Annotated in this window: 44 protein-coding genes (2 of these 44 only partly in view); 25 read left to right on the top strand and 19 right to left on the bottom strand. The window is 69.7% G+C overall.

All coding sequences use genetic code 11. The annotated features are described in order from the left end of the window. The 4 genes from I004_RS0109380 to I004_RS0109365 form a co-directional block, all read right to left on the bottom strand. On the bottom strand, nt 1–143 hold the beginning of the coding sequence (locus I004_RS0109380; protein ID WP_037975692.1) for an ATP-binding protein. It extends 310 nt beyond the left edge of the window; the window shows 143 of its 453 coding nt (coding positions 1–143); it begins with the start codon at nt 141–143; the stop codon falls past the left edge of the window. A 370-nt stretch (nt 144–513) separates the two neighbouring features. After that, nucleotides 514–1,281, bottom strand: a complete 768-nt coding sequence (locus I004_RS0109375; RefSeq protein WP_028435266.1) for an enoyl-CoA hydratase-related protein — start codon at nt 1,279–1,281, stop codon at nt 514–516. Between the two features lie 98 nt (nt 1,282–1,379). Beyond that, complete coding sequence (locus I004_RS0109370; protein WP_028435265.1) at nt 1,380–2,669, bottom strand: Ig-like domain-containing protein; 1,290 nt, start codon at nt 2,667–2,669, stop codon at nt 1,380–1,382. Between the two features lie 191 nt (nt 2,670–2,860). Further along, the gene (locus tag I004_RS0109365) at nt 2,861–4,045 is read right to left on the bottom strand and encodes an Ig-like domain-containing protein (protein ID WP_051344911.1); all 1,185 of its coding nucleotides are present in this window, start codon (nt 4,043–4,045) and stop codon (nt 2,861–2,863) included. A gap of 410 nt (nt 4,046–4,455) precedes the next feature. Between I004_RS0109365 and I004_RS0109360 the strand changes: the two genes are divergently transcribed. The 3 genes from I004_RS0109360 (at nt 4,456) to I004_RS0109350 (ending at nt 10,097) form a co-directional block, all read left to right on the top strand. Next, complete coding sequence (locus I004_RS0109360) at nt 4,456–6,327, top strand: ABC transporter ATP-binding protein (protein ID WP_078510995.1); 1,872 nt, start codon at nt 4,456–4,458, stop codon at nt 6,325–6,327. After that, nucleotides 6,324–8,207 carry an ABC transporter ATP-binding protein gene (locus tag I004_RS0109355; protein WP_028435262.1) on the top strand — a complete coding sequence of 628 codons (1,884 nt, stop codon included), beginning with the start codon at nt 6,324–6,326 and terminating at the stop codon, nt 8,205–8,207. Before I004_RS0109360 ends, I004_RS0109355 begins: the two co-directional genes overlap by 4 nt. Before the next feature lie 273 nt (nt 8,208–8,480). Further along, nucleotides 8,481–10,097 (top strand): M4 family metallopeptidase, encoded by a 1,617-nt coding sequence (locus I004_RS0109350; RefSeq protein ID WP_028435261.1) that lies wholly within the window; start codon nt 8,481–8,483, stop codon nt 10,095–10,097. Between the two features lie 117 nt (nt 10,098–10,214). Here I004_RS0109350 and glgP read toward each other — a convergent pair whose 3' ends face one another. Further along, nucleotides 10,215–12,824 carry an alpha-glucan family phosphorylase gene (gene glgP, locus I004_RS0109345; RefSeq protein WP_028435260.1) on the bottom strand — a complete coding sequence of 870 codons (2,610 nt, stop codon included), beginning with the start codon at nt 12,822–12,824 and terminating at the stop codon, nt 10,215–10,217. Nucleotides 12,825–13,448: 624 nt separating this feature from the next. Between glgP and I004_RS0109340 the strand changes: the two genes are divergently transcribed. The 6 genes from I004_RS0109340 (at nt 13,449) to glgB (ending at nt 24,523) form a co-directional block, all read left to right on the top strand. After that, the gene (locus I004_RS0109340) at nt 13,449–14,714 is read left to right on the top strand and encodes a cytochrome P450 (protein WP_028435259.1); all 1,266 of its coding nucleotides are present in this window, start codon (nt 13,449–13,451) and stop codon (nt 14,712–14,714) included. Continuing rightward, on the top strand, nt 14,711–15,967 hold the full coding sequence (locus I004_RS0109335; RefSeq protein WP_028435258.1) for a cytochrome P450: 1,257 nt from the start codon (nt 14,711–14,713) through the stop codon (nt 15,965–15,967). The genes I004_RS0109340 and I004_RS0109335 overlap by 4 nt, the downstream gene beginning before the upstream one ends. 315 nt (nt 15,968–16,282) lie before the next feature. Further along, nucleotides 16,283–18,352, top strand: a complete 2,070-nt coding sequence (locus tag I004_RS0109330; RefSeq protein WP_028435257.1) for an alpha-1,4-glucan--maltose-1-phosphate maltosyltransferase — start codon at nt 16,283–16,285, stop codon at nt 18,350–18,352. Beyond that, entirely contained in the window at nt 18,349–20,064 is a 1,716-nt protein-coding gene (treS, locus tag I004_RS0109325) for a maltose alpha-D-glucosyltransferase (protein WP_028435256.1), read from the top strand. Before I004_RS0109330 ends, treS begins: the two co-directional genes overlap by 4 nt. 194 nt (nt 20,065–20,258) lie before the next feature. Next, nucleotides 20,259–21,797 (top strand): maltokinase N-terminal cap-like domain-containing protein, encoded by a 1,539-nt coding sequence (locus I004_RS0109320; protein WP_028435255.1) that lies wholly within the window; start codon nt 20,259–20,261, stop codon nt 21,795–21,797. Nucleotides 21,798–22,168: 371 nt separating this feature from the next. Next, entirely contained in the window at nt 22,169–24,523 is a 2,355-nt protein-coding gene (gene glgB / locus I004_RS0109315; protein WP_078510994.1) for a 1,4-alpha-glucan branching protein GlgB, read from the top strand. A gap of 95 nt (nt 24,524–24,618) precedes the next feature. On the opposite strand, the gene I004_RS33120 is transcribed toward glgB, so the two are convergent. Continuing rightward, the gene (locus I004_RS33120) at nt 24,619–26,049 is read right to left on the bottom strand and encodes a cation:dicarboxylate symporter family transporter (protein WP_051344910.1); all 1,431 of its coding nucleotides are present in this window, start codon (nt 26,047–26,049) and stop codon (nt 24,619–24,621) included. Nucleotides 26,050–26,207: 158 nt separating this feature from the next. Between I004_RS33120 and I004_RS33115 the strand changes: the two genes are divergently transcribed. The 6 genes from I004_RS33115 to I004_RS0109280 all read left to right on the top strand — a co-directional run bounded on the left by I004_RS33115 (nt 26,208) and on the right by I004_RS0109280 (nt 33,307). Beyond that, complete coding sequence (locus I004_RS33115) at nt 26,208–27,962, top strand: sensor histidine kinase (RefSeq protein WP_037975615.1); 1,755 nt, start codon at nt 26,208–26,210, stop codon at nt 27,960–27,962. Next, entirely contained in the window at nt 27,959–28,669 is a 711-nt protein-coding gene (locus tag I004_RS0109300; RefSeq protein ID WP_028435253.1) for a response regulator, read from the top strand. The genes I004_RS33115 and I004_RS0109300 overlap by 4 nt, the downstream gene beginning before the upstream one ends. A gap of 194 nt (nt 28,670–28,863) precedes the next feature. Beyond that, on the top strand, nt 28,864–29,886 hold the full coding sequence (locus I004_RS0109295) for a chitinase (protein ID WP_028435252.1): 1,023 nt from the start codon (nt 28,864–28,866) through the stop codon (nt 29,884–29,886). Between the two features lie 206 nt (nt 29,887–30,092). Then, nucleotides 30,093–31,457 (top strand): extracellular solute-binding protein, encoded by a 1,365-nt coding sequence (locus tag I004_RS0109290; protein WP_486579890.1) that lies wholly within the window; start codon nt 30,093–30,095, stop codon nt 31,455–31,457. A gap of 98 nt (nt 31,458–31,555) precedes the next feature. Continuing rightward, on the top strand, nt 31,556–32,389 hold the full coding sequence (locus I004_RS0109285) for a carbohydrate ABC transporter permease (RefSeq protein WP_486579889.1): 834 nt from the start codon (nt 31,556–31,558) through the stop codon (nt 32,387–32,389). Nucleotides 32,390–32,395: 6 nt separating this feature from the next. After that, nucleotides 32,396–33,307: a carbohydrate ABC transporter permease gene (locus I004_RS0109280; RefSeq protein ID WP_028435249.1), complete on the top strand. Its 912-nt coding sequence runs from the start codon at nt 32,396–32,398 to the stop codon at nt 33,305–33,307. Between the two features lie 266 nt (nt 33,308–33,573). Here I004_RS0109280 and I004_RS0109275 read toward each other — a convergent pair whose 3' ends face one another. Then, nucleotides 33,574–34,599 carry an ATP-dependent 6-phosphofructokinase gene (locus I004_RS0109275; protein ID WP_028435248.1) on the bottom strand — a complete coding sequence of 342 codons (1,026 nt, stop codon included), beginning with the start codon at nt 34,597–34,599 and terminating at the stop codon, nt 33,574–33,576. Nucleotides 34,600–34,911: 312 nt separating this feature from the next. Between I004_RS0109275 and pta the strand changes: the two genes are divergently transcribed. The 3 genes from pta (at nt 34,912) to pyk (ending at nt 39,888) form a co-directional block, all read left to right on the top strand. Further along, entirely contained in the window at nt 34,912–37,035 is a 2,124-nt protein-coding gene (gene pta / locus I004_RS0109270; RefSeq protein WP_028435247.1) for a phosphate acetyltransferase, read from the top strand. A gap of 73 nt (nt 37,036–37,108) precedes the next feature. Then, nucleotides 37,109–38,398: an acetate kinase gene (locus tag I004_RS0109265; protein WP_078510969.1), complete on the top strand. Its 1,290-nt coding sequence runs from the start codon at nt 37,109–37,111 to the stop codon at nt 38,396–38,398. 62 nt (nt 38,399–38,460) lie between these two features. Next, nucleotides 38,461–39,888: a pyruvate kinase gene (gene pyk / locus I004_RS0109260; RefSeq protein ID WP_028435245.1), complete on the top strand. Its 1,428-nt coding sequence runs from the start codon at nt 38,461–38,463 to the stop codon at nt 39,886–39,888. 137 nt (nt 39,889–40,025) lie between these two features. Here pyk and I004_RS0109255 read toward each other — a convergent pair whose 3' ends face one another. The 4 genes from I004_RS0109255 to I004_RS0109240 all read right to left on the bottom strand — a co-directional run bounded on the left by I004_RS0109255 (nt 40,026) and on the right by I004_RS0109240 (nt 44,238). Continuing rightward, nucleotides 40,026–41,135 (bottom strand): hypothetical protein, encoded by a 1,110-nt coding sequence (locus I004_RS0109255; RefSeq protein WP_486579878.1) that lies wholly within the window; start codon nt 41,133–41,135, stop codon nt 40,026–40,028. A 145-nt stretch (nt 41,136–41,280) separates the two neighbouring features. After that, entirely contained in the window at nt 41,281–41,904 is a 624-nt protein-coding gene (locus tag I004_RS0109250; protein ID WP_028435243.1) for a DUF6114 domain-containing protein, read from the bottom strand. Nucleotides 41,905–42,015: 111 nt separating this feature from the next. Beyond that, nucleotides 42,016–42,633, bottom strand: a complete 618-nt coding sequence (locus I004_RS0109245; protein WP_028435242.1) for a DUF6230 family protein — start codon at nt 42,631–42,633, stop codon at nt 42,016–42,018. A gap of 642 nt (nt 42,634–43,275) precedes the next feature. Continuing rightward, nucleotides 43,276–44,238 carry a tetratricopeptide repeat protein gene (locus I004_RS0109240; protein WP_028435241.1) on the bottom strand — a complete coding sequence of 321 codons (963 nt, stop codon included), beginning with the start codon at nt 44,236–44,238 and terminating at the stop codon, nt 43,276–43,278. Between the two features lie 337 nt (nt 44,239–44,575). Here I004_RS0109240 and I004_RS0109235 point away from each other — a divergent pair, with 337 nt between their 5' ends. Beyond that, entirely contained in the window at nt 44,576–45,205 is a 630-nt protein-coding gene (locus tag I004_RS0109235; protein WP_028435240.1) for a TetR/AcrR family transcriptional regulator, read from the top strand. A 30-nt stretch (nt 45,206–45,235) separates the two neighbouring features. On the opposite strand, the gene I004_RS0109230 is transcribed toward I004_RS0109235, so the two are convergent. The 5 genes from I004_RS0109230 to I004_RS33110 form a co-directional block, all read right to left on the bottom strand. Next, entirely contained in the window at nt 45,236–46,504 is a 1,269-nt protein-coding gene (locus I004_RS0109230) for an APC family permease (RefSeq protein WP_028435239.1), read from the bottom strand. Nucleotides 46,505–46,606: 102 nt separating this feature from the next. Further along, on the bottom strand, nt 46,607–48,307 hold the full coding sequence (icmA, locus tag I004_RS0109225; RefSeq protein WP_028435238.1) for a coenzyme B12-dependent isobutyryl-CoA mutase large subunit: 1,701 nt from the start codon (nt 48,305–48,307) through the stop codon (nt 46,607–46,609). A gap of 95 nt (nt 48,308–48,402) precedes the next feature. Then, entirely contained in the window at nt 48,403–48,735 is a 333-nt protein-coding gene (locus tag I004_RS0109220; protein WP_028435237.1) for a DUF3817 domain-containing protein, read from the bottom strand. 104 nt (nt 48,736–48,839) lie between these two features. After that, the gene (locus I004_RS0109215; protein WP_028435236.1) at nt 48,840–49,349 is read right to left on the bottom strand and encodes a MarR family transcriptional regulator; all 510 of its coding nucleotides are present in this window, start codon (nt 49,347–49,349) and stop codon (nt 48,840–48,842) included. 21 nt (nt 49,350–49,370) lie between these two features. Then, entirely contained in the window at nt 49,371–50,648 is a 1,278-nt protein-coding gene (locus I004_RS33110) for an MFS transporter (protein ID WP_051344878.1), read from the bottom strand. A 170-nt stretch (nt 50,649–50,818) separates the two neighbouring features. Here I004_RS33110 and I004_RS0109205 point away from each other — a divergent pair, with 170 nt between their 5' ends. Beyond that, nucleotides 50,819–51,823, top strand: coding sequence for a DUF5937 family protein (locus tag I004_RS0109205; RefSeq protein ID WP_028435235.1), 1,005 nt, complete (start codon nt 50,819–50,821; stop codon nt 51,821–51,823). Here the strand turns inward: I004_RS0109205 and I004_RS0109200 are convergent. Together I004_RS0109200 and I004_RS0109195 are read right to left on the bottom strand one after the other, a co-directional pair. Continuing rightward, nucleotides 51,814–52,131 carry an MTH1187 family thiamine-binding protein gene (locus I004_RS0109200; RefSeq protein WP_028435234.1) on the bottom strand — a complete coding sequence of 106 codons (318 nt, stop codon included), beginning with the start codon at nt 52,129–52,131 and terminating at the stop codon, nt 51,814–51,816. The two genes, I004_RS0109205 and I004_RS0109200, sit on opposite strands and share 10 nt — an antisense overlap. After that, a complete protein-coding gene (locus tag I004_RS0109195; protein WP_028435233.1) occupies nt 52,128–52,517 on the bottom strand; it encodes a DUF3817 domain-containing protein in 390 nt (129 codons plus the stop codon). The genes I004_RS0109200 and I004_RS0109195 overlap by 4 nt, the downstream gene beginning before the upstream one ends. Before the next feature lie 93 nt (nt 52,518–52,610). Between I004_RS0109195 and I004_RS0109190 the strand changes: the two genes are divergently transcribed. The 5 genes from I004_RS0109190 (at nt 52,611) to I004_RS37485 (ending at nt 55,716) form a co-directional block, all read left to right on the top strand. Further along, complete coding sequence (locus I004_RS0109190) at nt 52,611–53,249, top strand: AIM24 family protein (protein ID WP_037975610.1); 639 nt, start codon at nt 52,611–52,613, stop codon at nt 53,247–53,249. Beyond that, nucleotides 53,249–53,899, top strand: a complete 651-nt coding sequence (locus I004_RS0109185; protein ID WP_028435231.1) for an AIM24 family protein — start codon at nt 53,249–53,251, stop codon at nt 53,897–53,899. The genes I004_RS0109190 and I004_RS0109185 overlap by 1 nt, the downstream gene beginning before the upstream one ends. After that, a complete protein-coding gene (locus I004_RS0109180; RefSeq protein ID WP_028435230.1) occupies nt 53,896–54,660 on the top strand; it encodes an AIM24 family protein in 765 nt (254 codons plus the stop codon). The genes I004_RS0109185 and I004_RS0109180 overlap by 4 nt, the downstream gene beginning before the upstream one ends. 48 nt (nt 54,661–54,708) lie before the next feature. Continuing rightward, complete coding sequence (locus tag I004_RS0109175) at nt 54,709–55,194, top strand: MarR family transcriptional regulator (protein ID WP_028435229.1); 486 nt, start codon at nt 54,709–54,711, stop codon at nt 55,192–55,194. An 87-nt stretch (nt 55,195–55,281) separates the two neighbouring features. Then, nucleotides 55,282–55,716, top strand: coding sequence for a hypothetical protein (locus I004_RS37485; RefSeq protein ID WP_158677019.1), 435 nt, complete (start codon nt 55,282–55,284; stop codon nt 55,714–55,716). Nucleotides 55,717–55,804: 88 nt separating this feature from the next. On the opposite strand, the gene I004_RS39420 is transcribed toward I004_RS37485, so the two are convergent. Beyond that, nucleotides 55,805–57,671, bottom strand: partial view of an NACHT domain-containing protein gene (locus tag I004_RS39420; RefSeq protein ID WP_158677018.1) — the 3' portion only. The gene runs 827 nt beyond the window's last position; 1,867 of the gene's 2,694 nt are visible here — the last part of the coding sequence; its start codon lies beyond the right edge, outside the window; the stop codon is at nt 55,805–55,807.

The following is a 57,671-nucleotide window of genomic DNA, read 5'->3' as shown; positions in this document are numbered from 1 at the left end:
ACGGTACGGGCGAGATCGCGGGCGCATCTGGCGGACTCGGGACGGTTGGGCAGGCGTACCTCATCGATCGTCGGGTCACCGACGAGATCAAGAGCAGCACCGGAGAGGCTGTCGCTCGTCGGTTCACCCGGGACTTCTGGCATCCGCTCGCTCACGTTCGCCACTTCTCCCTGTCCCGCCATGGCAACCATGATGGCGGGAGCAGGGCGGTTGTGGGGCCGTTCAACCAGATCCCGATTTCCGGAACAACTTCCTCCGCACGCTGGGCTGTTGGGCGCGCGTGGTGGACGAGCGAACAAGAACGGCCCCGACCTGGCATGACCTGCGGTAACCCGTCGGTCTCCGCTGGTCACGGAGGGAACAGTGCGGCGCACCGGTGGATTCGGTCTCGTTCCCCCACAAGGTGGGGCGCACAGGAGCCGCGCTGCGCGCCACCCCCAGCCACCCCACCCCGGTACGAGAGCTTCCGCGTGATGCCGGGTCAAGAAGCGGCACCCTCGGCCGCTCGCCCTCTCAGCCGAACTCGGCCTTCCCCGGGCCCTCCTCGACGAAGCTGCGCATGCCGGTCGTCCGGTCCTCCGTGGCGAACAGGCCCGCGAACCAGTTGCGTTCGACGGCGAGCCCCGAGTCGATGTCCGTCTCCAGGCCGACGTCGACGGACTCCTTCGCGGCACGCAGCGCGATCGCCGGACCCTTGGCAAGCTGCGCCGCCCAGGCCCGCGCCTGCTCGTAGACCTCCTCGTCCGGCACGACGCGGTCCACGAGCCCCATCTCCAGCGCCTCGGGCGCCTTGACCTGCCGGCCGGTGAAGATGAGGTCCTTGGCCTTCGCCGGGCCGACGAGCCGCGCCAGCCGCTGCGTCCCGCCCGCTCCCGGGATGAGCCCGAGCAGGATCTCCGGCTGTCCGAGCTTGGCGCGCTCCCCCGCGATGCGGATGTCCGCGCAGAGCGCCAACTCGCACCCCCCGCCGAGCGCGTAGCCGGTGACGGCCGCGACGACGGGCTTGGGGATGCGGGCGACCGCTGTGAAGGAGTCCTGCAGCGCCTTGGAGCGCTTCACCATGGCCGCATGGTCCATGGCCTGCATCTCCTTGATGTCCGCTCCCGCGGCGAAGACCTTCTCGCCGCCGTAGATCACGACGGCGCGCACGTCGTCGCGTGCGGTGGCCTCCTCGGCGAGTTCACGCAGCCGGTCCTGGGTGGCGACGTCCAGCGCGTTCATCGGGGGACGGTCGAGGCGCAGCGTGCCCACGCCTTCGGCGACTTCGAGATTCACAGTCATGGGGGAAGGTTAACGGCCGTTACGCGCGAGGCCGATGGTGCGCCCGTGCCCGGCCGCACCATCGGAATGCCCGGACCTGCTTGCCCGGGAAGCCGGACCTACTTCTGCGGGGCCTTCCACTCGTCCCAGTCCATGTTCCAGCCGTTGAGGCCGTTGTCCGGCTGGATGGTCTTGTCCTTGGAGTTCTTGATCTCCACGACGTCGCCGATCATCGACTCCTTGAAGAACCAGGCGCCCGGCGTGGACTTGTCGTCGCCGCCCTTCTTGTCGAAGAGCCCGACGCAGCCGTGGCTCGCGTTCACCGAGCCGAACTGCCCTTGTGTGAGCCAGTAGTTGCCGTGGATGAAGGTGCCGGAGGTGGACAGGCGCATCGCGTGCGGCACGTCCTTGATGTCGTACCCGCCGGCCTCCTCCTTGCGCCCGAAGCCCACAGTGCGGCCATCCATCCGCGTCACCTTGTGGCGCTCGCTGATCACCATGCGGCCGTTGTACGTGGGGTTCTCGGGGCTGCCGGAGCTGATGTCGATGGTCCTGAGCTTCTCGCCGTCCCGGGTCACCTTCATCTTCTTCGACTTGGCGTCGACGACGCTGACCTGGCTCCGGCCGATGGTGAAGTTCACGGACTTGTCCTGCTCGCCGTAGACACCGTCGTAGCCCTCGACGCCGTCGAGATCCAGGTCGAGTTCGACCTTCGTGCCGGCTTTCCAATATTCCTCGGGGCGGAAGTCCAGGCGGTTGTTCCCGAACCAGTGGCCCTCGACGTCGGCCTCGGGGTCCGCGGTGACGGAGATCGCCCTCTCGACGGCCTCCCGGTCCTTGATCGCGTGATTGAAGTTGATCGAGACCGGCATTCCGACGCCCACCTTGTCGCCGTCCTCAGGAGTGAAGCGGCCTATGAAGGTGCTGTCGGGGGTCAGCGTGGTGAACTTGGCCCGCTCGGTGGCCTTGCGGCCCTCGGAGTCCTTGGCGTGGGCCTCGACCGTGTACTTCGTCTTCGTCGTCAGGTGCTTCGCCGGGGCCCAGCTCTTGCCCCCCTTGGCGATCTTCCCCTCGACGGCCTTGCCGTGATCGTCCTTGACGTCCACCTTGACGAGTTCGCCCTTGGCCGCGGTGACCTTGAGGGCGTCCTGCGTTCCGACGCCGTCCGCGCCGTTCTTGGGTGATATCTCGACGACGGCTCGGGATTTCTGCGACTTCTCGCCGCCCGCTCCCTCGTCGACGACTCCCCCGCCGGCGCCACCGCAGGTCGTCAGCGTCAGCAGCAGCACCACCGCGAGCACGACCAGGCCCACGGCGGACCCGCCTATGACCTGCGTCCTGGTGTCCCCCCGTATCGCCTCCGGGCTGAACTTCGCCTTCACATCCCTGGCGACGGTCTTCAGATCCACAGCGGGCTACTCCCCTCGCACGGCTGCTTACACCATCGTGAGGGCCCCGAACGGAAAACACGACAGTGCAGGCGCTAGATAATCACACCGAGATGGAGAAGGAATCCCCGAAACTGTCACCGTTCCGTCGCGATTTCCCCCGGGCGATCCGGGGCGCCGGGCGGGCCGTCCGGCGGGTCCGCCACGGGACCTCAGGTCAGGGCCGATCCGGCCGTCCACTCGGACCAGGGCATGTTCCATCCGCTGAGGCCGTTGTCCGGCGCGACCATGCGCTCTCCGGAGTTCCTCACGGTGATCACGTCCCCGATCAGTGAGTTGCGGAAGAACGTGCCGGCCGGGCTGAGCGGGTCGCCACCCTTCTTGTCCCACAGCCCGATGCATCCGTGGCTGACGTTCTCCCTGCCGAACGTCCGCTTGGGCGCCCAGTAGTTGCCGTGCAGGAAGGTGCCGCTCTCCGTCAGGCGCATCGCGTGCGGCACGTCGTCGATGTCGTACTCGCCGCCGAAGCCGACGGTCCGCGCGTTCATGCGAGTCACCTCGAACTTCTCGCTGACGACCATGTCCCCCGTGTACGTGGGGTTCTTCACCGACCCCGTCGTGACGGGCACATGCCTGACGATCTCGCCGTTCTGCCGGACCGTCATCATGTGACTGCGGGCGTCCACCACGCTGTGCTGGTCCCGGCCGACCGTGAAGTGGACGCGCTTGCTCTGCACCCCGTACACGTCCGGAGCGCCGCGCACACCGCGCAGCCGCAGATCCAGAGTGACGCGCGTGCCCGGCCTCCAGTGCTCCTCGGGCCGGAAGTCCAGACGGGTACCGCCGAACCAGTGCGGCGCCACCTTCACCTGCGGGCTCGCGGACACGCGGATGCCGCGCTCGACGGCCTCGCGGTCGGTGATCGGGCGGTTGAACCTGATCGAGAGGATCATCCCGGTGCCCACCGTCTGCCGGTGCTCGGGTGTGAAGAAGCCGATGAAGCGCCGCGGCTGGGCCTTCGTGGTGAAGGTGGTGTGCCGCGCTGCCCGCCGCCCCTCGTCGTCCAGTGAGGAGACATCGACCCGGTACTTGCTGCCGAGTTCAAGTTCACGTGCGGACCCGGCGGGCCGCCAGGTGCGCCCGTCGGGCGAGATGCTGCCGGGGACCTCCTGCCCCGCGCCCCGGCTCCTGCGGGTGACCCTCACCTTCTCCAGCCGGCCCTCCGTCGCCGTCACCCGCAGCGGGCTGCCGGCCGTCACATTCCTGGCGCCGTCCCGAGGCGTCACCTCGATCAACTGCGCGGGAGTCTGCGGTTCGACCAACGCACCGCAGCCCGCCAGCAGCGCGCCCATCACGCACAGCACCGCCAGTGAGCACTTCAGCACGTTGTTCCTCATCAGCAGACCCTTCCAGCCCGAGTGTTCCGTCCGCCCCGCCCGATCCAATTCCGCACTCCCCGTGAAGCTCATCCGTACGGAGACCAACGACCCGCTGCCGGAGGGGATACGAGTCGGTCACGCACGGTGTCCGAGTTGTCCCGTAGAGGAAGCATCGCGGGCGGACCACCGACGTGCGAGCACCGACTCGGCGGGAAAAAAGCAGATGAAGGGTGCAACCATCCGGCCGTAGTCTCAGGCCGGTGACGACCGGGACGGGGACGACCAGCGGGACGACCGGCACCACGAACGGCAACGGCGCCGGAACGACGGCCGGCAGGGCGGACGGAGAGGCGACGCCCGTACGCAGCCGTTCGGCGGTGCGGTCACTGCTCCGGCTGTGGCCGTACGTACGGCCGGTGCGGGCGCGGATGTTCGGCGCCGCCTTTGTCGCCGTCCTCGCCTCGTGCACCGGTCTGGTGATCCCACTCGTGCTGAAGTGGATCGTCGACGGGCCGGTGGCCGAACGTGACACCGCTGGCGTGTGGACGGGCGGCGCACTGCTGCTGGGGATCGGGGTCCTCGAGGCCGGACTGTTCGCGCTGCGGCGGTGGCTGAGTGCCCGTCCGCTGGCGGGGGTCGAGGCGGCCATGCGAGCCGACATCTACGGGCATCTGCAGCGTCTGCCGGTCTCGTTCCACGACCGCTGGCCCAGCGGGCAGTTGCTCTCGCGTGCGACGACCGACCTCGAACTGCTGCGCAGGTTCCTCTCTTTTGGCGTGACGTTCCTGCTCGTCAACGCGGTGACGGTGATGGTCGGTTGCGTCATCCTGCTCTCGCAGCGGTGGACGCTGGGCCTCGTGGTCCTCGGCCCCTTCCTGCCGCTCGTCTGGATGTGCGCGGTGTTCGAGTACCGCTACTCGCGCGCCGCGCGCACGGCGCAGGACCAGATCGGGGACCTGACGACGCTCGTCGAGGAGGCGGTCCTCGGGATCCGTGTCATCAAGGGCTTCGGGCGACACCGCAGCCAGGCCCGCGCGTTCCGCGCACTCTCGGAACGGCTGCTCGGCACGGAGTTGGAGAAGGCGCGGCTGCTGGCTCGCATCTGGGCGGTGATCATGCTGCTGCCGGAGCTCGCCATCGGGGCGGCACTGGTGCTCGGCACGCTCGAAGTGGCCCAGGGCGAGCTCTCGGCCGGCACGCTCGTGGCGTTCCTGTCCACGGCGCTGGCACTGCGGTGGCCCGTGGAGTCGACCGGGTTCCTGCTCGCGCTGAGCAACGAGTCGGCGACCGCGACCGACCGGTTCTTCGAAGTCCTCGACGAACCGCAGCCGGCGGACCTCCTCAGGAAGACCGCCCCCGAGCCGGGCCCACCGGACGGCCCGACGCGGGCGGGCGGACTGCGTTTCAGCGGCGTCGTCTTCCGCTACCCCGATGCGCCCGAAGGTGCACCGCCCGTACTGGACGGGGTCGATCTGCACGTACGACCCGGCGAGACGATGGCCCTCGTCGGCGCGACGGGAAGCGGCAAGACGACCCTGACGGCACTCGTGCCACGTCTGCACGAGGTGACGGCCGGTCACATCACCCTGGACGGCGAGGACATCGGCACGCTTCGCCGCGCCGAACTGCGCTCACGGGTCGCCGTGGCCTTCGAGGAGCCGACGCTCTTCTCCGCGACCGTCGCGGAGAACGTACTGATGGGCGCGGACGACCCGGCCCACGCCGCGATGCCCCTGCCGCGGTCGCCATCCGGCGCCGAAGCCACCCCGGACGGTGCTCCCCGCGTTCGCGCACCCGAACGCGGCCTTCTGAAGCAGGGCGCCTCGCCGTCGGAGCCGGAACACGCCGCGCGCGAGGACCGTGCGGACGAGCGGGCCGGGCTGGACCGTGCGCTGCGCGTCGCGCAGGCGGACGGCTTCGTCGGGGCCCTGCCGCACGGTTCCGGAACCCAGGTCGGCGAACAGGGCCTGAGCCTGTCCGGCGGGCAGCGGCAACGTCTCGCCCTGGCGCGAGCCGTGGTCGGCCGCCCTTCCTTCCTCGTACTGGACGATCCGCTCTCCGCCCTGGATGTGCACACGGAGGCGGCCGTCGAGGCCGCCCTGCGCGAGGTGCTGGTCTCGACCACCGCACTCGTCGTCGCACACCGGCCCTCGACGGTGCTGCTGGCGGACCGCGTGGCACTGCTGTCGGGCGGACGAATCGCCGCCGTCGGCACGCATCACGCACTGCTCCGGAGCAGTGCGGAGTACCGCCGTCTGATGTCGGGCCAGAGCAACGAGCGTGAGGGGGAGCGGAGTTGACCAGCACCGCCGAGACCGCAGGCGCCACTCCGCCCGGCGCCGCGGAGGAGCCCGGGCCCGAACAGCCGCCCGCTGCCGACCCGTTCGACCGGGACGTCCTGCCCGCGCCGCCGCACGCCGCACGCACGCTGCTCGGCTCGCTGCTGCGCCCGCACAAGCCGCGCGTCGCCGCCGCGGCCCTGCTGCTGCTCCTCCAGCAGGCCGCGGTGCAGGCGGGCCCGCTCCTCGTGGCCTTCGCGATCGACCACGCTGTCCCGGCGCTGCGAGGCGAGGGCGGTGAGAGCGGTGGACAGGGGCTGCTCGTCGCCGTCGGCCTCGCCTACCTGTTCTGTGCGCTCGCCTCCGGCGGGCTCCAGTACGCGTTTATCGTCGCCGCCGCCCGCATCAACCAGCGCGTGCTGCTGGAGCTACGCGGGCGGATCTACCGGCACGCACAGGCACTCGACGTCGACTTCCACGACCGCTATACCTCCGGCCGTCTCATCTCCCGCTCCACGACGGACGTCGGCTCGCTGCGCGAACTGCTCGACGAAGGGCTGCAGGAACTGCTGGCCGTGATCGTCTCCGTCGTCTACATCGTCCTGACGCTCCTCTGGCTGGATCCCGGTCTCGGAGCCGCGGCGCTGGGCAGCTTCGTCCCGCTGGCACTGCTGGTGCAGAACTTCCGGCAGCGCTCCGCACGCGTCTACCGCGGCCGCTCCACGGCGATGGCGGCGGTGATCGTGAAGTTCACCGAGACCGTCGGCGGAATCCGGGCAGTGCAGACCTTCCGCCGCGAGCGCGCGAACGACGAGGAGTTCGCGCGGCTCAACGGACGTCATCTGAAGATGAACGGCGACTCCCTGCTGGAGATGGCGCGTTACGTCGTCACCTCGCGGCTCACCGCGAACACCGCCGTCGCGGCGATCGTGCTGTGGGGCGCCTACCGCGTGGCGGCCGGGGATCTCGCGCTCGGCGTGCTGGCCGCCGCCGCGCTCTATCTGCGCAGGCTGTACGAGCCGATCGACCACCTCGGAATGTTCCTCAACTCCTACCAGTCCGCGGCGGCTTCGCTGGAGAAGATCGCCGGTCTCCTCGCCCAGCGCCCGTCGGTGCCGGAGCCGGGCTCGCCGCGCGCACTTCCGCCGCGCGATGAGGGCCGTGCCGGACGCGAAGTCGTCTTCGACTCCGTCTCGTTCGGCTACCGCACGGGCGGCGAGGTGCTGCCGCCCTTCGGACTGACGCTGCACTCCGGACGGACGGTGGCGCTGGTGGGTGCCACCGGGGCGGGCAAGTCGACGCTCGTGAAGCTGCTGGCCCGCTTCTACGACCCCACGCGCGGCCGGGTGCTGCTCGACGGCGTGGACCTGCGCGACGTGGAGGGCGCCGAACTGCGGCGCAGCGTCGTGATGGTCACGCAGGAGGCGTTTCTCTTCTCCGGCACGGTCGCTGAGAACATCGCCATCGGCCGGCCGGACGCGACGCGTGCGGAGATAGAGAACGCTGCGAAGGCCCTGGGTGCGCACGACTTCATCACCGAGCTCCCTGAGGGCTACGACACGGACGTACGCAAGCGGGGTGGCCGGATCTCGGCGGGGCAGCGGCAACTCGTGGCCTTCGCGCGCGCCCTGCTCGCGGATCCGGCCGTGCTGATCCTGGACGAGGCGACCTCATCTCTGGACATTCCGGGCGAACGGGCCGTGCAGCAGGCGATGATGACGGTGCTTCGGGGACGTACGGCGGTGGTCATCGCCCACCGGCTCTCGACGGTCGAGATCGCGGACCGGGTGCTCGTGATGGAGGACGGCCGACTGGTGGAGGACGGCACTCCGGCCCAACTGATCGCCGGCGAGGGAAGATTCGCGGGTCTTCACAGTGCGTGGCGCGACAGCCTGGTCTAGACACCCGCACCCCACCGTGACCAGCGGTGAAGCCCAACCACACCTGTATCAGCGTCCGTTATCCGGTGAATCGATGGTCAACAACGAACAAAGTCTGGTCAACCTGTGAACGCTGTCTGCTGGAAGCGGTGACATCTGCACGTACTCGACAGTAGTGTGACCGGCGGTCGTGTTTTCGCACAGTGCACGACTCTTCGCATTCCAGTTCCAAGGTTCTGCCCGGGCAGCCGCAGATCGCAGCCGCCCGGCCCCCACGGCAGAAGGAGCCACCGAGTGAGAACCCTCAGCAAGAAGCAGCGGATATCCGCTCTTGCAGCCAGCGCCGCGCTCATCGTGGCGGGCATCACGGCCGGCACGGCGACGGCCGGCCCCGCGGACGACGCTTCCACCATGAAGACGGGCGCCAAGGCCGCCAGCCTGACGGCGGTCCAGAAGACCCAGCTCATCAAGAAGGCGGACTCCACCGCGGCCAAGGCTGCGGACGCGAAGTCCCTGGGCCTCGGCTCCGGCGAGAAGCTCCAGGTCAAGGACGTCATCAAGAACCAGGACGGCGCGACCCACGTCCGTTACGAGCGGACGCTCGACGGTATGCCCGTCCTCGGCGGCGACCTGGTCGTGCACAAGTCCAAGTCGGGCAAGCAGACCGGCGTCACCAAGGGCACGAAGGCCGACATCTCCGCCGTCTCGACGAAGGGGATCAGCTCCGCCGACAAGCCCGCCACGCCGAAGGCTGAGGGCAGCAAGGCGCCGCGAAAGGTCGTCTACGCGATGCACGGCAAGCCCGTCGTGGCCTGGGAGACCGTCAAGGGCGGCACCCAGAAGTCCGGCGCGCCGAGCCAGCTGCACGTCATCACCGACGCCAAGAGCGGCAAGAAGCTCTCCGAGTACCAGGCCATCCAGGAAGCGGACGGCACCGGCGCCAGCATGTACAGCGGTGAGGTCAAGCTCACCACCGGCGGCTCCGACGGCAAGTTCACGCTGAGCGACGAGAGCCGTGGCGGCAGCAAGACCACGAACCTCGAGAACGGCGAGAGCGGTGACGGCAAGGACTTCACCGACGAGGACAACAAGTGGGGCACCGGCAAGCCTGAAGACGCCCAGACCGCTGCCGTCGACGCCCACTACGGCGCCCAGCAGACGTGGGACTTCTACAAGGACGTCTTCAAGCGCGAAGGCATCGCCGGTGACGGCAAGGGTGCGCCCAGCCGCGTCCACTACGGCGACAACTACGTCAACGCCTTCTGGGACGACAGCTGCTTCTGCATGACCTACGGCGACGGTGAGGGCAACAAGGCCCCGCTCACCTCGCTCGACGTCGCGGCGCACGAGATGTCGCACGGCGTGACCTCCACGACCGCGGGTCTGGAGTACGCGGGTGAGTCCGGCGGTCTGAACGAGGCCACCTCGGACATCTTCGCCGCGGCCACCGAGTTCCACGCGCCGGAGAACAAGGAAGACGTCGCCGACTTCCACGTCGGCGAGGAGATCGACATCAATGGCGACGGCACTCCGCTGCGTTACATGGACAAGCCGAGCAAGGACGGCAACTCCCTCGACGAGTGGAGCGACAAGGCCGGCGACGTCGACGTGCACTACTCGTCCGGCATCGCGAACCACTGGTTCTTCCTGATGTCCATGGGCAGCGGCAAGTCCGAGAAGAACGGTGTCGAGTACGACTCCCCGACCTCCGACGGCTCCAAGATCGAGGGCATCGGCATCACCAAGGCCCAGGAGATCTGGTTCAAGGCCCTCACGGAGAACATGACCGCCAACACGGACTACAAGGCGGCCCGTGAGGCCACGGTCAAGGCCTCCAACGACCTCTTCGGTGCCGACAGCGCCGAGACCAAGGCGGTCGAGGCAGCCTGGACGGCCGTCGCGGTCAAGTGACCATGACGGGCTAGCCCGTAGGGCCCGGCTGCAGAGCCGGGCCTGAGGGCCCCTGGCACACCTGCGGGGCGGGTGCAGTGCGCTGAACGGCACACTGCACCCGCCCCGTCGTCGTGTTCAGGCGTCGCCGTCCTGCGGTGCGGCCGCCAGGCCCAGTTCGGCTTCCGAGGCCAGCAGCGGATGCGCGGGCAGCACCCGAACCGTGTAGCCGAAGGGGCCCGCGCTGCCGGGCGTGACCGTCCCCTCGTACGTCCACCGCCCCTGCAAGTCGGGGCCGCCGCTCGCCGAAGTGACGGGTTTGAGCGGCGCGTTCACCGCGTCACCGCCCGTGATGCTGTCCGTACCGTCGAGACGTCCGGCCACGGCCTGCACCTCGACGTCCTCGGGGGACAGCGTGCCGAGGGCGACCCGGGCGCGCAGCGTCAGGCAGCTGCCCAGGGTCAGGCCGTCGTCCGGTCCGTGCTCGCGTGCCGCGGGCTCGTGCCCGTCGTGCCGCTCGTGCTCGACAGGGCCGACGGCGACGGACGGCCACTGCTCCCGCACCCGCGCCTTCCAGGCGGCCAGTTCGCGTGCGGGCTCCGGAGCCAGCTCCCGCTGGGCGCGGGCAGCCGGTGCGTAGAGCCGCTGGACGTACTCGCGCACCATCCGCTCCGCCTGCACCTTCGGGCCGAGCCGCGCGAGGGTCCTGCGCACCATCTCGATCCAGCGGGCCGGTACGGCCTCACCCGCGGGCCCTGAGCCGCCGCTGCCGCCCCGGTCGTAGAAGCAGGGCGCGACGTGCTCCTCGATGAGCCCGTAGAGCGCTGCGGCCTCGATGCCGTCCCGGCGGTTCTCGTCGGCGGCTGCCTCACCGTCCGCGCTCGGCACGGCCCAGCCGAAGTCCGTGTCGAACCACTCCTCCCACCAGCCGTCCCGCACCGAGAGGTTGAGACAGCCATTGAGTGCGGCCTTCATCCCGCTGGTGCCGCACGCCTCGAGGGGCTTCAGCGGGTTGTTGAGCCATACGTCGCAGCCGGGGTAGAGCGCCTGGGCCATCTCCATCCCGTAGTCGGGGAGGAAGACGATGCGGTGACGCACCCGCGGATCGTCGGCGAAGCGCACCAGCTCCTGGATCAGCTCCTTGCCCCCGTCGTCCGCCGGGTGCGCCTTGCCCGCCACCACGATCTGCACGGGGCGTTCGGGGTCCAGCAGCAGCCTGGTGAGCCGCTCGCGATCGTGCAGCATGAGGGTGAGCCGCTTGTACGACGGCACTCGCCGCGCGAAGCCGATCGTCAGCACGTCAGGGTCGAACACCCCGTCCGTCCAGCCGAGTTCGGCGTCGGCGGCACCGCGCTCACGCCATGACGCACGCAGCCGTGCCCGTACGTCGTGCACGAGCTGTTCGCGCAGCCGGCGGCGCAGCGCCCACAGCTCGCCGTCCGGCAACGATGCGGCGTCGGCGGGCACCTCGGGCGAACGCCAGGTGGGCGCGTGCACGCCGTTGGTGACCGAGGTGATGGGCACCTCGGCCGGGTCGAACCCCGGCCACAGCCCGGCGAACATGGTGCGGCTGACCTCGCCGTGCAGGGTGCTCACGCCGTTCGCGCGCTGGGCCAGACGCAGGCCCATCACCGCCATGTTGAACAGCCCGGGGTCACCGCCGGGATAGCTCTCCGCGCCCAGCCGCAGCACGTCGTCCGCGGCGATGCCGTCCAGTTCGCCGTCCTCGCCGAAGTGGGCCGCGACCAGGCCGGCCTCGAAGCGGTCGATCCCGGCGGGGACGGGTGTGTGCGTGGTGAAGAGGTTGCCCGCCCGTACGGACTCCAGGGCCGCGTCGAACTCCAGTCCCTGCTCCCCCAGTTCGCGCATGCGCTCCAGACCGAGGAAACCGGCGTGGCCCTCGTTGGTGTGGAAGACCTCGGGTGCCGGGTGACCCGTGCGCCGGCAGTAGGCGCGCACGGCACGCACGCCGCCGATGCCGAGCAGCATCTCCTGGAGCAGCCGGTGCTCGCCCCCGCCGCCGTAGAGCCGGTCGGTGACCTCGCGTTCGGACGGTGCGTTCGCCCCGACCATGGAGTCGAGCAGCAGCAGCGGCACGCGTCCCACCCGGGCCTGCCACACGTGTGCGCGCAGCGACCGGCCGCCGGGCAGCCGCAGCTCGATGCGTACCGGGAGGCCGTCCTCCTCGCGCAGCAACCGCAGCGGCAGCTCCGCCGGGTCGAGCGCCGGATAGTGCTCCAGCTGACGGCCGTCGTGGGAGAGGCTCTGCCGGAAGTAGCCCTGGCGGTACAGGAGTCCCACGCCGATCAGCGGCACCCCCAGATCGCCCGCGGCCTTGAGATGGTCGCCCGCGAGGATGCCGAGGCCGCCGGAGTACTGCGGAAGCCCGCCGGTGATTCCGAACTCCGGCGAGAAGTAGGCGACGGCCCGCGGAAGATCACCGGAGGTGGCCTCCTGCTGGTACCAGCGCGGCTCGTTCAGGGCGTCGTGCAGATCACCGGCGGCGACGGCGAGCCTCCGCAGGAAGGCTCCGTCGGAGGAGAGCCGCGCGAGCCTGGAGGGCGTCAGAGAACAGAGCATGCGCAGCGGGTCGCCCCCCGCGAGCCGCCAGGCTTCCGGGTCCAGTTCGCTGAAGAAACGGCGGGTCGGGGGATGCCAGGACCAACGCAGATTGTGCGCGAGTTCGCTGAGGGGGCGGAGGGGTTCGGGGAGAACGGGATGAACGGAGAAACGACGAATGGCCTTCACCCCTCGACCGTAACGGGGCATACACACCCATCACGGCAATGATCCATTTCACGCGGGATGTCCACCCTGACGCAGCGCGCCCACCAGGCGGGAGGCACGCCGCACAGCCTCGGAGCCGCGCCGGGTGAGATGCCGTCAACGCACGTCCGGAGGGGCCGATTCGGCTCGGTCTCCGTCACATCCGTCACATCGTCCGGGCAATTCCGCTCGTCACAGGCCCGGCCCGGAATGCGCTGCTCCACCCTCTCGACCCGGCTCCGCCTCTCCTCCTAAGCTTCGTGGCCTCAGTACAGGGGGCACAACTTCTGCACGTCCCACCTGGACCTCTCCACACAGGACGCGGACGTCACGGGCAGAGAGCACGGAGGTGAGCGGAGAGCAACGGTGCGGGCCGCGCGCAGCGGCCCAGGGCACGCTCGCTCCCCGTCGGGGTGAAGTGTGACGCGCAGCACAGCGGTGGGTTCCTGACCAGCTCCCGGTACCGCCTGCGCCACTGGATCCGTGTTCCTGTTCGGGTCGCGCAGTCCAGTCCTCGTCCACGCAATCGGTCGCGATCCATCACACGGAAGGTTTTGCATCGTGACGGCGTATCAACACGCCCACCAGGGGGATTACGGATACGGGATGCCGGCCCCGCCGCCCGAGTGCCCGGCGCACGCCTCGGACAAGGCGGTGCCGCTCAGCGGCCCCCGCTTCCACACCGACCCGTCCGGCCACTACCGCGAGATGCGGGCCGAGCACGGCCCCGTCGTGCCGGTGCTGCTGCCCGGCGACGTCCCGGCGTGGCTGGTCATCGGCTATCAGGAGATGTACCAGGTCACCACTGACGCCAAGCTCTTCCCGCGCGACTCCGGGCTGTGGAACCAGTGGGAGACGCTGCCGGAGGACTGGCCCCTGCGGCCCATGATCGGCCAGCGGCAGCCGTCCATCTACTACACGGTCGGCGCGGAGCACCAGCGCCACCTGGAGATGGTGCAGACGGCCATGCAGAACATCAGCGCTCTCGAACTGCGGACGCACTGCGAGGAGTTGGCGGATCAGCTGCTCGACGGGTTCTGCGCGCGCGGCGAGGCGGACATCATCGCCGAGTACGCCAAGCCGCTGCCCATCCTCGTGCTGGCCAGGCTGCTGGGCTTCCCCGACTCGGACGGCCCGGGCCTCATCAAGGCGATGAGCGCCCTGGCGGACGGCGGCGCGGACGCCCTCGAGGGATTCCAGTACTTCGGCGCCAAGATCCACGAGCTGGTGGCGGAAAAGCAAGCGGCCGCGGGCGCCGACCTGACGTCGTGGATGCTCGCTTACCCCGAGTACTTCACGGACGAGGAGTACGCGCTGGACCTGATGGCCATCACGGCTGCGGGCCATCTGCCCACCGCCGACTGGATCGGCAACTCCATACGCCTGATGCTCACCGACGACCGCTTCTCCGCCTCGCTCACCGGGAACCGGCGCAGCATCCCCGAGGCGATGAACGAGGTGCTGTGGGAGGACACCCCCACGCAGATCCTCGCCGGGCGGTGGGCGGCGTGGGACACCTGGCTCGGCGGTCAGCGAATACGCACCGGCGACATGCTGCTGCTCGGGCTCGCCGGGGCCAACGCGGACCCGAAGGTCCACGTCGACGCGGCGGGCGCCGACACGGCGCTGCGCGGAGGCAACAGCGCTCATTTCGCCTTCAGCCACGGCGAGTTCCAGTGCCCCTTCCAGGCGCAGGAGATCGCGGAGACGATCGCCCGCGTCGGGATCGAGGTGCTCCTCGACCGGCTGCCCGAGATCGACCTGGCCGTGCCGGCCGGCGCCCTGGCGCGGCGGCCCTCCGCGTTCCTGCGCGGGATGACGGCGCTGCCCGTCCGCTTCGCCCCCACACCCCCCATCGAAGGCAAGCCATGACTGCTCCCGCGTCCCCCTCATCGTCCGCCGGGCAGGTCGGGTGCCCCGTCGTCATCGACCCGATGGTGCGCGATCTGGACGGGGAGACCCGTCGTCTGCGCGACGCCGGCACCCTCACCCGCATCGAGCTGCTCGGGGTGCCGGCCTGGTCCATCACCACTCACGCCGAGGCCAGGCGGCTTCTGACGGACCAGCGGCTGGTGAAGGACATCAACCAGTGGACGCTGTGGCGCACGGGAGAGGTCACGCACGAGTGGCCGCTGATCGGCATGATCGACGCGGGACGCTCGATGTTCACCGTCGACGGCGCCGAGCACCGCCGGCTGCGTACGAAGACGGCGCAGGCCGTCACTCCGCGCCGTCTGGAGAACCTGCGCCCGGTGATCGAGGGCATCACCCACCGGCTGCTGGACGACCTGGAGGTGCAGGGCAAGGAGGGCGCGGTCGATCTGAAGTCGGTCTTCGCCCTTCCGCTGCCGATGTCGGTCATCAGCGAGCTCATGGGCGTGGACCCGGCGCTCCACCCCCGGCTGCACGTCCTCTACAAGGCGTTCTTCTCGATGCTGACGCCGCAGGACGAGCGGCTCGCGGTCATCGACGAACTCGACGTCATCTTCACCGACATGGTCAGGGCCCGTACCGCCGACCCCCGGGACGACCTCACCAGCGCGCTGATCCTCGCGGACGAGGGCGGAGAGCCACTCACCGAGGAAGAGGTCGTCGGCAACCTGAAGGCGATGGTCGCCGCGGGGCACGAGACGACCATCGGTCTCATCCTGAACGCCGTACGGGCGCTGCTCACCCACCCGGAGCAGCTGCGCATGGTGCTCGACGGCGATGTCGGCTGGGACGCCGTCGTCGAGGAGACACTGCGCTGGGACACGCCGACCACGCACCTGCTGATGCGCTTCGCGACGGAGGACATCAATGTCGGCGAAGGCGTCATCCAGGAGGGCGAGGGCGTCGTCATCTCCTACCGTGCGATCGGCTGGGACCCGGAGCAACACGGGCCCGACGCCGACCGGTTCGACATCGCCAGGCCGTCGCCCAACCGCCACATGACCTTCGGTCACGGACCGCACATCTGCCCGGGTGCGGCGCTGTCGCGACTGGAGGCGGGCATCGCCCTGCCGGCGCTCTTCGACCGCTTCCCCGGCATCCGGTTCGCCGTGCCGGTCGAGGAGATCGTCAACCAGCCGGTGCTGACCCAGAACGACCTGCGGTCCTTCCCCGTCCATCTGCACGGGGATTGAAGGGGGTCGCCCCGCCGCGTCGGGCGGACGGCCCGCCCGCCGTGGCCAACCCCCCACGTGGCGCGCATTCTTGGGAGCGGACGCAGGCCCGTCCGCGGGTCCGCTTACCTGCCGCGCCCCCGGAGGTCGCCCGGAGCGAGGGCCGGGAGGCGGCCCGCGCCGGGCCCGTACGGGGCACGGACCGGGTGCGGAGGGCCGGGCGGGTGAACGCGCGCTGCCGCCAAGCACGGGGCACCGGGCCACCAGGTGAAGCAGATAGAACAGGCAGAAGATCACAAACCGTCCGCCTGTTCCATCCCGCACCAAGGTGAAGCAATGATCGGTCGCATTCCCGTCCTCGACGTCCGGCCCCTCGTCGACTGCGGGCGCCACCCCGCCAAGGCCGTACCGGGCGAGACGTTCCAGGTCTCGGCCACCATCTTCCGCGAAGGGCACGACGCGCTCGGCGCCAACGTCGTGCTCCGTGACGCCACCGGCCGCCGCGGGCCCTGGACCCCGATGCGCGAACTCGCCCCCGGAACCGACCGCTGGGCCGCCGACATCACCCCCGACAGCGAGGGGAGATGGACCTACGCGATCGAGGCATGGGGCGACCCCCTCACCACCTGGAGACGCCAGGCGAAGCTGAAGATCCCCGCGGGCATCGACACCGAAGCCGTGCTGGAGGAAGGCGCGGTGCTGCACGAGCGGGCCGCCGCCGACGTGCCCAGAAGTGAGGGCAGGGACTGCGTCGCGGCCGTGGCCGACGCGTTGCGCAGCCGGAGCCGCGGCGTCGCCGCACGCCTGTCGGCAGCGCTGACGCCGCAGGTGACGGGCATCCTGGAGCGGTATCCGCTGCGCGAACTGGTCACCGCGACACGTCCGCTTCCCCTCCAAGTCGAGCGCGAGCGCGCCCAGTTCGGATCGTGGTACGAGTTCTTCCCACGCTCCGAGGGCGCGCGGCTCCCGCAGGAGGAAGGCGAACCTCCCGTCTCCGGCACGTTCCGCACCGCGGCGGAACGGCTCGATGCGGTGGCGGCCATGGGCTTCGACGTCATCTACCTGCCACCGGTGCATCCCATCGGCGACGACTTCCGCAAGGGCCCCAACAACGCGCTCTCCGCCGGACCTCACGACGTGGGCTCGCCCTGGGCCGTGGGTTCGGCGGCCGGCGGCCACGACGCGCTGCACCCCGACCTGGGCACCGTGGAGGACTTCGAGTACTTCGTGGAACGTGCCCGGTCCCTGGGCCTGGAGGTCGCGCTGGACTTCGCCCTGCAGTGCTCGCCGGACCATCCGTGGATCAAGGAGCATCCCGAGTGGTTCCGGCACCGCCCTGACGGCACCATCGCGCACGCGGAGAACCCGCCGAAGAAGTACCAGGACATCGTCCCGCTCGCCTTCGACACGGACCCGGATGCCTACGCGTCGCTCGTCCGCGAGACCTTGCGCCTGCTCCGGCTGTGGATGGGGCGGGGCGTGCGCATCTTCCGCGTCGACAACCCGCACACCAAGCCGGTGGGCTTCTGGGAGAAGGTCATCGGCGACATCAACCGCTGCGATCCCGATGTCGTCTTCCTCGCCGAGGCGTTCACGCGTCCCGCGATGATGCACGCCCTCGCCAGGGCGGGCTTCCAGCAGTCCTACACGTACTTCACCTGGCGCAACACCAAGCAGGAGCTGACGGAGTATCTGACGGAGCTGTCGGGCGAGTCCGCCGCGTACATGCGTCCGAACTTCTTCGTGAACACCCCCGACATCCTCCACGCGAGCCTCCAGGAGGGCGGCCGCCCCGTCTTCGAGACGAGGGCCGTGCTCGCGGCGACGCTCTCCCCTTCGTGGGGCATGTACGCGGGCTACGAACTGTGCGAGTCGGAGGCGGTGCGGCCCGGCAGCGAGGAGTACCTGGACTCGGAGAAGTACCAACTGCGTCCGCGCGACTGGGCCGCCGCCGAGGAGTCCGGGCAGACGATCACGCCGCTGATCGGGCAGCTCAACCGGCTGCGGCGCGACCGTCCCGCTCTGCGCGGAATGCGCTCGCTGACCTTCCACCACTGCGACAACGAGCAGGTCATCGCCTTCTCCAAGCACTGGACGGGGCAGGGGCAGGGCGGTCAACAGGACACCGACGCCGTCATCGTCGTGGTCAGTCTCGACCCGGCACGCACGCAGGAGGCGACGGTGACGCTGGAGGGAGACGACCTGCGCCGTTTCGGACTCACCGAGGCACAGGCCGACGGGAGGGAGACCTTCCCGGTGCGCGACGAGCTCACCGGGAGGACGTACGAGTGGAGCAGGAACAACTACGTGCGCCTGGCCCCGGGAGGCGACTCCCCCGCGGCAGCGCACATTTTCACGCTGCGGCCCGAGCCCGACCCCACCGATCCGAAGGGCACTCACCCATGACGACCGTGAACCTACCTGTGCATGACACCTTCGAGGACACGCCCGCCCAGGACCGCGACCCGGAGTGGTTCAAGCGGGCCGTCTTCTACGAAGTGCTGGTCCGCTCCTTCCACGACAGCAACGGCGACGGCATCGGAGACCTCAAGGGGCTCACCGCGAAGCTCGACTATCTCCAGTGGCTGGGCGTCGACTGCCTGTGGCTGCCGCCGTTCTTCAAATCGCCGCTGCGTGACGGGGGTTACGACGTCTCCGACTACACGTCCGTGCTGCCGGAGTTCGGGGACCTGGCGGACTTCGTGGAGTTCACCGACTCGGCGCACCAGCGCGGCATGCGCGTCATCATCGACATGGTCATGAACCACACCAGTGACCAGCACCCGTGGTTCCAGGAGTCCCGGCACGACCCCGACGGGCCCTACGGCGACTACTACGTCTGGGACGACGAGGACACCCGCTACGCCGACGCGCGGATCATCTTCGTCGACACCGAGGCGTCCAACTGGACGTTCGACCCCGTACGCAAGCAGTACTTCTTCCACCGCTTCTTCTCCCACCAGCCGGACCTGAACTACGAGAACCCGGCCGTGCAGGAGGAGATGATCTCCGCGCTGCGCTTCTGGCTGGACCTGGGCGTGGACGGCTTCCGGCTGGACGCCGTGCCCTACCTGTACGCCGAGGAGGGCACCAACTGCGAAAACCTGCCCCGCTCGCACGGCTTCCTGAAGCGCGTGCGCGCCGAGATCGACACCCACTACCCCGACACCGTGCTGCTCGCCGAGGCCAACCAGTGGCCCGAGGACGTCGTCGACTACTTCGGCGACTACGACAAGGGCGGCGACGAGTGCCACATGGCCTTCCACTTCCCGGTCATGCCGCGCATCTTCATGGCGGTGCGCCGCGAATCGCGCTACCCCGTCTCGGAGGTCCTCGCCAAGACCCCGCAGATCCCCTCCGGCTGCCAGTGGGGGATCTTCCTGCGCAACCACGACGAGCTGACGCTGGAGATGGTCACCGACGAGGAGCGCGACTACATGTACGCGGAGTACGCCAAGGACCCGCGCATGCGCGCCAACATCGGCATCCGCCGCCGCCTCGCCACGCTGCTGGACAACGACCGCGACCAGATCGAGCTGTTCACCGCCCTGCTCCTGTCGCTGCCCGGTTCGCCGATCCTCTACTACGGCGACGAGATCGGCATGGGCGACAACATCTGGCTCGGGGACAGGGACGCCGTACGCACGCCCATGCAGTGGACGCCGGACCGCAACGCGGGCTTCTCCTCCTGCGACCCGGGGCGGCTCTTCCTCCCCACGATCATGGACCCGGTCCACGGCTACCAGGTCACCAATGTCGAGGCGGCGATGACTTCGCCGAGCTCCCTCCTGCACTGGACGCGGCGGATGGTGGAGATCCGCAAGCAGAATCCGGCCTTCGGGCTGGGCACGTACACCGAACTGTCCTCGTCCAACCCGGCCGTGCTGGCGTTCCTGCGCGAGGTGCGGCTGCCGGACGGCGGCGACGACCTTGTGATGTGCGTGAACAACTTCTCCCGCTTCCCCCAGCCGACCGAACTGGACCTGCAGTTCTTCAACGGGCGCGTACCGGAGGAACTCATCGGCGGTGTGCGCTTCCCGCCGATCGGCGAACTGCCCTATCTGCTGACGCTGGGCGGCCACGGCTTCTACTGGTTCCGCCTGCGCAGGCAGAACTGACGGAGCATCCACCGGAGCGGAACGGGAAGGCCCGGGGCGGGCGGCCCGGGCCTTCCGCATATGCCGAGGGCGGGCGGCGCACCCGGCCGGCGGGTGAAGATCTCCGACACGGCCTGCACAACCAGACACGGATCATGACATTCAGCCACAATCTGCGTGCTTTTCGTGTACCCGGGGAAAGGACGCCAGACGTCATGTCGGAAAGTTCCTTGTCCCGCACGGCCCTTCGGACGGACACCGTCCCCTCCGCCGGCGAACTGCTCGGCTCCCTGGCCCGGCCGCTCACCGAATGGCTGCCCCGGCAGCGCTGGTTCGCCGGCAAGGACCGCGCCATCGGCGGTCTCGGTCTTCTCACCGCGACCTGGCTGCTGCCCTGCGACGGCCCGGGAGAGGCGCCCGGCCTGATCCATCTGCTGCTGCGGGCACGGCACCACGGCGGGGACGCGCAGTCGGCCGACTGCTACCAACTGCTGCTCGGAGTACGGGACGCCGCCTCTCCCCTGCCGCCGGAACTCTCCCCCGCCCTCATCGGCCGCCCCGACGGCGGGCCCCTGCACGGCCACGTCGTCTACGAGGCACTCCACGACCCCCTGCTCGCTGGGCATCTGCTGGAACGGCTCGGCGCCCCCGGGCGGGTCGGACCACTGCGCTTCCGGCGCGAGCCGGAGACCACCGTGCGGAGGGGACTCACGCCCCGGCCGCTGGCGGCGGACCAGTCCAACTCCTCGGTGGTGTACGGCGATCGGTACATCCTCAAGCTCTTCCGCCGCGTCGAACCCGGGATCAATCCCGATCTCGAACTGCCGCTCGCGCTTTCCCGGCACGGCTCTCGGCGGGTTCCCGCCCCCACGGCCTGGTTCGAGGCGGATGCCACCTCGGAGATCACCGGGACGGCGACGGCCCAGCCCCCCGGCGGAGTTTCCGGCGAAGAAAGCGGCCCCGCAGTTGCCCCGCTGACGCTCGGCGTGCTTCAACCGTTCCTGACCGGCTGCCGCGACGGCTGGCAGCTCGCCCTGGACGCACTCGCCGAGCGGCGCGACTTCACCTCCGAGGCCCATGGCCTGGGACGCGCCACAGCCGAGGTGCACACCGGACTCGCCGAGGCGCTCCCCGCATGCGTCCTCGGCCGTGACGCCCTGGAGCGCACGGCCGAGGACATGACGCGGCGTCTGGAGGCCGCCGGGCGCGCGGTTCCCGAGCTGCGCCCCTACCGGCCAGGGCTGCGTGACGCGTTCCGCGCGCTCGCGGAACTGGGACGCGACGGTCACACCTGCCCCGCTCAGCGCGTGCACGGTGATCTGCATCTGGGACAGGTGCTGTCGGGGCCCGGGGGCCGGTGGTCCCTCATCGACTTCGAGGGAGAGCCGGCCCGGCCGCTTCCGGAGCGGCGCGTGCCGCAGCCGGTCGTGCGCGACATCGCGGGGATGCTGCGCTCCTTCGACTACGCGGCATGCCGGCGGCAGCCCGCGGAGCCGCGTTCCGCGGCGGGCGCGGCCGGGCCCGGTGACGACGGGTTCGCCCAGCGGTGGGCCGCCGCCAACCGGGACGCGTTCTGCACCGGTTACGCCGAGGCCGCCGGGACGGACCCGCGCGAGGAGGCCACGCTGCTGCGCGCGTACGAGACCGACAAGACGGTCTACGAAGTGCTCTACGAAGCCCGGCACCGGCCGACCTGGCTGCACGTACCGATGTCCGCGATCCGCCGCCTCGCGGCTGCGCCCGTGCACCGGTAGGCGGAAGCCCGGGCTCCCGCGGCCCGGCATGCCGGCCCCGACCACGCAATCAGGAGGTTCCGACCGTGACCGTCCCTCAGCTGCCGCCCGATCCCACGGGGAAGGTCCGGCCGCCCGTGCCTGCCACCTTCCTGTCCGGCCGGGCCGACGGGCCTGCCGGGGACGCCCGTTCGGGCTGGTCGCTGGCCGCCCTGACGGGCCCGCTCGCCAACCCGCCCGCCGGGCTCCCTCCACGGGAGCGGGCCCGGCGTGGCAAGGAACGGAGGCGGCCGGCGCAATCGCCTCGGACAGCGGCGATCGAGGCCGCGGGCTTGCGGGCCGCAGGACTCCAGGCCACCCCGGCCGCAGCGGCGGACCCGGACCGTTCCGTGATGCCTCCGGCCGGGACGGCACGCCCCCCGCGGCGGGACGGTTCCGGCGCCGGCACCGCAGCGCACCGCGCCGCCGCGACCAAGGCCCTGACCGTCGAGGACCGGGCCCGTCTGCTGGCGGGCGCCCACCCCGACCCGCACACCCACCTTGGCCCTCGCACCGTCCCCGGCGGCGCGGTCCGCTTCCGTGCGCTCCGCCCGTACGCGCGCTCCGTGACGGTCGTCGTCATGGACGGCGAGGGCGAACTCCGGGCCGAACTGCTCGACGAGGGCGACGGGTTCTTCGCCGGTGAGGTGACGGTTCCCGGTGACTCCGACGGCCCCGGTGACTCCGCCGCCCCGGACGGCACCCGTATCCCCCAGTACGAACTGCTGGTGCGGTACGGGGAGCGGCCCGGCGAGGAGGAGACCCGCGTCGTCGACCCGTACGGATTCCCGCCCGCCGTGGGCGAGTTGGACCTCCGGCTGTTCTCCGAAGGCAGACATGAGGCGCTGTGGAGGATGCTCGGCGCCCGCACGATGACGCACGGCGGCGTGGCGGGCACACGGTTCACCGTGTGGGCACCGAACGCGCGCGGTGTGCGCGTCGCCGGGGACTTCAACCGCTGGGACCCCACGGCGTCGCCGATGCGTTCGCTCGGCCCATCAGGGGTGTGGGAGCTGTTCCTTCCCCACGTCGGCGAAGGTGCCCTGTACAAGTTCGACGTCGTACGGGACGACGGTTCCAGCGAGTTGCACTCCGATCCGATGGCCCGTGCCACCGAGGTGCCGCCGGCCACCGCATCGGTCGTCCACACCTCGTCATTCAGATGGAGCGACGGGGACTGGCTCGACCGCCGCGGCGCGGGTCGTCCGCACGCGGCGCCCCTGTCCGTCTACGAGGTCCATCTGCCGTCCTGGCACCCGGGCCTGACCTACCGCGAGCTCGCCGTGCTGCTCCCCGCGTACGTGAAGGATCTGGGCTTCACGCACGTCGAGTTGATGCCGTGCGCGGAGCATCCGTTCGGCGGCTCATGGGGCTACCAGGTCACGGGCTTCTACGCGCCGACCTCGCGTCTGGGGAGCCCGGACGACTTCAAGTACCTGGTCGACTCGCTGCACCGTGCGGGGATCGGGGTGCTCATGGACTGGGTGCCCGCGCACTTCCCCAAGGACGAGTGGGGGCTCGCGCGCTTCGACGGCTCCTCGCTGTACGAGCACCCGGACCCCTCGCGGGCCGAGCACCCCGACTGGGGGACGCTGGAGTTCGACTTCGGGCGGCGCGAGGTGCGCGCCTTCCTCGTCGGCAGCGCGGTCCACTGGTGCGAGGAGTTCCACATCGACGGCCTCCGCGTGGACGCCGTCGCCTCCATGCTCTACCTCGACTACTCGCGCGGGCCGGGCGAGTGGACGCCCAACTCCCGCGGCGGGCGGGAGAATCCGGACGCGGTCGCCCTGTTGCAGGAGATGAACGCCACCCTCCACCGACGCTGCCCGGGCGTGATCACGGCGGCCGAGGAGTCCACGACCTGGGACGGGGTGACGCGCCCGACGGACCAGGTGGGCGAGGCCGGCTTCGGCGGCCTCGGCTTCGACTTCAAGTGGAACATGGGCTGGATGCACGACTCGCTCGGGTACATGCGGCTGGAGCCCGGGGAACGCACGTACCGGGGCGGTCAGTTGGCACGCGCCATGAGCTACGCCTACTCCGAGAACTTCATCCTGCCCGTCTCGCACGACGAGGTCGTGCACGGCAAGGGTTCGCTGGTGAGGAAGATGCCCGGCGACGCCCGGCAGCAGCGGGCGGACCACCGGGCGTTCCTCGGCTTCATGTGGGCGCACCCCGGCAAGCAACTGCTCTTCATGGGGCAGGAGTTCGCACAGGACACGGAATGGTCCGAGGAACGCGGCCCCGACTGGCGGCTGCTCGACTTCCCTGCACCCGGGGACGACGGGCACCGCGGCGTCCGGGACCTGGTGCGCGACCTCAACTCCCGCTACACGAGCACACCCGCGTTGTGGCAGCTCGACACCGATCCGGCGGGCTTCTCCTGGGTCGCGGACGGAACCAGCGGCGCGGCCGGCCTGGGCGGTGAGAGCGTCTTCGCGTTCCTGCGATTCGACGCGGGACGGGATCCGCTGCTGGCGGTGAGCAACTTCTCGTCCGTGCCGGTGGATTCGTACCGGCTGGGTGTGCCGGACACGGACGGCGACGGCTGGCACGAGGTCCTCAACACCGACGACGCGCGCTACGGCGGCAGCGGCACCGGCAACCAGGGGACACTGAAGTCCGAGGCGCACCAGGCACACGGGTATCCCGCGTCGATCACGCCGGTGCTGCCCGCGCTCTCGACGCTCTGGTTCCGTCCCGCCTGACGAGGGACGGACGGCACCTGCGTCACGAGCGAGGCCCGCCCGGTACGGCGTACCGGGCGGGCCTCGCTCGTGTCAGATGAGCGGAGCGGACGGTGTCAGCTGTCGCTCTTCGTCGTGGAGACGGGCTCCGAGGACTCGCCGGAGCGGGCCCCTGGCACATCCGCGTCCCCGGCCGCGCCACCCCGGCCGTCCGTGGTGCCGGTGTCCAGGAGCGAGGACTCGTCGAACGGCAGCTCACCGGAGAGGACCTGCTGCACCCGCGTCCTGTCGATCTCCTTGGTCCAAGTGCCGACCAGGACCGTCGCCACCGAGTTGCCCGCGAAGTTCGTCAGGGCGCGGGCCTCGCTCATGAAGCGGTCGATGCCGACGATCAGCCCGACGCCGTCGAGCAGTTCGGGCCTGTGGGACTGGAGTCCGCCCGCGAGCGTGGCCAGTCCGGCGCCGGTGACTCCGGCGGCGCCCTTGGACGCGACGAACATGAAGATCAGCAGGGAGATCTGCTGGCCGATCGTGAGCGGGTCGCCCATGGCCTCGGCGACGAAGATCGAGGCCATCGTCAGGTAGATCATCGTGCCGTCGAGGTTGAAGGAGTAGCCGGTCGGCACGGTGATGCCGACGACCGGCCTGCTGACTCCCAGGTGCTCCATCTTCGCGATGAGCCGCGGCAGCGCGGACTCGGAGGAGGAGGTGGAGAGGATCAGCAGGAACTCACGGGCCAGGTACTTGAACAGCGCGAGGATGTTGATCCCCGTGACCGCCTTCAGCAGCAGCCCCAGCACCCCGAAAATGAAGACGACACACGTGGCGTAGAAGCCGAACATGATGATCGCCAGAGATTTCAGTGCGTCGAGGCCGGTCTCCCCGACCACCGCCGCCATGGCGCCGAAGGCACCCACCGGGGCCGCCCACATCACCATCGCCAGTACGCGGAAGACCAGGCGCTGGATGTGTCCGATCCCGCGGAGGATCGGCTCGCCCGACGAGCCCATCGCCTGCAGCGCGAAGCCCACGAACAGGGCGATCAGCAGCGTCTGCAGGACCTCGCCCTCGGTGAAGGCCGACACCATCGTGGTGGGGATGATGCCGATGAGGAATTCGGCCGTCCCCTCACTTGCGCCCTCCGCCTCGGCGGCGCCGGCGCTGCGTGCCTCCTCGGTCAGATGCAGACCGCTGCCCGGGTCGAGGAGGTTCCCGACGACCAGCCCGATCGTGAGGGCGACCAGGGACATCGCCAGGAAGTAGCCGAGCGCGAGACCGCCCACGGCTCCGACCTTCGCGGCCTTACGGACCGAGCCGACGCCCAGCACGATGGTCACGAAGATGACCGGCGAGATCATCATGGTGATGAGGGCGACGAAGCCCTCACCGAGCGGCTTCAGTTCCTTGGCCGTGTCGGGCGCGATGAGGCCGAAGGTCACGCCGAGCACGACGGCACCGATCACGGCCAGGTACAGGTAATGCGTGCGGTCCCGCCTCGTCCGCTCCGGCGGCGCCGTCGGCGTGGGCGGCGGTGTCTGCTGAGACACGTCGGGCTCCTCGTTCTGCGTCGTCACTGCTCTGGCTCGGACCCGGGGGCCGGACTGCGGGCCCATGTCCGGGTCCCGGTGACTATGCATCGCCGCGTGACGCCCGTCACGCTTACGTGCATTACGTGCACCGAATTCCCACGAGGCAGACTGGCCGCATGCGCACTCCCCGTACACCTCGGCCTCCCCGCAGCCTGGCCGGCCAGCTCTTCGCGATGCAGGTCGTGCTGGTGGCGGTCGTGGTGGCGGGGTGCGCGGTCTTCGGATACGTCACGGACCGTATGCAGGCGGAGGAGTCGGCACGCCACCGCTCGTCCGCGACGGCCGGCGCGATCGCCCGCTCCCCGTCCGTACGGGAGGCGATCCGCACCCCCCGCCCGAGCGAGGAGCTGCAACCGTACGCGGAAAAGGTCCGCCGCGACACCGGTGTCACCTTCGTGACCATCATGAACACCGAGGGCATCCGCTGGACCCACCCGAATCCCGAGCGGATCGGAGGCCGCTTCGTCGGGCACATCGACCAGGCAGTGAAGGGGCGCAGCTTCAGCGAGACCTACACCGGGACGCTCGGACCGTCGGTGCGCGTGGTGACGCCGATCTGGGACGACGGCCGTGTGGTCGGGCTGGTCAGCGCGGGCATAGCCGTGGACACGATCACGGAGCAGCTGCGCCGTCAGGTCACACTGCTCCTCGGAGTGGCGGCGGGCGCGCTCGCGCTCGGCGGGATCGGCACGTATGTGATCAACGCGCGGCTGAGGCGCCACACGCACGGCATGAACGCGGCGGAGCTGAGCCGCATGCACGACTACCACCAGGCGACGCTGCACGCGGTGCGCGAGGGACTGCTGATGCTGGACGGACAGAAGCGGGTCGCCCTCGTCAACGACGGTGCGCGGGAGCTGCTGGGGCTGCGGGGCGTACGGAACGGCGTGGGTGAACGCGAAGACGGCGGCGACGAGCCCGAGGTGCTGGGGCGCAGCGTGGCGGAGCTCGGCCTGCCCAGAGCGCTGACCGGCGCGCTGCTCGCCTCCGAGCCCCGCGTGGACGAGGTGCATCTCACCGAGGACCGCGTGGTCCTCGTCAACACCTCGCCGGTGGACGGCGGTGAGCAGAGGGGCACGGTCGTGACGTTGCGGGATCACACCGAACTGCAGTCGCTCGCGGGCGAGTTGGACTCGGTGCGCGGCTTCGCGGAGGCTCTGCGGTCGCAGGCGCACGAGTCCGCGAACCGGCTGCACACCGTCATCTCCCTGATCGAGCTGGGGCGCACGGACGAGGCCGTGGAGTTCGCCACCGAAGAGCTGGAGCTGGCACAGGCCCTCACGGACGAGGTGGTCGCGGCCGTCGCCGAACCGGTGCTGGCAGCGCTGCTGCTCGGCAAGGCGGCGCAGGCGAACGAACGCGGCGTCGAACTGTCGCTGAGTCCCGACAGCCACATCGACGACGGTCTGCTGCCTGCCAGCCTCCCGCACCGCGATGTGATCACCGTGCTGGGGAATCTGATCGACAACGCGGTCGACGCGGCCGCCGGTTCCGCCGCGGGGCAGGGCACGTCCCGCGTAGGTGTCAGCGTGCGCGGAGAGCGCGACGAGAAGGGCAGCACGGCGCTGCTGCTGAAGGTCGCCGACAGCGGACCCGGCATCGCGCCGGACGACATCGAGTCGGTCTTCGAACGCGGCTGGTCCACCAAGGGCGCGGAAGTGCCGCGCACGGACGGCGGTTCAGGGCCCTCCGTCGGGGAGGACGAACGGAAGAACGGCAACGGCGCCGGCGGCCGGGCCCCACGCGGCCTCGGTCTGGCTCTCGTGCGGCAGGCGGTGCGACGTCACGGCGGCACGGTGGATGTGGGGACGACGGCGCAGGGCGGCGCGGAGTTCGCGGTGCGGCTTCCTCTTCCGCGGGACGAGCAGTGAGCGGGACGGGGGAGGCGGCCCCGCCCGTCCAGGTCCTGGTCGTCGAGGACGATCCGGTGACCGCGGACGCGCATGCGCTCTACGTCTCCCGCGTCCCCGGTTTCGCCGTCGCCGGCGTCGCGCATTCGCGGGCCGAGGCGCTGCGCGTGCTGGAGCGGACTCCTGTCGACCTGATCCTGCTCGACCTGTACCTCCCGGACGGTCACGGCCTGGCGCTGCTGCGGTCGCTGCGCGCCGCCGGACGCACGACCGACGTGTTCGCGGTGACCTCGGCACGCGATCTGACCGTCATCAGGGAGGGCGTCTCCCTGGGCGTCGTGCAGCACGTGCTGAAGCCCTTCACCTTTCCGACGCTGCGCGAACGGCTCTGCCGCTACGCGGAGTTCCGCAGCACCACGGCGACCTCGGACGGTGAGGCGAGCAGCCAGGCCGAGGTGGACAGGGCGCTGTCGGGGCTGCGCTCCGCGCCCGGATCCGCCGCGCTGCCGAAGGGGTTGAGCGAAGCCACGCTGGAGGCGGTGACGCGGGCGCTGCGTGAAGCGGGCGACGCGGGGCTCTCGGCGAGTGCCGCAGCGGAAGCGCTCGGCGTCAACAGGATCACGGCACGGCGCTATCTGGAGCACCTGGTCGAGGACGGCCGCGCAGGCCGCAAGCCGCAGTACGGGCAGGTCGGGCGCCCGGAGTTGTGCTACCGCTGGCGCGGCTGACGCCCCGCGGACCGGACGAGGAACCGTACGGGCAGCTGCGGCCCGGAGATCGACTGGAACCTTTCCTTACTTTTCTATTGTCTGGACCAATGCCCTCGCGCTAGCGTGCGGGCGCAGCACGCCTCCGCGACGGCCCTCTGTCGTCCCGGGCGATTCACGCTTCCCCATCCCCCACCCCATGACGGGAGTTCGACGTGCGCCCCCACATCACGCGCAGACGTCTCGCGCTCGCGCTGGCCGCGGCCCTCACCGGCTCGGCCGCACTCGCGGTCAACGCATACGCCACCTCGGAGAAGAGCGGAGACACCGACAGGGCCGAGTCCTCCGCGGCGGCCCCGAGCGGCCTCAACGGCCCGTATCTCTACCTGGGTTGGGGCAACCCGCCCAACGCCGCCGACCTCATCAAGGAGACCGGGCTGACCCAGCTCACCATGGCCTTCGTCCTCTCCGACGGTGGCTGTTCGCCCGCCTGGGACGGAAGCAGGCCGCTGGAGGGCGGAGTCGACGCACAGACCATCAAGGCCGTGCAGGACGCGGGCGGCGACATCACCCCGTCCATCGGCGGCTGGAGCGGCAACAAGCTCGGCGAGGCGTGCTCCAGCGCGCAGGAGCTGGCCGGCGCGTACCAGAAGGTCATCGACGCCTACGGGCTCAAGTCCATCGACGTGGACATCGAATCGACCGAGTTCGAGAACGCCGAGGTCCGCAAGCGCGTCATCGACGCGCTGAAGATCGTCAAGGACGGCAACGCCGGCACCAAGGTCTATCTGACGTTCGGGACGACGCCGCAGGGCCCCAACGCCAACGGCCAGGACCTCATCCAGAAGGGCGCCGACGCCGGACTCGACGTGGACGGCTGGACGGTCATGCCCTTCGACTTCGGCGACGGCACCACCGACATGGCCGGAGCCACCAAGTCCGCCGTGGACGGTTTGGCGAAGACGGTCGGCGAGGCGTACGGCATCCCCACCGAGGACGCGTACCGCAAGGTCGGCTTCTCCTCGATGAACGGCAAGACCGACGTGCAGGGCGAGTCCATATCCCCCGCCGACTTCAAGGCGATGGTCGACTACGCCAAGGAACACCACCTGGCGCGGGCCAGTTTCTGGTCCGTCAACCGCGACCGTCCCTGCGACGGCGGAGGCGCCGATTCCTGCAGCGGAGTCGATCAGCAGCCCTGGGAGTTCTCCAAGATCCTTGCGGGCTATACCGGTTGAGGGCGAACCGTGGCAACGGTGACCGGCGCGCGGTGACCCGCCCCCGGCGGACGTTCATAACAACGTTGTCACGGTGATGAACTGCGCCTCTGCAGGCCCATTGACCTGGACACGGCGGACCGGGAGATTGTACGGACAAAGCCGTCCCACGCGGCCTGCGGCATCAGATGGCGCCCCGGCCGTGGCCCGAGGAGGTCATGCCCGTGATGCCCGTGCGCCGCACCAGTCCGCTGGTCCTCAGTATCGCCGCAGTCCTCGCCGCAGGCACGCTCACAGCCTGCGGCGGGGGCACCGGCAGCGACCCGAACACGATCAAGATCGCCTTCCCCAAGGACACGGACAACAAGGTCACCGTCCGCGACAACTACGTCAAAGACATGGCCAAGGAGTTCGAGAAGAAGAACAAGGGCAAGAAGGTCAAGATCATTCCGATCCAGGCCTCCGCGCAGGACTACGTCACCAAGCTCCAGCAGATGATGCGCTCCCCGAAGACCGCACCCGACCTGGTCTACGAGGACACCTTCCTCATCAACTCCGACATCAAGAGCGGCTATCTCCGCCCGCTGGACGACTACATCGGCAAGTGGGGCGACTGGAAGCAGTTCGATGACACGGCCAAGACGGCCGCCAAGGCGCAGGACGGGAAGATATACGGCGTGCCGGACGGCACGGACACCCGGGCGCTGTGGTTCAACAAGAAGATCTTCAAGAAGGCCGGGCTCCCTGAGGACTGGAAGCCCAAGACCTGGGACGACGTGCTGAAGGCCGCCCGTACCGTCAAGAAGAAGGTCCCGGACAAGATCCCGCTGAACGTCTTCACGGGCAAGGCGGTCGCGGAGGCCGCGGCCATGCAGGGCTTCGAGATGCTGCTCTACGGCACGGGCAAGGACCCGCTCTACGACCCCGGTTCGAAGAAGTGGGTCAAGGGCAGTCAGGGATTCAAGGACAGCCTGAACTTCGTCGAGACCGTCTACGGCGAGGGCCTCGGTCCCGAGGTCGATCAGGCGCTGAGCCCGACCATGCAGACCAAGGTGGTCACCGACCTGCTGCCCAAGGAGAAGCTCGCCATCGCCCTCGACGGCTCCTGGCTCGGACAGCAGTGGATCAAGACGGGCGGCAGCCCCTGGCCCGAGTGGGACGAGACGATGGGCATGGCCCCGATGCCGACCCAGAACGGGGAGGCACCCGGCGAGGTGAGCATGTCCGGCGGCTGGACCTGGTCGATACCCCAGAAGTCGAAGAACCCCGACCTGGCCTGGAAGATGATCCAGCACATGCAGAGCCAGAAGAACGCGGTCGAATGGTGCGTGCGCGGTGCTCAGATCGCCGTGCGCCAGGACGTCGCCGCCGACCCGAAGTACCTGAACTCGATGCCGGGCATCAAGTTCTTCACCAAGCGGGTCGAGCACACCGAGTACCGCCCGACGCTGCCGGTCTATCCCCAGGTCTCCACCGCCATCACCGAGGCCATGGAGGGCGTGACGACCGGCGACGCATCGGTCGGCGAGGCCGCCAAGTCCTATGACGCACAACTCGAGTCGATCACGAACGGAGCGGTCATCAAGAAGTGAGCGCCACCGACCTCAGCGTCGTCGGCAAGGAGGTCCCGGGGCGAGGCGAACCGCCCCGGGACCAGCGGCCCCCACGACGGGGGAACCCGTGGCGCTGGCTGCCCATCGCCCCGGCGACCGTCCTGCTGCTGCTCTTCCTCGCCGGACCCATCGCCTACTGCGCGTACATCGCCTTCACCGACATGCAACTGACGGGGCAGGCCTCGGCGTCCTTCGTCGGTTTCGACAACTTCAAGAAGGCGTTCGGGGACGAGAACTTCCGCAACTCCGTCATCCTCACGCTGGTCTTCACACTCGTCTCGTCCATCCTCGGCCAGAACACCCTCGGTCTGACGCTGGCCGCCCTGATGGCACGCTCGACCAAGGCGATCCGGTCCATCACGGGGGCCGTCGTCATCTGCGCGTGGGTGCTCCCGGAGATCGTGGCCGGCTTCCTGCTCTACACCTTCTTCAGCAAGGAGGGCACGCTCAACGAGATCCTGGCCTTCCTCCATCTGCCGTCCCAGAACTGGCTGTTCACACTGCCCATCATGGCCGTCTCCTTCGCGAACGTCTGGCGCGGTACGGCCTTCTCGATGCTGGTCTACTCGGCGGCGCTCTCGGAGATCCCCAAAGAGGTGACCGAATCTGCGGAGGTGGACGGCGCCGGCCCATGGAAGCGGTTGTGGCACATCACCCTGCCGATGATCCGCCGGTCCATCGGCACCAACCTGATGCTCAACACCCTGCAGACACTCTCGGTCTTCGGACTGATCTGGGCCATGACGCGAGGCGGACCGAGCAACCGCAGCCAGACGCTGCCGATCTTCATGTACGACCAGGCGTTCAACAAGTCCCTCATCGGCTACGGCACCGCGGTGGCACTGCTTCTGCTGGTGGTCGGCGCGCTGTTCTCGGTCGTCTATCTGCGCCTGATGCGCGAGGAGGTCTGAGACCGCATGGCAGCCATCTCCGGAACCCCCGGCACCACGAAGGCCGTCACCGGCGCGGGGCCCCGGCGGCGCCCCGTACGCACCAGGCCGACGCTCAGCCGCACCACGCGGCAGCGGCTGGCCGCCGACCTCGGACTCCTCGTCGTCCTCGGGGCATTCATGCTCCCGCTGGTGTGGCTGATCTTCGCCTCGGTCGACACCGACCCGTCGATGAAGGTCGCTCCCCCGTCAGGCCTGACGACGGACAACTTCTCCCGTGTCCTGACCGACGAGATCACCTTCACGCCGATGCTGAACAGTCTCCTGCTGTGCGGCAGCGCGACGCTGATGACGGTCGCCGCGGCAGCCCTGGCCGCCTATCCGCTCTCCCGCTACAAGGCGCGCTTCTCCCGCCCGTACCTGCTGACCATCCTCTTCAGCACCTGCCTGCCGATCACGGCCATCATGGTGCCTGTCTACGGACTGTTCGTGCAGGTCAACCTGATCGACACGATGCACGGCACGTCCTTCTTCCTCGCCACCTCGCAACTGCCCTTCGCGGTCTGGCTGATGAAGAACTTCATGGACGGCGTGCCGATCGCGCTCGAGGAGGCCGCCTGGACGGACGGCGCGAGCTGGTTCCAGGCGCTGACGAAGGTGATCCTGCCGCTGATGGGCCCCGGCTTCTCCGTGGTGACCATTTACAGCTTCATCCACATGTGGGGGAACTTCTTCGTCCCCTTCATGCTGATCATCAGCCCCGAGCAACTCCCGGCGTCCGTCAGCATCTTCACCTTCTTCGGCAACCTCGGCTCCATCGCCTTCGGTGAACTCGCCGCGTTCTCGATCCTCTACTCCACGCCCGTGCTGCTGCTGTACATCCTCATCGCGAAGCGCCTCGGCGGCGGCTTCACGCTGGGCGGTGCGGTCAAGGGCTGAACGGCCGGGCCGCGCGGGCAGCCGGGACTGCTGGACGAAGTAGCCCGTGAGGGCGGCCAGTGCGGTTGTGACGGCCTCCGCGTCCGCGCCGCGCGCCACCGGATGCGCGGCGAAGATCGGCTCGGGTCACCGCCCCCTGCATCGCCACGCTCGGCATCATCGGCGCGGCGCCGCCCGTGAATCCCGTCGACGATGGGCGAGCCGCGCGGCCGGGAGCATCTGGATTACGTGGTGGCCACGAGCGACGCCGGCACCGTCGGGCCCGCTCAGTAGACCGACTCGGCCTCGTCCATGCGGTCCTGCGGCACACGCTTCAGCTCGCTCACCGCGTCGGCCAGCGGCGTCATGACGATCTCGGTGCCGCGCAGGGCCGTCATCCGGCCGAAGTCCCCGCGGTGGGCGGCCTCGACCGCGTGCCAGCCGAAGCGCGTGGCCAGAACCCGGTCGTAGGCGGTGGGCGTTCCGCCGCGCTGCACGTGGCCGAGGATGACCGGCTTGGCCTCCTTGCCGAGGCGGTGTTCCAGCTCGCTCGCGAGCTGGTTGCCGATGCCGACGAAGCGCTCGTGCCCGTACCGGTCGATGACGCCCTTCTCGTACGGCATCGATCCAGCGGCGGGGTGCGCGCCCTCGGCGACGCAGATCAGGGCGAACTTCTTCTCGCGCGCGAAGCGCTCCTCGACCATCTTCACCAGGTCGTCGACCTCGAAGGGCCGCTCCGGGATGCAGATGCCGTGCGCACCCGCGGCCATCCCGGCCTCCAGCGCGATCCACCCGGCGTGCCGCCCCATGACCTCGACGACCATGACCCGCTGGTGCGACTCGGCGGTGGTCTTGAGGCGGTCCATGGCCTCCGTGGCGACGCCGACGGCCGTGTCGAAGCCGAAGGTGCGGTCCGTGGCGGAGATGTCGTTGTCGATGGTCTTGGGGACGCCGACGACCGGAAGGCCCGCGTCGGCGAGCATCCGGGCGGCGGTCAGGGTGCCTTCGCCGCCGATGGGGATCAGCGCGTCGAGGCCGAGCCGGTCGATCAGCTCCTCGGAGTTGTCGCACGCCTCGCGCAGACGGTCGCGCTCGAGCCTCGCGGACCCCAGGATGGTTCCGCCGCGGGCGAGGATCCCGGCGACGTCGTTGGTGGCGAGCGAGCGGTAGCGCCCGTCGAGCAGCCCCGTGAATCCGTCCTCGAAGCCGATGACTTCGTCGTGCCGGTCGTGAACTGCCCTGTGGACGACGGAACGGATCACGGCGTTCAGACCGGGGCAGTCGCCGCCTGCCGTGAGGACTCCGATGCGCATGGGGGTTCTGTCTCCTGGTCGTCGGTCGGCCCGCGCCGGGCGGGCGATTCTTGCTGCTCGGTCCTTGCGGTGAGCCGTCTGAGCCGTACCGAGTGTTTCATGTGTTGAACGCACACCGCACCGGGCGTCCGCCCACCGGACCGCTCCTCCGGCTCTCCTGCCCGCTCGACCGGCCCACTCACCTCGGTCCGCGGGTACGGTCAAGGGCGTGGGGCGTCCGGGCTTGCGGAATTCAGGCAAATCCACCCGCGGGCCAACTATTCCACGGTCGGCCGCCCGGGCCGCCCGATCGGCGACGAGAGGAAGACACCTGTGACCCGCAGCGTCTACGTGACCGGAATCGGCCGCGGCGACGGCCGCCAGGTCGTCGAGCTGGGAGTCATGGAACTCCTGACCCGCCGGGTCGACCGCGTCGGGGTGTTCCGTCCGCTGGTGCACGACGGCCCCGACCGCCTCCACGAGCTGCTGCGCAGCCGCTACCGGCTCACGCAGTCCACCGACAGCGCCTTCGGCATGAGCTACACGGAGGCGGCCGCGCTCCAGGCGGGGCGGGGCGAGGACGAGCTGGTCTCGCACCTCGTCGAGCGCTTCCACGAGGCCGCCGCCGGCTACGACGCCATGCTCGTCCTCGGCACCGATTACGCCGACACCCAGCTGCCCGCCGAGCTCACGTTCAACGCCCGCCTGGCCAACGAGTTCGGCGCCTCGGTGCTGCCCGTCGTCTCCGGCAAGGGCCAGAGCGCCGACTCCGTCGCGTCGGAGGTGAGCAACGCCCACCACGCGTTCACCTCGCTCGGGTGCGACGTCGTCGCGATGATCGCCAACCGGGTGCGCGGCACCGAGCGGGACGAGACCGCGCGCCAGCTCGCCGGCCAGCTTCCCGAGCCCGTGTACGTGCTGCCCGAGGAGCCCGCGCTCTCCGCCCCGACGGTCGCGCAGGTACGGGACAAGCTCGGCGCCGAGATGCTGCTGGGCGAACCGGCGGCGCTCGCCCGCGACGTGCGCGACTTCGTCTTCGGAGGGGCCCACCTCCCCGTCTTCCTGCCGGCCCTGACCGAGGGATGCATGGTGATCACGCCCGGGGACCGCGCCGACCTCGTCGTGGGCGCACTGGCCTCGCACGCCGCCGGCTCCCCCGCCATCGCCGGCGTCGTCCTCACACTCGGCGAGCGGCCCGGCGCGGAGACCATGGCGCTGGCCGCACGTCTCGCGCCCGGCACACCCGTCCTGGGGGTCTCCGGCGGCTCGTTCCCGACGGCGGCGGAACTGCTGGCGCTGGAGGGCAGGCTGACGGCCGCGACGCCGCGCAAGGCGGAGGTGGCACTCGGCCTCTTCGAACGACATGTGGACACCGGGCAGTTGACCGACCGGCTCGCGGTCGCCAGGGGCGAACGCGTCACGCCGATGATGTTCGAGCACCAGCTCGTCGACAGGGCCCGCGCCCACCGCCGCCACATCGTGCTGCCCGAGGGCGCCGAGGAGCGGGTGCTGCGCGCCGCGGAGGTACTGCTGCGCCGCAACATCTGCGACCTGACGCTGCTGGGCGAGCACTCGGCCGTACGCAAGCGGGCGGCGGAGCTCGGCATCGACCTCACGCTGCTCGGCGAGGACGAACTGCCCTCCGCCGCACAGGCGTCCGCGCGGATCGTGGACCCGCAGACCTCGCCGCTCCGGGAGCGCTTCGCCGAGACGTACGCGAAGCTGCGCTCCCACAAGGGCGTCACCTTCGAACTCGCCTACGACGTCGTCGCGGACGTGTCCTACTTCGGAACGCTCATGGTGCACGAGGGACTCTCGGACGGAATGGTCTCGGGCGCCGCGCACTCCACCGCCGCGACCGTCCGCCCGGCCTTCGAGGTGATCAGGACGAGTCCCGACGCCTCGATCGTCTCGTCCGTCTTCTTCATGTGCCTGGCCGACCGCGTCCTCGTCTACGGCGACTGCGCGGTCAATCCGGATCCGGACGCACAGCAACTCGCGGACATCGCCGTCCAGTCGGCGACGACGGCCGCCCGCTTCGGGGTCGAGCCGCGCATCGCGATGCTGTCGTACTCGACGGGTACCTCGGGCTCCGGTGCGGACGTCGACAAGGTCCGCGAGGCGACGGAACTCGTGCGCGAGCGCAGGCCCGACCTGCTGGTGGAGGGCCCGATCCAGTACGACGCGGCGGTGGAGCCCTCGGTCGCGGCGACGAAGCTCCCCGAGTCGCAGGTCGCGGGCCGGGCGACGGTGCTGATCTTCCCGGACCTCAACACCGGCAACAACACCTACAAGGCGGTGCAGCGTTCGGCCGGCGCGGTCGCCGTCGGTCCGGTGCTCCAGGGGCTGCGCAAGCCGGTCAACGACCTCTCGCGCGGGGCGATGGTCTCCGACATCATCAACACGGTCGCGATCACCGCCGTCCAGGCCCAGCGCGGCGGCAGCACGGCCGGCTGACGGGACGCGCCTCCACCCCGCCCCGCGCGTGCGGCGGCACTATCGTCGTGCGCGGGCCGCCGCAGGCGCCCGCATGCCGCCCGCCACCCGCCGCAGGACCACGCAGAAAGCCGAGCCCCCCGTGACCGCGACCCGCGTCCTCGTACTCAACTCCGGTTCCTCCTCGGTCAAGTACCAGCTGCTGGAGATGACGGACGGCTCGCGGCTGGCCGCGGGGCTCGTGGAGCGCATCGGCGAGAGGCAGTCGCGTCTCCTTCACCGGCCGTTGGCTTCAGGAGGTGAACGCCGGGAGCGCGTCGAGGAGTTCGCGGACCACGAGGCGGCGCTGCGGGCGGTCTCGGAGGAACTGGACGCGGACGGGTTCGGTCTCGGCTCCCCGCAACTGGCCGCGATCGGGCACCGCGTGGTGCACGGCGGTCAGACCTTCACGCGGCCGACGCTCGTCGACGACGCGGTGCTCGCGGAGATCGAGCGCTTGATCCCGGTGGCCCCGCTGCACAACCCGGCCAATCTGGAGGGCATCACGACCGCCCGTGCCCTCAACCCGCACCTGCCTCAGGTCGCCGTCTTCGACACCAGCTTCCACACGACGATCCCGGAGCACGCCGCCCGGTACGCCATCGACACGGCCACCGCCGACGAGCACCGCGTGCGCCGCTACGGCTTCCACGGGACCTCCCACGCGTACGTCTCGCGCAGGGCGGCCGGCCTGCTCGGCAAGGACCCCTCCGAGATCAACGCCATCGTGCTTCATCTGGGAAACGGCGCCTCCGCGTCCGCGGTACGGGGCGGCCGCTGCGTCGACACCTCGATGGGGATGACCCCGCTTGAGGGCCTGGTGATGGGTACCCGTTCCGGCGACGTGGACCCTGCCGTGGTCTTCCATCTGGTGCGGGTCGCGGGCATGTCCGTCGACGGGGTCGACGAGCTGCTGAACAAGCGGAGCGGGCTGGTAGGCCTGTGCGGCGACAACGACATGCGTGAGATCACCCGCCGCGTCGGGGAAGGGGACGAGGCAGCCCGGCTCGCGTTCGACATCTACATCCACCGCCTCAAGAAGTACATCGGCGCCTACTGCGCGGTGCTGGGGCACGTCGACGCCGTGGTCTTCACCGCCGGAGTGGGCGAGAATTCCGCACCGGTACGGCGTGCGGCGCTGGCCGGTCTGGAGGGGCTGGGCCTGCAGGTGGACGAGGAGAGAAACGACGCGGAGCGGGATGGGCCGGCCGCCCGGGAGGCCAGGATCATCTCACCCGAGGGCGCCCGCGTCGCCGTGGCCGTCGTACCGACCGATGAGGAGCTGGAGATCGCAGAGCAGACCTACGCGCTGGTCAGCGACGCGGGTTCACCGGTTCGTCACTGACCCCGTGATCCACTTCACCCCCGATACGTTCCGCATTTGAACAAACCGTTAGGATCGTCCTCATGCGCCGTTCCAAGATCGTCTGCACCCTGGGCCCAGCCGTCGACTCCTACGACCAGCTGAAAACGCTGATCGAGGCCGGCATGAACGTGGCCCGTTTCAACATGAGCCACGGCACTCAGCCGGAGCACCAGGAGCGGTACGACCGCGTCCGCAAGGCCGCGGAGGAGACCGGCCGGGCGGTGGGTGTGCTGGCCGACCTCCAGGGCCCCAAGATCCGTCTCGAGACCTTCGCGGAGGGGCCCGTCGAGCTGGTGCGCGGTGAGGAGTTCACCATCACCACCGAGGACGTCGAGGGTGACAGGACGATCTGCGGCACCACGTACAAAGGCCTGCCGGGCGACGTCACGAAGGGCGACTCGGTCCTGATCAACGACGGCAACGTCGCCCTTCAGGTCGTCGAGGTCGACGGATCCCAGGTGCGCACCATCGTGATCGAGGGCGGGGTGATCTCCGACCACAAGGGCATCAACCTGCCGGGCGCGGCGGTGAACGTCCCTGCGCTCTCCGAGAAGGACGTGGAGGACCTGCGCTTCGCGCTGCGCATGGGCTGCGACATGGTGGCGCTCTCCTTCGTCAGGGACGCCGCCGACGCACGCGACGTGCACCGGATCATGGACGAGGTCGGCCGGCGCGTCCCGCTCATCGCCAAGGTCGAGAAGCCGCAGGCCGTCGCGAACATGGAAGACGTCGTCATGGCCTTCGACGGCGTGATGGTGGCCCGCGGCGATCTGGCCGTCGAGTACCCGCTGGAGCGGGTGCCGATGGTGCAGAAGCGGCTGATCGAGATGTGCCGCCGCAACGCCAAGCCGGTGATCGTCGCGACCCAGATGATGGAGTCGATGATCACCAACTCCCGTCCCACGCGCGCCGAGGCCTCCGACGTGGCCAACGCGATCCTCGACGGCGCCGACGCGGTGATGCTCTCCGCGGAGTCCTCCGTCGGCCAGTACCCGGTGGAGACCGTCAAGACGATGTCGAAGATCGTGGAGGCGGCAGAGGAGGAACTGCTCAGCCGCGGCCTCCAGCCGCTGGTGCCGGGCAAGAAGCCCCGCACGCAGGGCGGTTCGGTGGCGCGCGCGGCAGCCGAGATGGCGGACTTCCTGGACGGCAAGGCGCTCGTGGCCTTCACGAAGTCCGGCGACACGGCACGCCGCCTCTCCCGCTACCGTGCCTGCCAGCCGATCCTCGCCTTCACCACCGAGCCCGAGACCCGCAACCAGCTCACGCTGAGCTGGGGCGTGGAGACGTACGTGGTGCCGCACGTCCAGCACACCGACGAGATGGTCGAACTGGTCGACGCGGAACTGCTGAAGCTCCAGCGCTATGACGAGGGCGACACGATGCTCATCACAGCCGGCTCCCCGCCCGGAGTCCCGGGCACCACGAACATGGTCCGTGTGCACCACCTCGGCGGCACGAGCGGCTGACCGCCCCACCGCCTTCACGGCGGACGGGAGCAACAAAGCAACGAGCAGGGCCCGCGGCCTCCTTGAGGTCGCGGGCCCTTGTGTTGCGGCTCCCGGTGAAGCTGTGTGGCGGCTCCCGTCGAACGGTTCGCGTCGACTCAGTCGATCGACTGGTGCAGCCCGGGGACCGTCAGGTTGCCACCGAACTGACCGGCCTGCTTCACCTCGACGTTGGTGAAGTACGCCTCCGGGATGTTCAGCGGCGGCGGGTGCTCCGGGTCGAAGGTGATCGGGATCAGCCCGAACAGGTTGCCCTTGAGCTCCTCGGTGTACATCGTCACCTTGCCGCCGCGGATCGTGGAGGTGGATCCCTTCGCTGCCTGGACGTGGTAGTTGTGCCCGTCCGGGCCCTTCACGATCTGGTGCAGGTCGCCGATGTCGAGGCTGCTGGCGGTGAACTTCAGAACCTGCTTGGTCCTTCCGTCCTGGGTGCGGACGTTGCGTACGCCCTCGTAGTCCAGGCCATGCAGACCGAGCGAGCTCGCCTTCAGCTGCCAGGAGTCGTTGGGCAGAGTGTTCGGTGTCTGCTCGTCCTTCCCGGCGGACTTCTTCGCCTCGACGCACGGGTAGCCCTCGCCGTTCTTGCCGACGCTGACCTCGGGGCCTTCCTGCGGGGGCACCAGGTCCTTGGCACCCTTGCCCAGGCGCTCGGTCTTCTGGCCGAGCTTGTCGGCAGTGTCCTTGAGGTCTTCGCCGACCTTGCCGAGACCGCCGCCTGCAGGCTCGTCCGCCTTGTTGGAGGGCTCGGAAGAAGGTGCCTTCTCCTCCTCCTTCTCCTCCTCGGCAGCCTTCTCCTTCTCCGCCTTCTCCTTGGGCGAGAGGATGTCGCCGATGGCGTCGCCCACACCGCCCAGGAGGCCGCCGCCCTCGTCCTCGTCCTCGTCGGGCTCGGACGGTGACGGGCTGGGCTCCGGGTCCTCGGACCCGCCGCTGCCGCCGGTGCCACCGCTGTCGCCGGACGGATCCGACGGGCTCGGCTCAGGCTTGGAGGAGTCGGAGTCGCCCTTGGCGTCTTCCTGCTTCTCCTTCTCCGCCTTCTCCTTCTCCGCCTTCTCCTTCTCGGCCTTCTCCTTGGCCTTCTCCTCCGCGTCCTGATCCTTGTCGGGCTGCGACACGCAGGCGCCGCCCTTGAAGGGGTTCTTGGGCAACGGCTTTGCACTGGCCAGCTGAGGCGTCAGCCCCATGCCCATCAGAACCGCGGACGGCATGGCCGCGATGGCTATCGCTTTGCCCGCGGGGACATGCAGGCGGTTCAGCAGCGGCTTCCTCGGGGCCGCGTGGCGACCTCCGATTCTTCCGCGGCCGGCGTCGGACGCTTCTTGCGCCGACGGCACCGCCTCCTCCTGAACCTCGTCACCCGGCACGGTGCCTCCCGTTCCCGTGGTTCACATCGGCTCCTGTCGACGAAGCCGTTCCAAAGACTGAAAGGTCGTCCTGTGCCGTACCCCTCATGCGGCCGGTGTCCGAGTCCCTGGTCCCGTCGTCGCCCGACGAGGAGTAAGTGGGGCTCGAAGGTGCCTTGCGGACGGACGAGTTGACGTCCTCGGGCTCGTCACCGTCGCCCTCGCGCTTCGCGAGAGGCTTTCCCGGACCCCAGGAGACACCGAGTGCCCCGCCGATGAGACCCAGCAGGAACCCGATCACATAGCCGCCGAAGTTCGAGACGACCAGGGAGACCAGGCACAGCAGAATCGCCGCGATACCGGCGAAGACCCGAGACTGTGGCTGGAACCACATCGTCAGGCCGAGCACCACGAGCAGAACGCCGATGATCAGCGAGCCTGCGCCCGCGGTCGTCGACATCCGGATCGTCAAGGAACCCAACGTGAGGTTGTGATACGGGATGTACGCGATCGGGAAACCGGCGAGCAGCGTCAGCATTCCGCCCCAGAACGGGCGCTGTCCGCGCCAGTCCCGGAACGAACTGCGCTTCTGGCCGAATCCGGTCTTCAGCCCTTGTCGCGTCTCGGCGCTCATGTCGTACAGCTCCTCGGGACTGGCACAAAGCTTGCGTTGGTGGAACAGACCGGACGGGTGCGGGGCGGCAAGGAGCAGCCGCGCCGCACCCATCCGGTCAGTGAGTGCCTGTCAGTAGCACTCGTTCTTGCCTTTCTTCACGGCCATGTGGAGGCCGCTGAGCTTGAAAGTACCGGCGGTGGTCGCCCAGGCACGCTGCTTGACATCCGTGAATGTCGCGCTGTCGGCCTGCTGGGCGAACGATCCCGGCGCGTACTTGTCGCCCTTGTTCGGGCCGGGGCCCTTCGAGGTGCTGTCCGCAGCGACGCCGATGTCGATGTTGTTGAACGTGGCGTTGGCGCCAAGGTCGTCAGCATCGATGTAGAGCTTCTTGGCCTCGACCGGGGCCGCTGAGTCGGTACCCGCGCTCAGCTTCATCGTCACATCGCCGAATGCCGGAACCGGCACGACGACGGACTGGCAAAGATTCCTGATCTTCGCCTCGTTGAAGCCGACGACCGCGACAGGCTTCTTGCCGGCCTTGGTCGAGTCGACCGCTCCGTACTGGACGAAGCCCTTGCCGTCCAAACGGTCGGCGGTGACCTTGAACTGCTGGCCGGAGACGCTGAACGACGCCGCCAGCGCACCCTGCGAAAGTGCCACACCGATCGCTGCGGTGGCAGCGACACTCGGCACCATGACGACGGCGAACCGCTTCCATCTGGTCCCGCCACGAGCCAGGGACTCCATGACTTTCCTCCTTCTCGGACGTACATCTCCGGCCTGGACGAACCGCTCCTGAACGGCCCGCTCCCTGACCTGGGATGGGAGAAGTGCTACGTCCTCGGGAAGGAGAGCGCCGTCATCGACAGACGTACGGATACGTCACGTCCGAGGTTCGGCGATCACCCCCGAGCGACAACCACTGGCCACGCTCATGCGCAACCTGCTTTGTTCGGACAGGCCCTGCCGGTTCGGCAGAGACCCCCCTGTCCGGAGGACCGGCGGTGTTTCGGGTGGGGCACAAGCTTGCGTGCCGGTCCTGCTCGGTGGGGATCCAATACCTGCGAAGCGCCGAATGGTTGCCGGGCTGCGGGCAATGGACCGAGCTTGGCCGATCGTGGTCTATCCGAAGGCTGCGCACAAGGGGGTGCGTTACCAGTGAGTAACGGCCAGATAACCGCTCGGTGGCCGATCAGCATAGGGCAGACACACAGGGTCGCCGCCGCCGGGGGAGGGGACCGGGAACCAACCGGACATCCAAGAAGAAAGCGCGCGAGGCCATTTACTGCGAGTAACAGCGACTGCGATTACCAAGTTTTGGTAAAACACAGCCGCTGATGTCGCTAAAACCACCTGTCGTGACCGAGCGTGCGGCCCCGCACACCCCCGTCAGAACAGCACGCGTGCAAGGGCACTACGCGCGGTGACTACCCGTGGATCCTCCGCGCCAATCACGTCGAAGAGCTCAAGTAGCCGCAGGCGCGCAGTCTCCCGATCCTCTCCCGCAGACTTTTTCACCGTCTCCACAAGCCGACCGAACGCGTCCTCCACATGACCCCCCGCCATGTCCAGGTCGGCCGCGCGCAGTTGGGCCTCCAGGTCGGACGGGCTGTCGGCGGCGTCCTTGCGCACCTGCTGAGCGTCGAGGCCCTGCACACGGCCGAGCAGTTCGGCCATCGCGAGGCCGACTCGGGCCTCGGTGTTGCCGGGGTCGCCCGACAGGACGTTCTTGTACGCCTGCACGGCACCGTTCAAGTCGCCCGTGTCCAGGGCCTGCTGGGCCGCCGCGAGCGCCGGGTCCTCCGGTTCCGCGGGCTGCTCCGGGGCCTCCTGGGCGCCTTCTTCCGCGAGGTCACCCTGCAGGCCCGTGATGCCGAACCGGTCCTCGGAGACCTGGATCAACTGGTCGAGCGTCTGCCGGATCTGCGCCTCGGGAGCGGCGCCCTGGAACAGAGGCAGCGCCTGGCCGGCCACGACGGCGAACACCGCGGGAATCCCCTGTACGCCGAACTGCTGCATCAGCATCTGGTTATTGTCGGCGTCGATCTTCGCGAGCAGCACACGCCCGGCGTACTCCCGCGTCAGGCGCTCGAGTACGGGCGACAGCTGCTTGCACGGCTCGCACCACTCGGCCCAGAAGTCGATGACGACGGGCACCTCGGCGGAACGCTGGAGGACCTGCGCCTCGAAGTCCGCCTCGTCGACGTCGATGACCAGGCTCGCCGGAAGGCCGGCGTCGCCCTGCTCGGCGGAGCGGGCCCTGGCCTGCTCCGCCTTCTGCTTGGCCTCACCGGCCGCTTTCACCGCGGAGAGGTCGACCACTCCGCTCATGGACATATTGCGTGGCTGCATGAGTCCAGTCTCCCCCTTTCCCGCCGTGCTGTGTTCCCCGCCGGTTCCCCGTCCGGCTGTGGTCGTGGTCGTCGCACCGGAGAACCCCATTTTCCGATACGACTCGTAGCGTAACTTGTACGGGGTCCCCTCGCGCAAGCCCCCCGCTCTCTTCCGTTCCCGCCGGCCCCCGGCGCCGGTCCAGCGGCGGGACACCCTGTCGGGGTGCGGCGGCCTGCCGGGCGGGGCACCCTCTCCCCCTGTTCGTTCGAGTGTCCCGCAATTCCGGTTGCCTGCGGCCACGAATGCCCGGATCCGGTCGTTCCCCGCGGCAGACCGCCCGGTATGGTCTGACGACATGCCCTCTTCCGAGCCCTCGCCCCGCCGCGCAGGCAGGCCGCGCAGCGCCGAGGCCGACGCCGCGATCATGGAAGCGACCCGTGAAGCACTGGTCGACCTGGGCTGGAGCAAACTCACTGTGGGGCACGTCGCCGCACGAGCCGGTGTCGCGAAGACCACCCTCTACCGGCGCTGGGCGAATAAGGGCGAACTCGTCGTCCACGCGGTCGCGGCCCTCTTCGACGAGCTCGAACTGCCCGACTGCGGAAGCCTGCGGGGAGACATCGAGTGCGTGGTGCTCGCCTTCGCCGACCTCCTGCAGCGGCCAGCCACCAACGCCTCCCTGATGGCCGTCGTCGCCGAGTCCACACACGACACCGTCCTTCGGGAGCACATCCGCGAGGCGATCGTGGAACGGCAGAAGCGGCTCGTCCTCCAGGGCCGCGAACGGGCCCAGGCACGCGGGGAGTTGCCCGCGGACTCCTCGGACCCCGCCGAGGACGCCCGGCTGGTCGACATGATCTTCGACGTCATCGCGGGAGCGGTGGTGCACCGCACGCTGGTCAGCGCCGAACCCGTGGACGCCGAGTGGGCGGGCCGGTTCACCACGCTGATCCTCCACGGGCTGGTGGCGGCGTCCGCGTCCTGACGCCGGTGCCCTGAACCTTCACCTCCCCCGCTACCGTCCGCCCCGGCGGGGCAGCATGAAGGCGGCACCGCCTGCCGCCAGGACCACCGCCCCGGCGAGAACCGAGGGACCGGGGAGGGCGAACGCCATGGCCAGGCAGCCGGCCAGGCCCACCGCGGGAATCAGACGGCGACGCCGTCCGCCGTCCCAAGTGAGCGTCCAGGCGGCCGCGTTGGCGATCGCGTAATAGACGAGCACCCCGAAGGACGAGAAGCCGATCGCGCCGCGTACGTCGGCCGTGGCGGCCACCACTGCCACGACGGCGCCCACCGCGAGCCCGGCCCGGTGCGGCACGCGGAAGCGGGGGTGCACCGCTGCCAGGGCGTGCGGAAGACGGCGGTCCCGGGCCATCGCCAGGACGGTCCTGGAGACCCCGAGGATCAGCGTCAGGAGCGCGCCCAGTGCGGCGACCACGGCCCCGGCCCGTACGGCCTGCTCCAGCCCAGGGGTCCCCGTCTCGCGGGCCGCCTCGGTCAACGGGGCGCCCGCGTCTGCCAGTCCGGCGCCGCCCAGCACGGACAGCGAGGCGAGCGCGACCGCGGCGTAGACGCACAGCGTGATGCCCAGGGCGAGCGGTACCGCCCGCGGAATGACCCGGGCGGGATCGCGGACCTCCTCGCCGAGGGTGGCGATGCGTGCGTATCCGGCGAAGGCGAAGAAGAGCAGGCCCGCCGCTTGCAGCACCCCGAAGAAGGTGACGTCCGGGCCCGGTCCGAGGCGTGCGGCGTCCGCCTCGCCGGAGGTGAGCAGCGCGGTCACCAACGCGGCCAGCACCGCCAGTACGAGGGCCACCACGGCACGGGTGACCCAGGCGGACTTGCGTACCCCGGCGTGGTCCACCGCCGTCATGGCCACCACCGCCGCGACGGCCACCGCGTGCGTCTGCTCGGGCCACGCGTAGGAGCCGACGGTCAGCGCCATCGCCGCGCACGAGGCGGTCTTGCCGGACACGAACGCCCAACCGGCGAGGTGGCCCCAGAACTCGCCCAGCCGCTCCCGGCCGTAGACGTAGGTTCCCCCGGAGTCGGGGTAACGGGCGGCCAGCCGGGCGGAGGACGTGGCGTTGAAGTACGCGACGGCCGCGGCAAGGGCGAGGCCGGGCAGCAGCCCGGAACCGGCCGCCCGAGCCGCCGGTGCGAGCGCGGCGAAGACACCGGCGCCGAGCATCGAGCCCAGGCCGACCACAACCGCGTCGAAGAGCCCGAGTTGGCGGCTCAGTTCAGGCGGCCGTGGCCCTGCCGCGTCCGGAGGTGTGTTCACGTACGGCTCCCTTTGCAGGTCGGCCGTACATCGTACGGAGACTCCCCCGCCCCGGCAGCACGCCGGGTCGGACGGAGCGGCGGCGGACAGCCGCCGCGCCCGTCAGAAGACAGGAGGCTCGGTGTAGACGCCCCACTCCTCCCGCAGCGCGTCGCAGATCTCGCCGAGCGTGGCCTCCGCGCGTACCGCGTCCAGCATGGGCTCGATCATGTTCGCGTCGCCGCGTGCGGCTTCCATCATCGTGGCCAGCGCGGCGGAGACGGCGGCCTCGTCCCGCTCCTTGCGGCGGCGGCCCAGCTCCCGCACCTGCTCGTGCTCGACCTCGTGGCTGACCCTCAGGATCTCCAGGTCGCCGGTGACGGAGGAGGTGTGGCAGTTGACGCCGACGACCTTCTTCTCGTCCTTCTCCAGCGCCCGCTGATAGGTGAAGGCGGCCTCGGCGATCTCGCTGGTGAACCAGCCGTCCTCGATCCCGCGCAGGATGCCCGAAGTGATCGGCCCGATGGGGTGGTTCCCTTCGGGGACGGCACGGCGGCCGCGTTCCTTGATCTGTTCGAAGATCTTCTCCGCATCGGCCTCGATGCGGTCGGTGAGCGCCTCGATGTACCACGAACCGCCCAGCGGGTCCGCGACGTTGGTGACGCCCGTCTCCTCCATCAGCACCTGCTGGGTGCGCAGCGCGATCTCCGCGGCCTGCTCGCTGGGCAGGGCGAGCGTCTCGTCGAGGGCGTTGGTGTGGAGGGAGTTGGTGCCGCCGAGCACCGCCGCGAGCGCCTCGACCGCGGTGCGTACGACGTTGTTGTACGGCTGCTGAGCGGTGAGCGAGACGCCCGCCGTCTGAGTGTGGAAGCGCAGCCACTGCGCCTTCTCACTGGTCGCCCCGTACTCGTCGCGCATCCAGCGGGCCCAGATCCTGCGCGCGGCGCGGAACTTGGCGATCTCCTCGAAGAAGTCGACGTGCGCGTCGAAGAAGAAGGACAGGCCCGGCGCGAATGTGTCGACGTCCAGGCCCCGGCTCAGGCCGAGTTCGACGTATCCGAAGCCGTCGGCCAGCGTGTACGCCAGCTCCTGCGCGGCCGTGGAGCCCGCCTCCCTGATGTGGTAGCCGGAGACCGACAGCGGCTTGTACGCGGGGATCCCGCGGCTGCAGTGCTCCATCAGGTCGCCGATGAGCCGCAGATGGGGCTCCGGCTGGAAGAGCCACTCCTTCTGGGCGATGTACTCCTTGAAGATGTCCGTCTGCAGAGTGCCGTTGAGGACTCCGGGGTCCACGCCCTGACGTTCGGCCGCGACCAGGTACATGCAGAAGACGGGCACCGCGGGGCCGGAGATCGTCATCGAGGTGGTGACGTCGCCGAGGGGGATCCCGGAGAAGAGCACCTCCATGTCGGCGGCCGAGTCGATAGCGACGCCGCAGTGCCCGACTTCGCCGAGCGAGCGGGGGTCGTCGGAGTCCCGGCCCATCAGGGTCGGCATGTCGAACGCCACTGACAGCCCGCCGCCGCCCGAGGCCAGGATCATCTTGTAGCGCTCGTTGGTCTGCTGTGCGTTGCCGAAGCCGGCGAACTGGCGGATCGTCCAGGTCCGGCCCCGGTACCCGGTCGCGTACAGGCCACGCGTGAACGGATACTCGCCGGGCCAGCCAATCCGCTCGAAGCCCTCCACCCTGTCCCCGGAGCGCGGCCCGTAGACGGGCGCCACCCGGTCACCGCTCAGAGTGGTGAAGTCGGCGTCCCGCTTGTTCGCGGCGTCGTACCGGGCCTGCCAACGGCGACGGCCCTCTTCAATCGCGTGTGCGTCCATACCATCGAATTTACTTGGACGTCCAAGTAATTGTCGACCGATCGTTCGGTGAAGCATGCGGGAGAAGAGGCTTACGGGTGTACGCGGGGCGGCTGTTACGCCTCCGCGGCAGCGGTGCGACCGTCCTCCACCAGCGGCGAAACCTCGCGCACGACCTTGCGCTCGACGAAGAAGGCCGCGGTGGGAATCGTCCCGGAGACCAGGATCCACAGCAGCCTGCCGAACGGCCAGCGGGCCTTCTGCCCCAGGTCGAAGGCGACGACCAGGTAGATCATGTAGAGGAGACCGTGAGCCTGGGAGACCACGAAGGTCAGATCCTCGCCCATGCCGAAGCCGTACTTGAACGTCATGCAGGTGCACAGCACCAGCAGCATCACGGCGGTGACGTAAGCCATCACGCGGTACCGGGTCAGTACGGACTTCTTCATGGCCACGAGCGTAACGGGCCCTTCCGCACGCCATTCCGCCGCCCCCCGGCACGTACCCGCACGCGGCCGATCGCCTCGGCGGCCGTACCTCGCGCCGGCGGCGCCTACTCCTCCGAGAAGTCCTGGGCCGCCACCCGCAGCGGGCGGAGCATCGCGAAGATCTCGCCGCACTCGTCCGCGTCGTAGGCGCCCATCCCGAACTCCGCCGCCATCAGCTCCCGGGTGGCGGCGTCGCAGACCTCGCGGCCCTTGTCGGTGATGGAGGCGAGGGTGCCGCGTCCGTCGTCCGGGTTGGGACGCTTGGCGACGAGGCCGGCGTTCTGGAGCCGGTCGACGGTGTTGGTGACCGACGTCGGGTGCACCATCAGACGTTCGCCGATCTTCGACATCGGCAGTTCGCCGGCCCGCGAGAAGGTGAGCAGCACGAGCGCCTCGTACCGCGCGAAGGTGAGCCCGTAGGGCTTGACCACCGCGTCGACCTGGGCGAGCAGGATCTGGTGCGCTCTCATGATCGAGGTGATCGCGGCCATGGACGGCACCGACCCCCAGCGCTCCTTCCAGAGCTCGTCGGCGCGGGCGATCGGGTCGAACGTCAGACTGAGCGGCTTCGGCACGCCGTAAACCCTAGTGGGCGCTCACATGTCGGCCATAGGTGTCTCAGGGACCGGTCCTCCGGTGCCGTCCCCGTCGGTCTTCGTGCGGAGGGCCGGCGCCTCCCCTGCGTCCCCTGTCTCCGCTGTCTTCCGCGCCGCGCGCACCGCGACCACGGCGAGCAGCACGCACAGCGTGCCGACGGCACCCGCGGCCACGATCGCCAGGTGCGGCGGCATGAACTCCGCGGCGATCCCGCCGGCGGCCATGCCCATGCCCTGCACCGTCATGAGGCCCGCCGTCATCACCGTCATGGCACGCGCCCGCAGCTCCTCGGGGACGGCGTCGAAGAACCAGCGGTCGAGGCCCAGCGTGTACGCGAGGCCCGTACCCGCAACGAGGAGCACGGCCAGTGCGAGCGGCAGCCCCGGCTGCCACGCGAAGAGCAGGAACGGCAACAGGGTGGTGCCCGCGAGCGGCAGCACGAGCCGCTCCCGTACGGCGGGCTTCAGCAGCGCGCCCACTGCCAGCTCGGCAGCGACACCTCCCACCGGCATGGCCGCCAGCAGCAGGCCGACGCCCAGGGACCCGGCGCCGATCTCCGCGGAGTAGGGGGCTGCCAGCCCCTCCGGTACGACGATGAAGGCGGGCGGCAGCCAGCACAGGGCGAGCAGTGCCCGCAGGCGTCTGTCGGCGAAGAGGGCGCGGGTGCCGCCACGAGTGTGTTCCACCGCCGCCGGGGGACGCCGGGCGCTGCCGAAGCGCAGCAGCGCCGCGGACGCGAGGAACCCGGCGACCGTGAGCAGCAGCGCCCCACGGGGCGGCAGCACGAGGAGAAGCAGACCGGTGGCCGCGAAGCCGACGATCTGCGCGGCCTGCGCCGAGATCCTGATGAGCGAGCGTCCCAGCACGAAGGTGTCGCCCACGAGGATCTCGGCCAGCCCGGCCGCGCGCACGCCGCCGAAGAGCGGCTGCACGAACGCGGTCACCGCCCGGAGCGCGAGCAGCAGCGCCGACGGCGTCCCCGGCACAGTCATGGCCGCGACGCTCATCGCGCAGATCAGATCGCAGCCGACCAGGACCGGACGCCCCGGGTACCTCTCGGCGACCCCTGCGAGCAGGGCGCCGCCCAGTGCCTGCGGCATGAATCCGAGGCCGAAGGTGAGGGCGGACATCAGGGGCGAGGCGGTCTGCTCGTACACCAGCACAGGCAACGCGACGTGCGAGACGACGCCGCCCAGCAACGAGAGCACATGGGCGGCGAACACGAACCGGAATTCCCGCACCCGGAAGACGGCGCGGTAGCCCTGCTGAGAGGTCATGCCGGAAGCCTGTCGCCGCCGGGCCGGGCTCTCTAGTCTTTCGGCACGGGGCGAATCACCGGCGGCCCGAGCACGAGGGGACGAGGACGGGGCCAAGGCCCCTGTCCCAGACCAGGCCAGGCCAAGGCAGAGACATGGACCGGGGACGGGACCGGAGTGGGGGCACGACCATGCCACTGCATCTGCAGTTCGGCACAGAGGATCTGCTGCGCTGCCGCTTCGCCCTGTCACCGCTGTGCGAGACCCACGGGGCGGTACGCTCACTTCGCCGCACGGACCGACACGGCTACCACCTGCCGTGGCTGCGGAGGATCCGTGCGGTGTCCGCCGATCTCGACCTGACGCCCCTGTGGCTGCTGATGCCGCAGTCCGGCGGCCACTCACCGGACTTCCTCGTACCGCCGCCCGATTCGTCGGGGGTCGCCTCGTTCGGCGAGGAGTTGGAGCGGGTACGCGGCACCGATCCCGCCGTCGCCCGTGAGGAGTTGGCCCGCTCCCTGGCGTGCACTCCGGGGGCCGCCGAGTCCCCGCGCGGACGTGCCATGATCGAGGACCCGGCACGGGCCGTCACGGAACTCGCCGATCTCACGGAACGGGCCTGGGAGGTGCTGGTCGCACGGGACTGGCCCAGGCTGCGCGATCTGCTGGAGGCCGACATCGCGTACCGCGCACGGCAGTTGGCCGAGGGCGGCCTGGAAGCCCTGTTCGCCGATCTGCATCCCCGGCTGTCCTGGAACGGGGACAGGTTGTCGGTGCGCGGGAGCTACCAGGGGTACCAGGTCCAGCAGTTGGCCGGACGCGGGGTGCTGCTGATGCCGAGCGCGTTCATCTGGCCTGACGTCGCCAGCGGCTTCGCCCCACCCTGGCGGCCCTCAGTCATCTATCCCGCCCGCGGCGTCGGGGGGCTGTGGCAGCGGCCCACACCCGATGGAGTCAAGGCGCTCGCGCGTCTCATGGGCGCCAACAGGGCTGCCGTACTGGGCGAGTTGCAGGAGCCCGCCTCGACGACGGCACTGGCCGGCCGGCTCGGGCTCGCGCCCTCGTCGGTCTCCGCGCACCTCTCGGCGCTGCGCGACGCGGGGCTGCTCACCTCGCGCCGCGTGCATCACCAAGTGCTCTACGAATGCACGCCGTTGGGCATCGCGCTACTCGGCGGGAACGGATCTCAGCCCTGACCGGGCTCCCGCTCCCCACCGCTCAACTGCTGCTCCACGGACGCGACCTTGGAGTTGAGGCCGTCCGTCACGCCCTGCCGGATGTCGGCCTTGAGTACGAGCGACACGCGAGGCGCGCGCGCCTCGACGGCCTCGACCGCCCTGCGCACGACGTCCATGCACGCGTCCCAATCGCCTTCCAGCGAGGTGAACATGGCGTCGGTGCGGTTCGGCAGCCCCGAGTCGCGGACGATTCGCACCGCGTCGGCGACGTACTCGCCGACGTCCTCACCCACGCCGAGCGGCGTCACGGAGAAGGCGACGATCACGGCTTCTCGGCATTCGCGCGACGCGAGCTCTGCTCCTTGCGGGCGCGGGCGGCGATCACGCCGGCCTCCTCCTCGCGCCGCAGCACCCTGTCGGCGAAGAAGCCGCCGGTGGGCAGCACGGCCAGGACGAAGATCAGAGCCGCACGACCGAAAGGCCAGCGCACGCGGTTCCAGGCGTCGGCCCAGAACAGCACGTACATGATGAAGAGCACGCCGTGCACCATGCCCATCACGGGCACGGCGTCGAAGTCGGTGGTGCGCTTGAGCACGGAGCAGCCCAGCAGCAGGAGGAAGGAGATCGCCTCCGGCGTCGAGACCAGACGCAGACGGCGCAGAGCGGAGACCGACTTCGGCGCCAGGCCGGTCGGGTTTTCCAGGATCGACACGGGAGAACCTCGCTCGTTTGTGAAGTGATGCACAAGCGCTCCCCATTGTGGCAGCCCTGCCCAGCGCCGCCCAGACCAGGGTAGTTTTCCTGTGTGCCTCAGTTCCGACTTCACAGTCCGAAAGTGCTCGCCGTCTCGATGACCGGCGACGCCGTGAAAGCGAAGAACGGTTCCATGGTCGCCTACGACGGCGAAATGGCGTTCAAGAAGATGTCAGGCGGCGGCGAGGGCCTCCGCGGAATGGTGACCCGGCGGCTCACCGGCGAGCAGATGACGGTCATGGAGGTGAAGGGGCACGGCACGTGCTACTTCGCGGACCGCGCCAGCGACATCAACCTTGTCCAGCTCAACGGCGAGACCCTGCACGTCGAGGCGAGCAACCTGCTCTGCACCGACGCGGGTCTGCGCACGGGTACCAGCTTCACGGGGCTGCGCGGCGCCTCGCAGGGCAACGGGCTGTTCACGACCACCGTCGAGGGCAGCGGGCAGGCCGCGCTCATGTCCGACGGGCCGGCTGTGGTCCTGAGGGTCGCGCAAGGCATGCCGCTCCAGGTCGACCCGGGCGCCTACATCGCGCACCAGGGCAACCTCCAGCAGCACTTCCAGTCCGGGGTCAACTTCCGCACGTTCATGGGCGAAGGATCGGGCGAGTCGTTCCAGATCAGGTTCGAGGGGGACGGGCTGGTCTACGTCCAGCCCAGCGAGCGCAACACGGTCGGGGGCGAGGTCTGATGCCGTTCCGCGAGATCAACTCCAAGATGGTCGAGGCCCTTGTGCAGCCCGGGCAGCGGATGTTCAGCCAGCGCGGCGCCATGATCGCCTACAAGGGTGACGTCCGCTTCACACCCAACATGCAGGGCGGCCAGGGCGGCGTGATGTCCATGATCGGGCGCCGTGTGGCGAACGAGGCGACGCCGCTGATGACCGTCGATGGCCAGGGCACCGTGATGTTCGGACACGGCGGTCACCACGTCGAGGTGATCGAACTGGACGGCGACACCCTCTGCGTCGAGGCCGACCGCCTGCTCGCCTTCGACGGGACGCTCGAGCAGGGCACGCTCTTCCTCGGCTCCGACGGCGGCGTGATGGGCATGGTGCGCGGACAGGTCACCGGCCAGGGCCTGTTCACCACGACGCTCAAGGGCAGGGGCTCCGTGGCGGTGATGGCGCACGGCGGCATCATCCAGCTGCCGGTCACCCCGGACCGTCCGGTGCACGTCGACCCGCAGGCCTACGTGGCGCACCACGGCGACGTGCGCAACAAGCTGTCCACGGCTCTCGGCTGGCGCGACATGGTGGGCCGCGGCTCGGGCGAGGGATTCCAGCTCGAACTGTCAGGAAACGGCGCCGTGTTCGTTCAGGCCAGTGAGGAGAAGCTGTGACCGCCCCGCAGATCCTGGACGTCACGAACCTGCCGTCCGACGACAACGTGAACGCCTACACCTTCTGCGTGGAGCTCAACGGCCAGTGGTTCCTGCAGAAGGGCAAGATGATCGCCTACTACGGGCAGATCGACTTCAGCGGCGTCGGCCACGGCCATCTCGACGGCCTCGTCGCGAGCAGCTTCCACTCGCCGCTGCACGCGGCCGACTGGGTCGTCGCCGAGGGCCGCGGCAAGATGCTGCTCGCCGACCGTGCCTTCGACGTCAACTCCTACGACCTGGAGGACGGCAACCTCACGGTGCGCTCCGGGAATCTCCTGGCCTTCGAGCCCACGCTGTCGCTCAAGCAGTCGATCGTCCCGGGGTTCCTCACGCTGATCGGGACGGGCAAGTTCGTGGCCGCGTCCAACGGCGCGGTGCACTTCGTCGAGCCGCCGGTGCGGGTCGACCCGCAGGCCCTGGTCGGCTGGGCGGACTGCCCCTCGCCCTGCCACCACTACGACCACGGCTACCTCAAGGGCGTGCTGGGCGGCATCAGGGCCATGACGGGCATGGGCGGCGCCTCCGGCGAGGAGCACCAGTTCGAGTTCGTGGGGGCGGGCACCGTCCTGATCCAGTCCAGCGAGACGCTCATGGCGGAACAGGCGACGGGTGCGGTACCGAACGAGGCGGGCGTACCGGGCGGCGGCCAGCACGGCGGCCAGCAGACTCCGCAGCTCCCGGGCCAGCTCGGAGGCATGCAGCGCAGGTTCGGACTGTGAGTGCAGGACGGGAGCACATCTGTACGGGCGCTATGTAGAGTCTCGGACATGGACACCGACAACGGCCCCAACGGCACCCGTTGGCTCACCGCTGACGAGCAGAGAGCTTGGCGCATCCATCTGGACGTGAACCGCTTGCTCATGTACCAGCTGGAGCGCGACCTCCAGCCGTTCGGCCTGACCATGAACGACTACGAAATCCTCGTGAACCTCTCCGAGTCCGCGGAACACCGGATGCGGATGAGCGACCTGGCAGCCTCCACTCTTCAGTCCAAGAGCCGGCTGTCACACCAGATCACGCGCATGGAGAAGGCGGGTCTGGTCCGCCGTGAGAACTGCGAGTCCGACAAGCGCGGACTCTTCGCCGTACTGACCGAGGACGGCTGGGAGACGATGCGCAGCGTCGCGCCCCATCACGTCGACTCCGTTCGGCGCCACCTCATCGACCGCATGTCGCCGGAGGACCTCGACCACCTGCACGAGACGCTCCTGCCGGTGGCCGAGAAACTCCGCGCCGAACGCGGCCGCTTCTAGGCCGCCACAGGACGCCGTCACCTCCGGGCGCTGCCGCGGAGACGTTCAGTGTGAGCGCGCACCTGGAGATCCCCCACACTTGAGCTCATGACGAGACGTGGACGCTTACTCGCCTGGGCCGGCGCCCTGGTGTTCCTCGGTGCCCTGACAGGGCTGGGCCTGCTCTTCGCGCAGCGAGGTCTGGAAGCAGCCGATCAGTTGGCCAGCGTCCTCGGCGCCTTCGTCGGCGTGACAAGCCTGGCACTGTCGGTGTACGGGACGGCCTCGGCGCGCCGCGACCGGCGGTCATCCGCCTCGCCCATGCCGTCGGCCCGAGTCGGCAAGGTCAGCAACACCGTTGTCGGCACGCGTGTACGCGGGGACCTGACCCAGGCACGGCGTTTCGGTTCCACGCACGGCCGCACGGACACGCACGACCACGGCGGGGACACGGAGAACAGGATCACCGGCGGAACCGTGGGGGGCTCCGTGATCCAGGCACGGGACGTGCACGGGACGGTGCCGGTGGAGGACGACAACTAGAGACCCCAGTGGCCCCGCCCGCTCCCCTGCCGTGGCGTGCCGTACACGGTTCAGGCCACGCGCCGCAGGGGCACCGAGGCACCCCCGGTCAGCGCGGAACAGTGGGCCCGAACCGGGCGAGCGCCTCCTTGAGGTCCGGGGGCAGGGCGTCGTGGAAATGCGTGGGAAGAATCAGATGCCAACCGTCGTGCTCCGGGAACGCACGTGACTGCGGGCCCTGGGCGCCGGACCGCAGTCGCACGTGGAGTCCGTAGTACCGGGTGTCCCTGCCCCGCCGATAGACCTTGCGGACCCCGACCTCATGCACGTCGGACCAGGCGTAGCTGCACCGGTGCCGTCCGATGGCCGAGCCCATGCCGCCCTGGTTCAGCCGGAGTTCGAGTCTGGTGCGGGGCAGCATGAACGCCAGGAGGTTGATGAGCAGGCCGACCGCAGGGAGGAACGCGATCGCCGTCCACGCCTGAAGCTCGCCCCACTGCCCGATGACCATCATCTGCACGATCTTCATGGCGGCGAAGGCGGCGAGCAGGGGCCAGTGAGCCAGAGGCACGCGGCGGCTGCGGCCCTCCATGACGAAGCCCTCGGGGGTGTCCTTCACCGACCAGCCCGGCCACCGGGACACCGGAGGCAGGTCCCGCCATACGTCGGACAGCGACGGTTCGGGGCGGGGTGGTGGCACCTGCGCGGGCCCGACGGCTGCCGTCGTGGCCGACACAGCGGTCGTGGCCGTCGTGGCCGACACAGCGGTCGTGGCCGTCGTGGCCGACACAGCGGTCGTGGCCGTCGTGGCCGTCACGGCCGGAGGCGCACCGGCCAGGTGCTGCTGCAGACGCAGGTTCCGGAAGCGGTACGTCCCGCCGGTGCTCTGCAAGAGGCCGACGCGGTGCGCATCCCCGAGGAACTCCATCAGTGACCAGGGCAGCCTCCCGAAGGCGGCGAGCGAGAACTTTGCCAGAAGCCAGCGCCCCCAGGGTGAGAGCACCACGAGCATCGCTGCCGCCCCGAACCAGGCGGGGACCGCCCATTCCCAGCCGCTGCGTGGGCTGAGGTCGTCCAGCCACAAAGGCATGCCGTTCCCGGCTCCGACCAGGGGAGCCACGACGCACAGGGTCAGCAGCACCGCCACGCGTTCACTGCGCAGGAGGGCGTGAGGGGTGACGGCGTCGACCGTGTCGGAGGGGGCGGCGAAGGCGACCATGAGGATCGCGGGCAGCACGAACCCCAGCCCCGTCAGTGCCAGATAGGCCGGTGGGTTGCTCGAACCGAGGGCGAACAGCGACATGGGGAGACCCAGCGTCACGATGACAGCCGAGGCCCTGAGCGCGCGCCGGAACGAAGTGGCCCTGCCTGCGGAGCGCAGTGCGGCGCCGAGCTTGAGCGGGTTGCAGCGTCGGCGCGGCTCCCCGAGGCGGTCACCGAACCACACCATTGCCGTGAGCCGCACGCCGTTGGCCAGGAGCATCCCGCCCAGGAGCGGAAGTGAATAGCCCCAGACGGCACGGGAGTCGTACAGCCCGTCGTCGGTGACCAGGCCTACGACGGCATCGGCCAGGAAGGAGAGCGAGATGCTCACGGCGAACAGCGCGGGCAGCGCCAGCAGCCGTGGAAGCCAGGCACGGTGCAGTTGCCACCAGGCGATCTCGGTGATCCGCCGCGCCTCCAGGTGCCGGGCGAGGTGAGCGAGCCAGCGCCGGGCCCGTAGCGGATTCCACTGCCCGGGCGCGTGCAGCCGGTCCGGGGAGGCCGGCGGCCGCGTGAACGTCACATCCACGATGCGGTCCAGCAGGTGACTCTCGATCGCGGCCGCCGTGGCGAAGCGGCCGACGTCGACCAGTTCCGCGGGATCGGCCTGCGGATCGTCGTAGACCTTGCGTGCGAGCCACAGCATCAGCGGAGTGGAAAGCGCCTCCGCAACCGGTTCGCGCGGTACTTCCAGCATCTCCTCGAACACCGGC

It is taken from the genome of Streptomyces sp. TAA486 (assembly GCF_000426165.1).
Note: the sequence above shows the minus strand (reverse complement) of the source record. Positions and strands in the feature narration are given on the sequence as shown.

What these genes read in the sequence shown, in the direction of transcription:
- I004_RS0109320 (WP_028435255.1), top strand. Translation starts at nt 20,259, where the DNA reads ATGTCGGAAAGTTCCTTGTCCCGCACGGCCCTTCGGACGGACACCGTC.
- glgB (WP_078510994.1), top strand. Translation starts at nt 22,169, where the DNA reads ATGCCTCCGGCCGGGACGGCACGCCCCCCGCGGCGGGACGGTTCCGGC.
- pyk (WP_028435245.1), top strand. Translation starts at nt 38,461, where the DNA reads ATGCGCCGTTCCAAGATCGTCTGCACCCTGGGCCCAGCCGTCGACTCC.
- I004_RS0109175 (WP_028435229.1), top strand. Translation starts at nt 54,709, where the DNA reads ATGGACACCGACAACGGCCCCAACGGCACCCGTTGGCTCACCGCTGAC.
- I004_RS0109265 (WP_078510969.1), top strand. Translation starts at nt 37,109, where the DNA reads ATGCCGCCCGCCACCCGCCGCAGGACCACGCAGAAAGCCGAGCCCCCC.
- I004_RS0109235 (WP_028435240.1), top strand. Translation starts at nt 44,576, where the DNA reads ATGCCCTCTTCCGAGCCCTCGCCCCGCCGCGCAGGCAGGCCGCGCAGC.
- I004_RS0109275 (WP_028435248.1), bottom strand. Translation starts at nt 34,599, where the DNA reads ATGCGCATCGGAGTCCTCACGGCAGGCGGCGACTGCCCCGGTCTGAAC.
- I004_RS37485 (WP_158677019.1), top strand. Translation starts at nt 55,282, where the DNA reads ATGACGAGACGTGGACGCTTACTCGCCTGGGCCGGCGCCCTGGTGTTC.
- I004_RS0109245 (WP_028435242.1), bottom strand. Translation starts at nt 42,633, where the DNA reads ATGGAGTCCCTGGCTCGTGGCGGGACCAGATGGAAGCGGTTCGCCGTC.
- I004_RS0109340 (WP_028435259.1), top strand. Translation starts at nt 13,449, where the DNA reads ATGCCGGCCCCGCCGCCCGAGTGCCCGGCGCACGCCTCGGACAAGGCG.
- I004_RS0109205 (WP_028435235.1), top strand. Translation starts at nt 50,819, where the DNA reads ATGCCACTGCATCTGCAGTTCGGCACAGAGGATCTGCTGCGCTGCCGC.
- I004_RS33110 (WP_051344878.1), bottom strand. Translation starts at nt 50,648, where the DNA reads ATGACCTCTCAGCAGGGCTACCGCGCCGTCTTCCGGGTGCGGGAATTC.
- I004_RS0109185 (WP_028435231.1), top strand. Translation starts at nt 53,249, where the DNA reads ATGCCGTTCCGCGAGATCAACTCCAAGATGGTCGAGGCCCTTGTGCAG.
- icmA (WP_028435238.1), bottom strand. Translation starts at nt 48,307, where the DNA reads ATGGACGCACACGCGATTGAAGAGGGCCGTCGCCGTTGGCAGGCCCGG.
- I004_RS0109335 (WP_028435258.1), top strand. Translation starts at nt 14,711, where the DNA reads ATGACTGCTCCCGCGTCCCCCTCATCGTCCGCCGGGCAGGTCGGGTGC.
- I004_RS0109330 (WP_028435257.1), top strand. Translation starts at nt 16,283, where the DNA reads ATGATCGGTCGCATTCCCGTCCTCGACGTCCGGCCCCTCGTCGACTGC.
- treS (WP_028435256.1), top strand. Translation starts at nt 18,349, where the DNA reads ATGACGACCGTGAACCTACCTGTGCATGACACCTTCGAGGACACGCCC.
- I004_RS0109255 (WP_486579878.1), bottom strand. Translation starts at nt 41,135, where the DNA reads ATGCCGTCCGCGGTTCTGATGGGCATGGGGCTGACGCCTCAGCTGGCC.
- I004_RS0109290 (WP_486579890.1), top strand. Translation starts at nt 30,093, where the DNA reads ATGCCCGTGCGCCGCACCAGTCCGCTGGTCCTCAGTATCGCCGCAGTC.
- I004_RS0109220 (WP_028435237.1), bottom strand. Translation starts at nt 48,735, where the DNA reads ATGAAGAAGTCCGTACTGACCCGGTACCGCGTGATGGCTTACGTCACC.
- I004_RS0109250 (WP_028435243.1), bottom strand. Translation starts at nt 41,904, where the DNA reads ATGAGCGCCGAGACGCGACAAGGGCTGAAGACCGGATTCGGCCAGAAG.
- I004_RS0109240 (WP_028435241.1), bottom strand. Translation starts at nt 44,238, where the DNA reads ATGCAGCCACGCAATATGTCCATGAGCGGAGTGGTCGACCTCTCCGCG.
- I004_RS0109360 (WP_078510995.1), top strand. Translation starts at nt 4,456, where the DNA reads ATGTTCGGCGCCGCCTTTGTCGCCGTCCTCGCCTCGTGCACCGGTCTG.
- I004_RS0109280 (WP_028435249.1), top strand. Translation starts at nt 32,396, where the DNA reads ATGGCAGCCATCTCCGGAACCCCCGGCACCACGAAGGCCGTCACCGGC.
- I004_RS0109375 (WP_028435266.1), bottom strand. Translation starts at nt 1,281, where the DNA reads ATGACTGTGAATCTCGAAGTCGCCGAAGGCGTGGGCACGCTGCGCCTC.
- I004_RS33115 (WP_037975615.1), top strand. Translation starts at nt 26,208, where the DNA reads ATGCGCACTCCCCGTACACCTCGGCCTCCCCGCAGCCTGGCCGGCCAG.
- I004_RS0109365 (WP_051344911.1), bottom strand. Translation starts at nt 4,045, where the DNA reads ATGAGGAACAACGTGCTGAAGTGCTCACTGGCGGTGCTGTGCGTGATG.